At 72.3% G+C, this 55,444-nt stretch carries 54 protein-coding genes and 1 riboswitch; of the genes, 26 read left to right on the forward strand and 28 right to left on the reverse strand.

Annotation, left to right across the window (positions count from 1 at the left end; genetic code table 11):
* Positions 1-130: 130 nt before the first annotated feature.
* Positions 131-1,036 carry a DUF3027 domain-containing protein gene (locus tag M8I34_RS12190; RefSeq protein ID WP_250049441.1) on the reverse strand — a complete coding sequence of 302 codons (906 nt, stop codon included), beginning with the start codon at positions 1,034-1,036 and terminating at the stop codon, positions 131-133.
* Positions 1,037-1,466: 430 nt separating this feature from the next.
* Between M8I34_RS12190 and M8I34_RS12195 the strand changes: the two genes are divergently transcribed.
* From M8I34_RS12195 to M8I34_RS12210, 4 genes are all read left to right on the forward strand, one after another.
* Entirely contained in the window at positions 1,467-2,855 is a 1,389-nt protein-coding gene (locus M8I34_RS12195; RefSeq protein WP_250049628.1) for an MFS transporter, read from the forward strand.
* 70 nt (positions 2,856-2,925) lie between these two features.
* Complete coding sequence (locus tag M8I34_RS12200) at positions 2,926-3,429, forward strand: hypothetical protein (RefSeq protein ID WP_244419287.1); 504 nt, start codon at positions 2,926-2,928, stop codon at positions 3,427-3,429.
* 26 nt (positions 3,430-3,455) lie between these two features.
* On the forward strand, positions 3,456-4,268 hold the full coding sequence (locus tag M8I34_RS12205; RefSeq protein ID WP_250049442.1) for a futalosine hydrolase: 813 nt from the start codon (positions 3,456-3,458) through the stop codon (positions 4,266-4,268).
* The gene (locus M8I34_RS12210) at positions 4,265-5,116 is read left to right on the forward strand and encodes a 1,4-dihydroxy-6-naphthoate synthase (protein WP_250049444.1); all 852 of its coding nucleotides are present in this window, start codon (positions 4,265-4,267) and stop codon (positions 5,114-5,116) included. The genes M8I34_RS12205 and M8I34_RS12210 overlap by 4 nt, the downstream gene beginning before the upstream one ends.
* Positions 5,117-5,212: 96 nt before the next feature.
* On the opposite strand, the gene M8I34_RS41275 is transcribed toward M8I34_RS12210, so the two are convergent.
* Positions 5,213-5,596, reverse strand: coding sequence for a cold-shock protein (locus tag M8I34_RS41275; RefSeq protein WP_018089689.1), 384 nt, complete (start codon positions 5,594-5,596; stop codon positions 5,213-5,215).
* 239 nt (positions 5,597-5,835) lie between these two features.
* Here M8I34_RS41275 and M8I34_RS12220 point away from each other — a divergent pair, with 239 nt between their 5' ends.
* On the forward strand, positions 5,836-6,096 hold the full coding sequence (locus M8I34_RS12220; protein ID WP_078889736.1) for a hypothetical protein: 261 nt from the start codon (positions 5,836-5,838) through the stop codon (positions 6,094-6,096).
* On the opposite strand, the gene M8I34_RS12225 is transcribed toward M8I34_RS12220, so the two are convergent.
* The gene (locus M8I34_RS12225; protein WP_250049446.1) at positions 6,042-6,707 is read right to left on the reverse strand and encodes an HAD family hydrolase; all 666 of its coding nucleotides are present in this window, start codon (positions 6,705-6,707) and stop codon (positions 6,042-6,044) included. The genes M8I34_RS12220 and M8I34_RS12225 overlap by 55 nt on opposite strands.
* A gap of 36 nt (positions 6,708-6,743) precedes the next feature.
* Entirely contained in the window at positions 6,744-7,949 is a 1,206-nt protein-coding gene (locus M8I34_RS12230) for a hypothetical protein (RefSeq protein WP_250049447.1), read from the reverse strand.
* A gap of 176 nt (positions 7,950-8,125) precedes the next feature.
* On the opposite strand from M8I34_RS12230, the gene M8I34_RS12235 reads away from it, so the two are divergent.
* Positions 8,126-10,678 (forward strand): helicase C-terminal domain-containing protein, encoded by a 2,553-nt coding sequence (locus M8I34_RS12235; protein ID WP_250049448.1) that lies wholly within the window; start codon positions 8,126-8,128, stop codon positions 10,676-10,678.
* Between the two features lie 190 nt (positions 10,679-10,868).
* Positions 10,869-12,521, forward strand: a complete 1,653-nt coding sequence (locus M8I34_RS12240) for a DNA repair helicase XPB (protein WP_250049449.1) — start codon at positions 10,869-10,871, stop codon at positions 12,519-12,521.
* A 134-nt stretch (positions 12,522-12,655) separates the two neighbouring features.
* Here M8I34_RS12240 and M8I34_RS12245 read toward each other — a convergent pair whose 3' ends face one another.
* Complete coding sequence (locus M8I34_RS12245) at positions 12,656-13,936, reverse strand: glycosyltransferase 87 family protein (RefSeq protein WP_374210896.1); 1,281 nt, start codon at positions 13,934-13,936, stop codon at positions 12,656-12,658.
* Between the two features lie 163 nt (positions 13,937-14,099).
* On the reverse strand, positions 14,100-14,318 hold the full coding sequence (locus M8I34_RS12250) for a hypothetical protein (RefSeq protein WP_250049450.1): 219 nt from the start codon (positions 14,316-14,318) through the stop codon (positions 14,100-14,102).
* 370 nt (positions 14,319-14,688) lie between these two features.
* On the opposite strand from M8I34_RS12250, the gene M8I34_RS12255 reads away from it, so the two are divergent.
* On the forward strand, positions 14,689-16,857 hold the full coding sequence (locus tag M8I34_RS12255; RefSeq protein ID WP_374210897.1) for an AAA family ATPase: 2,169 nt from the start codon (positions 14,689-14,691) through the stop codon (positions 16,855-16,857).
* A gap of 21 nt (positions 16,858-16,878) precedes the next feature.
* Here the strand turns inward: M8I34_RS12255 and M8I34_RS12260 are convergent, their stop codons facing one another.
* Together M8I34_RS12260 and M8I34_RS12265 are read right to left on the reverse strand one after the other, a co-directional pair.
* Complete coding sequence (locus M8I34_RS12260; protein WP_250049451.1) at positions 16,879-19,143, reverse strand: protein kinase; 2,265 nt, start codon at positions 19,141-19,143, stop codon at positions 16,879-16,881.
* Positions 19,144-19,323: 180 nt separating this feature from the next.
* A complete protein-coding gene (locus tag M8I34_RS12265) occupies positions 19,324-20,046 on the reverse strand; it encodes a copper homeostasis protein CutC (RefSeq protein WP_250049453.1) in 723 nt (240 codons plus the stop codon).
* 278 nt (positions 20,047-20,324) lie between these two features.
* On the opposite strand from M8I34_RS12265, the gene M8I34_RS12270 reads away from it, so the two are divergent.
* Both M8I34_RS12270 and M8I34_RS12275 read left to right on the forward strand, forming a co-directional pair.
* Complete coding sequence (locus M8I34_RS12270; protein ID WP_250049455.1) at positions 20,325-21,008, forward strand: hypothetical protein; 684 nt, start codon at positions 20,325-20,327, stop codon at positions 21,006-21,008.
* Between the two features lie 98 nt (positions 21,009-21,106).
* Positions 21,107-22,384: a Cmx/CmrA family chloramphenicol efflux MFS transporter gene (locus M8I34_RS12275; RefSeq protein WP_250049456.1), complete on the forward strand. Its 1,278-nt coding sequence runs from the start codon at positions 21,107-21,109 to the stop codon at positions 22,382-22,384.
* Between the two features lie 51 nt (positions 22,385-22,435).
* Here M8I34_RS12275 and M8I34_RS12280 read toward each other — a convergent pair whose 3' ends face one another.
* From M8I34_RS12280 to M8I34_RS12290, 3 genes are all read right to left on the reverse strand, one after another.
* Entirely contained in the window at positions 22,436-22,978 is a 543-nt protein-coding gene (locus M8I34_RS12280; RefSeq protein WP_250049457.1) for a pyridoxamine 5'-phosphate oxidase family protein, read from the reverse strand.
* Positions 22,979-23,116: 138 nt separating this feature from the next.
* Positions 23,117-23,392, reverse strand: coding sequence for a DUF4031 domain-containing protein (locus M8I34_RS12285; RefSeq protein WP_250049459.1), 276 nt, complete (start codon positions 23,390-23,392; stop codon positions 23,117-23,119).
* A 51-nt stretch (positions 23,393-23,443) separates the two neighbouring features.
* Positions 23,444-23,806 carry a hypothetical protein gene (locus M8I34_RS12290; protein ID WP_030088559.1) on the reverse strand — a complete coding sequence of 121 codons (363 nt, stop codon included), beginning with the start codon at positions 23,804-23,806 and terminating at the stop codon, positions 23,444-23,446.
* 131 nt (positions 23,807-23,937) lie between these two features.
* On the opposite strand from M8I34_RS12290, the gene M8I34_RS12295 reads away from it, so the two are divergent.
* From M8I34_RS12295 to M8I34_RS12305, 3 genes are all read left to right on the forward strand, one after another.
* Positions 23,938-24,894, forward strand: coding sequence for a MurR/RpiR family transcriptional regulator (locus M8I34_RS12295; RefSeq protein WP_374210898.1), 957 nt, complete (start codon positions 23,938-23,940; stop codon positions 24,892-24,894).
* Between the two features lie 126 nt (positions 24,895-25,020).
* Complete coding sequence (murQ, locus tag M8I34_RS12300; RefSeq protein ID WP_250049460.1) at positions 25,021-25,959, forward strand: N-acetylmuramic acid 6-phosphate etherase; 939 nt, start codon at positions 25,021-25,023, stop codon at positions 25,957-25,959.
* A gap of 176 nt (positions 25,960-26,135) precedes the next feature.
* Complete coding sequence (locus tag M8I34_RS12305) at positions 26,136-27,836, forward strand: PTS transporter subunit EIIC (RefSeq protein ID WP_250049462.1); 1,701 nt, start codon at positions 26,136-26,138, stop codon at positions 27,834-27,836.
* A 71-nt stretch (positions 27,837-27,907) separates the two neighbouring features.
* On the opposite strand, the gene M8I34_RS12310 is transcribed toward M8I34_RS12305, so the two are convergent.
* Together M8I34_RS12310 and M8I34_RS12315 are read right to left on the reverse strand one after the other, a co-directional pair.
* On the reverse strand, positions 27,908-28,114 hold the full coding sequence (locus M8I34_RS12310; RefSeq protein WP_078889734.1) for a hypothetical protein: 207 nt from the start codon (positions 28,112-28,114) through the stop codon (positions 27,908-27,910).
* Complete coding sequence (locus tag M8I34_RS12315) at positions 28,114-28,365, reverse strand: hypothetical protein (RefSeq protein ID WP_250049464.1); 252 nt, start codon at positions 28,363-28,365, stop codon at positions 28,114-28,116. Before M8I34_RS12315 ends, M8I34_RS12310 begins: the two co-directional genes overlap by 1 nt.
* Positions 28,366-28,486: 121 nt before the next feature.
* Between M8I34_RS12315 and M8I34_RS12320 the strand changes: the two genes are divergently transcribed.
* Positions 28,487-29,317, forward strand: coding sequence for a helix-turn-helix transcriptional regulator (locus tag M8I34_RS12320; protein ID WP_250049465.1), 831 nt, complete (start codon positions 28,487-28,489; stop codon positions 29,315-29,317).
* Complete coding sequence (locus tag M8I34_RS12325) at positions 29,310-29,582, forward strand: DUF397 domain-containing protein (RefSeq protein WP_374210899.1); 273 nt, start codon at positions 29,310-29,312, stop codon at positions 29,580-29,582. Before M8I34_RS12320 ends, M8I34_RS12325 begins: the two co-directional genes overlap by 8 nt.
* Before the next feature lie 90 nt (positions 29,583-29,672).
* On the opposite strand, the gene M8I34_RS12330 is transcribed toward M8I34_RS12325, so the two are convergent.
* A complete protein-coding gene (locus tag M8I34_RS12330; protein WP_250049467.1) occupies positions 29,673-31,148 on the reverse strand; it encodes an FG-GAP-like repeat-containing protein in 1,476 nt (491 codons plus the stop codon).
* A 339-nt stretch (positions 31,149-31,487) separates the two neighbouring features.
* Here M8I34_RS12330 and M8I34_RS12335 point away from each other — a divergent pair, with 339 nt between their 5' ends.
* Complete coding sequence (locus tag M8I34_RS12335; protein WP_250049475.1) at positions 31,488-31,778, forward strand: hypothetical protein; 291 nt, start codon at positions 31,488-31,490, stop codon at positions 31,776-31,778.
* Between the two features lie 211 nt (positions 31,779-31,989).
* Here the strand turns inward: M8I34_RS12335 and groL are convergent, their stop codons facing one another.
* The 4 genes from groL to thrC all read right to left on the reverse strand — a co-directional run bounded on the left by groL (position 31,990) and on the right by thrC (position 36,264).
* Positions 31,990-33,615: a chaperonin GroEL gene (gene groL / locus M8I34_RS12340; RefSeq protein WP_250049476.1), complete on the reverse strand. Its 1,626-nt coding sequence runs from the start codon at positions 33,613-33,615 to the stop codon at positions 31,990-31,992.
* 382 nt (positions 33,616-33,997) lie between these two features.
* A complete protein-coding gene (locus M8I34_RS12345) occupies positions 33,998-34,201 on the reverse strand; it encodes a cold-shock protein (RefSeq protein WP_003986833.1) in 204 nt (67 codons plus the stop codon).
* Between the two features lie 424 nt (positions 34,202-34,625).
* A complete protein-coding gene (locus tag M8I34_RS12350; RefSeq protein ID WP_030086966.1) occupies positions 34,626-34,904 on the reverse strand; it encodes a MoaD/ThiS family protein in 279 nt (92 codons plus the stop codon).
* Between the two features lie 76 nt (positions 34,905-34,980).
* Positions 34,981-36,264, reverse strand: coding sequence for a threonine synthase (thrC, locus tag M8I34_RS12355; protein ID WP_250049477.1), 1,284 nt, complete (start codon positions 36,262-36,264; stop codon positions 34,981-34,983).
* Positions 36,265-36,281: 17 nt separating this feature from the next.
* Positions 36,282-36,442, reverse strand: a riboswitch (SAM riboswitch).
* A gap of 169 nt (positions 36,443-36,611) precedes the next feature.
* Here thrC and M8I34_RS12360 point away from each other — a divergent pair.
* The 3 genes from M8I34_RS12360 to M8I34_RS12370 all read left to right on the forward strand — a co-directional run bounded on the left by M8I34_RS12360 (position 36,612) and on the right by M8I34_RS12370 (position 40,018).
* A complete protein-coding gene (locus tag M8I34_RS12360; protein WP_244419305.1) occupies positions 36,612-37,574 on the forward strand; it encodes a glucosyl-3-phosphoglycerate synthase in 963 nt (320 codons plus the stop codon).
* Positions 37,575-37,802: 228 nt separating this feature from the next.
* Positions 37,803-38,420 (forward strand): hypothetical protein, encoded by a 618-nt coding sequence (locus M8I34_RS12365; protein ID WP_250049479.1) that lies wholly within the window; start codon positions 37,803-37,805, stop codon positions 38,418-38,420.
* A 134-nt stretch (positions 38,421-38,554) separates the two neighbouring features.
* Complete coding sequence (locus tag M8I34_RS12370) at positions 38,555-40,018, forward strand: trehalose-6-phosphate synthase (protein ID WP_250049481.1); 1,464 nt, start codon at positions 38,555-38,557, stop codon at positions 40,016-40,018.
* Between the two features lie 57 nt (positions 40,019-40,075).
* Here the strand turns inward: M8I34_RS12370 and M8I34_RS12375 are convergent, their stop codons facing one another.
* The 4 genes from M8I34_RS12375 to M8I34_RS12390 form a co-directional block, all read right to left on the reverse strand.
* Positions 40,076-40,597, reverse strand: coding sequence for a hypothetical protein (locus M8I34_RS12375; RefSeq protein ID WP_250049482.1), 522 nt, complete (start codon positions 40,595-40,597; stop codon positions 40,076-40,078).
* Positions 40,598-40,869: 272 nt separating this feature from the next.
* Positions 40,870-41,760, reverse strand: coding sequence for a trehalose-phosphatase (otsB, locus tag M8I34_RS12380; protein WP_250049486.1), 891 nt, complete (start codon positions 41,758-41,760; stop codon positions 40,870-40,872).
* A gap of 91 nt (positions 41,761-41,851) precedes the next feature.
* Positions 41,852-42,130, reverse strand: a complete 279-nt coding sequence (locus M8I34_RS12385; RefSeq protein ID WP_244419310.1) for a DUF3263 domain-containing protein — start codon at positions 42,128-42,130, stop codon at positions 41,852-41,854.
* A gap of 112 nt (positions 42,131-42,242) precedes the next feature.
* Positions 42,243-43,463: an ABC transporter substrate-binding protein gene (locus M8I34_RS12390; protein WP_250049488.1), complete on the reverse strand. Its 1,221-nt coding sequence runs from the start codon at positions 43,461-43,463 to the stop codon at positions 42,243-42,245.
* A 309-nt stretch (positions 43,464-43,772) separates the two neighbouring features.
* On the opposite strand from M8I34_RS12390, the gene M8I34_RS12395 reads away from it, so the two are divergent.
* The 3 genes from M8I34_RS12395 (at position 43,773) to pfkB (ending at position 47,031) form a co-directional block, all read left to right on the forward strand.
* Positions 43,773-44,699, forward strand: a complete 927-nt coding sequence (locus tag M8I34_RS12395; protein WP_374210902.1) for an ROK family protein — start codon at positions 43,773-43,775, stop codon at positions 44,697-44,699.
* On the forward strand, positions 44,699-45,910 hold the full coding sequence (nagA, locus tag M8I34_RS12400; protein WP_250049495.1) for an N-acetylglucosamine-6-phosphate deacetylase: 1,212 nt from the start codon (positions 44,699-44,701) through the stop codon (positions 45,908-45,910). The genes M8I34_RS12395 and nagA overlap by 1 nt, the downstream gene beginning before the upstream one ends.
* A gap of 194 nt (positions 45,911-46,104) precedes the next feature.
* A complete protein-coding gene (gene pfkB, locus M8I34_RS12405) occupies positions 46,105-47,031 on the forward strand; it encodes a 1-phosphofructokinase (protein ID WP_250049496.1) in 927 nt (308 codons plus the stop codon).
* Positions 47,032-47,080: 49 nt separating this feature from the next.
* Here pfkB and M8I34_RS12410 read toward each other — a convergent pair whose 3' ends face one another.
* From M8I34_RS12410 to cdgB, 3 genes are all read right to left on the reverse strand, one after another.
* Entirely contained in the window at positions 47,081-47,413 is a 333-nt protein-coding gene (locus tag M8I34_RS12410; RefSeq protein WP_250049498.1) for a peptidase inhibitor family I36 protein, read from the reverse strand.
* Positions 47,414-47,535: 122 nt separating this feature from the next.
* Positions 47,536-48,453, reverse strand: a complete 918-nt coding sequence (locus M8I34_RS12415; RefSeq protein WP_250049499.1) for a CBM35 domain-containing protein — start codon at positions 48,451-48,453, stop codon at positions 47,536-47,538.
* Between the two features lie 260 nt (positions 48,454-48,713).
* Positions 48,714-50,390, reverse strand: a complete 1,677-nt coding sequence (cdgB, locus tag M8I34_RS12420) for a diguanylate cyclase CdgB (protein WP_250049501.1) — start codon at positions 50,388-50,390, stop codon at positions 48,714-48,716.
* A gap of 427 nt (positions 50,391-50,817) precedes the next feature.
* On the opposite strand from cdgB, the gene M8I34_RS12425 reads away from it, so the two are divergent.
* On the forward strand, positions 50,818-51,318 hold the full coding sequence (locus M8I34_RS12425; protein WP_030086941.1) for a flavin reductase family protein: 501 nt from the start codon (positions 50,818-50,820) through the stop codon (positions 51,316-51,318).
* A 122-nt stretch (positions 51,319-51,440) separates the two neighbouring features.
* Here M8I34_RS12425 and arfB read toward each other — a convergent pair whose 3' ends face one another.
* Positions 51,441-51,869, reverse strand: a complete 429-nt coding sequence (gene arfB, locus M8I34_RS12430; protein WP_030086939.1) for an alternative ribosome rescue aminoacyl-tRNA hydrolase ArfB — start codon at positions 51,867-51,869, stop codon at positions 51,441-51,443.
* Between the two features lie 203 nt (positions 51,870-52,072).
* Here arfB and M8I34_RS12435 point away from each other — a divergent pair, with 203 nt between their 5' ends.
* A complete protein-coding gene (locus M8I34_RS12435; protein ID WP_244419317.1) occupies positions 52,073-52,648 on the forward strand; it encodes a TerD family protein in 576 nt (191 codons plus the stop codon).
* Between the two features lie 123 nt (positions 52,649-52,771).
* Here the strand turns inward: M8I34_RS12435 and M8I34_RS12440 are convergent, their stop codons facing one another.
* Positions 52,772-53,041, reverse strand: coding sequence for a helix-turn-helix domain-containing protein (locus M8I34_RS12440; RefSeq protein ID WP_030991166.1), 270 nt, complete (start codon positions 53,039-53,041; stop codon positions 52,772-52,774).
* A 99-nt stretch (positions 53,042-53,140) separates the two neighbouring features.
* On the opposite strand from M8I34_RS12440, the gene map reads away from it, so the two are divergent.
* Both map and M8I34_RS12450 read left to right on the forward strand, forming a co-directional pair.
* Positions 53,141-53,908: a type I methionyl aminopeptidase gene (gene map / locus M8I34_RS12445; RefSeq protein WP_244419318.1), complete on the forward strand. Its 768-nt coding sequence runs from the start codon at positions 53,141-53,143 to the stop codon at positions 53,906-53,908.
* Between the two features lie 77 nt (positions 53,909-53,985).
* Positions 53,986-54,483, forward strand: a complete 498-nt coding sequence (locus M8I34_RS12450; RefSeq protein WP_030991163.1) for a hypothetical protein — start codon at positions 53,986-53,988, stop codon at positions 54,481-54,483.
* Positions 54,484-54,660: 177 nt separating this feature from the next.
* On the opposite strand, the gene M8I34_RS12455 is transcribed toward M8I34_RS12450, so the two are convergent.
* The gene (locus M8I34_RS12455; RefSeq protein ID WP_250049634.1) at positions 54,661-55,305 is read right to left on the reverse strand and encodes a pentapeptide repeat-containing protein; all 645 of its coding nucleotides are present in this window, start codon (positions 55,303-55,305) and stop codon (positions 54,661-54,663) included.
* Positions 55,306-55,444 lie beyond the last annotated feature (139 nt).

Here is a 55,444-nt window from a genome sequence, read left to right on the forward strand (position 1 = left end):
CCCCGCCGAAGGCGACACGCGGCCCCGCCCAAACACCACCCACCCCACCCCCGCCGGAGGCGAAAGAACGAGAGGCGAAACGGCGCCGCAGAAAACAACGTGGGGCCGGGGGCCCAGCGCGCCGGCGCGCCTAGCTGTGGCCGAGCTCCTCGGCCGGGCCCGTCTCCTCGACCGACCCTCCATCCCGCTCCGGGCGCAGCGACAACGGCTCGACGACGGTCTCGTCGACCACCGGCGCGGCCGGCCGCGGCGGCTTCGGCATGACGGCGGCCTCGGAGTGCGCACCGCACCCGTAGGCGAGGGACACCACGCGCCCGTCCGCCGGGGCGAACTCATTGGCGCAGACGCCGAAGGCCTGGCCCAGGGAGCCGGGGAGCGGGGTGAGGAAGCCGCAGGACACGCAGGTGGCGGGGGCCGCCTGGGCCATGGGGGTCTTGGCCCCGTAGGCCTCTTCCCAACGGTCGGCGGCGGTGTGCAGGCCGTAGCGGGACAGGACCCGGGCGCGGCGCATGCCCAGCTCCTCGGCGACCGCCGCGATGCTGCCGCGCTCGGGGGCGGGCTGGATCGCGGGCGAGCCCGGGACGACGTCCGCCTCCTCGGAATCGGCGACGTCGGCGGCCATGCCCTCGGCGACCGGGGAGTTCGGCGGCGGGGCGTCCTCGCCGGTGAAGCCGGGCTCCAGGCGCAGGTCGTCGGCCTCGGTGGGCAGCAGGTCGCCGGGGCCCATGTCGCCGGGGCGCAGCCGCTCGCTCCACGGCACCCACTCCGGTGCGAGCAGCGCGTCGGGGCCGGGCAGCAGGACCGTCTCGTCGAGCGTGACGAGCTTGGCGCGGGAGGCCCTGGCGACCGTCACGGCCCAGCGCCAGCCGCGGTAGCCGGTTTCGTTGCAGGCGAAGAGGTGGGTGACGACGCGGTCTCCGTCGGCCACCGCATCGATGTGCTCGCCGACCGTGCCGGGCAGTGCGGCTTCCTCCGCCGCCTCCCGGGCAAGGTCGACCGCCTCGGCGCACAGGCGGTCAGGGGTACGGCTTCGCATCGCAGCACTCACAAGAATCGATTCTCTCTTCTACGCCGTCTCACGAGTGCGCCAGCCGTAGCTGTCCTTGTCCTGTCCGGACGACCGGCGGTACCGGGGCGGGCGGAGCGGACCAGGGGACCGCGTCGACGTCCGCGCCCGGTCGTTTCGGTCGAGCGCACCTCTTACGTCCCATTCTGCGGGATCGCGAGGAGGCACGCGGCCAAGAACGACCGCCGGTGGCGCGCTACACACGCTACCCCTTCAACGGTGTACGACCCCTCGGTGGGAGGGCAAATGTCAGCGGCAGCGACTGCGCGCGGGTACGCCTCGCGCGCCAGCGTGGAGAAAGTGCCCTCTCCTGGGCGAGTTGGGGCACTATGACCGGGTGGCTGCCGCAAGGGCGTCGAAGGTGTCGAGGGTGTCCAGGACCGCACGGAAGTCATCGCAGGTGTCGCGCGCCTCGACGCGCGGCGGGTATGGGGACGACCGGGCCCGCCGGGCGGGCCGGGTGGTCGGCCGTGCGCTGCGCAGACCGTTCACCGGTGCGGCGCGGGGCGTACGGCGCGCCACGCATGCGCACGGTGCGGGCGAGTCGGGCCTGGGCAAGCTGATCGAGCTGCATGCGGTGAACTCCGCCGGTGACGTGATGATCACGATCGCGCTGGCCTCGACGGTGTTCTTCTCGGTGCCGACGGATGAGGCGCGGGGCCGGGTGGCGCTGTATCTGGCGGTGACGATGGCGCCGTTCGCCCTGCTCGCACCGGTGATCGGGCCGCTGCTGGACCGGGTGCCGCACGGCCGCCGGGCGGCGATGGCGGGCGCGATGCTGGCGCGGGCGCTGCTGGCGCTGACGATGTCGGGCGCGGTGGCGACCGGCGGGCTCCAGCTGTATCCGGCGGCGCTGGGTGTGCTGGTGGCGTCGAAGGCGTACGGCGTGGTCCGCAGCGCGGTGGTGCCGCGGCTGCTGCCACCGCGGATTTCGCTGGTCAAGGCCAATTCGCGGGTGACGCTCGCGGGGCTGCTGGCGACCGGGGTCGCGGCGCCGATGGGTGCCGGGCTGCACATGCTCGGGCCGAGCTGGCCGCTCTACGGGGCGTGTGTGGTGTTCGCCGCCGGGACGGTCCTGTCGTTCTCGCTGCCGCACAAGGTCGACTCGGCGAAGGGTGAGCGCCGGGCGCGGCTGGCGTCCCGGGAGGCCTCCGCGCGCTCGGCGGGCACCGGGCGCAAGCCGGGGCTGCGTACGGTCGGCCCGTCGGTGCTGCACGGCCTTCAGGCCAATGCCTGTCTGCGGGCGCTCTCCGGTTTCCTGACGTTCTTCCTGGCCTTCCTGCTGCGCGAGCATCCGCTGGGCGGGCTGGGCGAGGCGGCCTCGCTGGGGCTGGTGGTGGTGGCGGCCGGGACCGGCAATGCGCTGGGGACGGCGGTGGGCGCCTGGCTGAAGGCCCGCGGGCCTGAGCCGATCATCGCGGCGATGCTGGGGCTGGCGCTGTGCGCGACGGTGCTCGCGGCGGTCTTCTACCCGGTGGTGGCCGTGGTCGTGGTGCCCGCGGCGGCGGCCGTCGCGGGGCTGTGCCAGGCACTGGCGAAGCTGTCGCTGGACGCGATGATCCAGCGCGATGTGCCGGAGGAGGTGCGCACCTCCGCGTTCGCCCGGTCCGAGACGGCGCTCCAGATGTCGTGGGTGGTGGGCGGCGCGATCGGGATCTCGCTGCCGTTGGTCGGCACGGTGGGGATGGCGGTGGCCGCGGGACTGGTGGCGCTGGGCGTGGTGCTGGCCGTGCGCGGACTGCTCAGCGCGGCCCGGCGGGGCGGTACGCCGAGCGCCCGGGTGGCCTGAGCGCCGACGGGCAACGCGGCACGCCGTACCCGGGCGTGGCGTGAGCCGGGGCGCCAGATAGCCTGCCCGTATGACCGCTGCGTTGATCTCCTGGGGCAAGGGCCGCCGTGCCGCTGCCGCCATCGGTGCCGTGTCCCTGGGTCTCATCACCCTCTCCGCCTGCGAGAAGCCGACATCGCTCGCGACCGTGACCGTCGGTTCGACGACGGTGCAGGCCGAGGCCACCCCCGGCTGCGACGGCGAGGGCAAGGTCCTCTCCAAGAAGGACGTCACCGCCTGCATCACCAAGAAGGGCGGCAAGACGATCACCGTCCACCCCGGTGAGAAGGTGCGTGTCGGCGTCGACCCGGAGGTCGCCAAGTCCGGCTGGATCGTCATCGGGGCCGGCCCCGTCATGCGTGAGCCCAGCAAGCAGACGTACCGCAGCTTCGACGCGGACACCCTCTTCATGCAGCAGAACCCGCAGACCGGCCAGACCTCCTACTCCAAGGACGTCACCCTCCAGGTCGCGGAGCTGAGCGGCGGCAACGGTCCCAAGACCCTGTGGCACTTCACCCTGAAGCAGAAGGACTGAGACACCTGAGGCGGGAGGGCCGTCCGATGAGGGTCCTGGTCGTCACGGCGGTGGCCGCCGAGCGCGACGCGGTGGCTGCCGCGGCGGGGCCCTGCGACGAGGTGGCACTGCCCGGCGGGTACACGCTGCGGCGCGCGGCAGGTGTGCCGGTGGCGTGCGATGTGCTCGCCGCCGGCGTCGGCCCGGCCGCCGCGGCGGCCGGCACGGCCACCGCGCTGACCGCCGCCACGCTCGCCGGAGCGCCGTACGACCTGGTCGTCTCGGCCGGTATCGGCGGCGGTTTCTCCCCGGGCCCCGGTGCTCGGCCTGAGGGACCGCCATCCGGCGCGCCCCTGGGCTCCGTGGTGGTCGCGGACGCGATCGTCGCGGCCGACCTGGGCGCCGAGACACCCGACGGCTTCACCCCGGTCACCGAACTCGGCTTCGGAACGGTGGCGCACCTCCCCGACCCGGCGCTGGTGAAGGCCGTCGCCGCGGCGGCCGGTGCGGCGGCCGGCACCGTCGTGACCGTCTCCACGGTCACCGGCAGCGCGGCCCGTGCCGCCGAGCTGGCGGAGCGTCACCCGGGTGTGCTGGCCGAGGCGATGGAGGGCTTCGGGGTCGCCGAGGCGGCCGCCGCGCACGGTGTGCCGGTGCTGGAGGTCCGTACGATCTCCAACGCCGTCGGCCCGCGCGACCGCGCCGCCTGGCGCATCGGCCCGGCCCTCACCGCCCTGACCGGTGCCTTCCGTACGCTCCCCGGAGCCCTGTCGGCCGCCGCCGGACCGGCTCCGGAACCTCCCCCACGCTCGGCTTCGCCCACGCGGGAGGACCCCACGCCCCTGAGGAGGACCCCGTGACCCGGCCGCTGAACATCGCGTACTCGCCGTGCCCGAACGACACCTTCGTCTTCGACGCGCTGGCGCACGGCCGCGTCCCGGACGCGCCGGAGCTGGCGGTCACCTTCGCCGATATCGACCTCACCAACGGCATGGCCGAGCGCGGTGAGTTCGATGTGCTGAAGGTGTCGTACGCGGTGCTGCCGTGGGTGCTCGACGACTATGCGCTGCTGCCCTGCGGCGGGGCGCTGGGGCGCGGCTGCGGGCCGCTGGTGCTGACCCGGGAGCAGGGCCCGGCCGCGGAGCTGGCGGGCAAGACGGTCGCGGTGCCCAGTGAGCGGTCCACCGCGTATCTGCTGTTCCGGCTGTGGGCGGCGGCCGAGGTGCCGGGCGGTGTCGGGGAGATCGTGGTGCTGCCGTTCCACGAGATCATGCCGGCCGTGCGCGACGGCAAGGTCGACGCCGGCCTGGTCATTCACGAGGCGCGCTTCACGTACCAGAACTACGGCCTGGTCTGCCTGGCCGACATGGGCGAGCACTGGGAGCTCACCACCGGTCTGCCGATCCCGCTCGGCGCGATCATCGCCAAGCGGTCGCTGGGCGAGCGGGCGTTGCGCGAGCTGGCGGCGGCGGTCCGCAGCTCCGTGCTGATGGCCTGGGACGACCCCGAGGCCTCCCGGCCGTACGTCCTGGAGCACGCCCAGGAGATGGACCCGAAGGTCGCCGACCAGCACATCGGGCTGTACGTCAACGAGTTCACCGCCGACCTCGGCGAGGACGGCTATGCCGCGGTGCGCGGGCTGCTCACCCGCGCCGCGGCCGAGGGGCTGGTTCCGCCCCTCGGCCGCGATGCGTTGCACTTCGTGTGAGAGATGCCGCGTGTGAGAGATGCCGCGTGTGAGGTGTGCAGCGTGTGAGCTGTGCCGCGTGTGACGCCTGGGGCGGCTGCCCTTGCGCCTGCGTGCTCAGACGTCCAGTTGGTCGGCGACGGCGCGCAGCATGCCGGCGATCTTCGCGCCGTGCACCTTGTCGGGGTAGCGGCCGCGCTCCAGTTGCTGGGTGACGTTCTCCAGGAGGGTGGTCAGGTCCTGGACGATCGAGGCGAGTTCGTCGGGCTTGCGGCGCTGCGCCGCGGCCACCGAGGGTGCGGGGTCGAGGAGTGTCACGGTCAGCGCCTGGTCGCCGCGCTGGCCGGCGACGACGCCGAATTCGACGCGCTGGCCAGGCTTGAGTGCGGCTACGCCATCGGGCAGCACCGACGAGTGTACGAAGACGTCACCGCCGTCATCGCGGGAGAGAAAGCCGAAGCCCTTCTCACTGTTGAACCACTTGACCTTGCCGGTAGGCACGTCTGTCCTCGTCCTCGTACTCGTTGGAAAGAAACGTTGGAAATCTGGAGCCGGGTCTCCTGCGGAAACTGCGGGGTGGGGCTCACCCGCCCGTGCGGAACCGGGAGCGGGAGAGGGGCTGGAGAGCAGTGCAGCGGGCCGCAGGACCCGCCACACCCAAGGCTAATGGTCCCAAGGCCGGTGACAAGACGCCGCCGGGTGGATCCTCAGTGCTTCAAGCCCCGACTTACCCTGGTCAGGTGTCTGACGAAACTCCCCTGGCCGGGGATCTGCTGGTCCGAATCGGCGCGATCATGTTCCTAGTTGGCGCAGCGGCCACTCTCGCCACGGTGGCGCCGCTGTTCCTCGGGACCGAACCGCTGCCGTCCGTCTTCTACTGGGTGTGCATGCTGATGGGCCTCGGTTTTCTGATCGCCGCGGCCGGAGTGATCCGTTCCGCCACCGCTCAGCGCCGTCGGGCGGCGGCCGCGTCGCCCCCGTCCGCCCCTTCCGCCACATAGCGCTCCAGCCAGGACGGGAACTCCGTCAGGTCGGCGAGCACCACCTCGGCACCGGCGGTGCGCAGTTGTGTGGCGTCGCACGGGCCGGTGGCGACCGCGACGGACAGTGCGCCCGCGGTGTGCGCCCCCGCGACGTCACCGGTGTGATCGCCGACGTAGACCTGCGCGTGGTGCTCGCGCAGCGCCTCGGCCTTGGCCTCGGCCCACAGGGAGCCGACGAGGGCGTCCACGTCGAGGCCGAGGTGCTCCAGGTGCAGCTTGGCGCTGGGCTCGTACTTCGCCGTCACCACGATCGCCCGGCCGCCCGCCGCGTGGACCGCGTCGAGGGCCTCCCGGGCGCCGGGCAGGGCGGGCGACGCGGCAACCGCGTACTCCGGATACAGCTCGCGGTAGAGGCCCGACATCTCCGCCACCCGCTCCTCGGGGAACCAGCGGCGGATCTCCTCCTCCAGCGGGGGCCCCAGCCGGCTCACCGCGAGGTCCGCGTCGACGAAGGTGCCGGTCCTGGCCGTGAGCTCCTGATATGCGGCCTTGATGCCCGGACGGGAGTCGATCAGCGTCATGTCGAGGTCAAAGCCGACCGTAGGAGAGTGTGCAGCCGTACCTGCCATTGTGTCTGCGACGGTGTGCCGGGCCGGGGCCCGCCCTCAGCGCGGGATCCGCCGCATCCGCCACACCAGGAACAACGCCGAGGCGACCGCCGCCACCCGCACGATCCCCGGCAGCCCGTCGGCCATCTCCTGCCCCAGCCGTCCCTGGGCGATGGGCTCGCCCCACCGCCCGTCGAACCGGCCCCACAGCCACACCACCATGCCGCCGACGACGGTCCCCGGCACGCCGAGCGCCGCGAACTTGGCCTCGGTCCGGCTCAGCCGCCGCGATACGTAGGCGAGCCCCCAGCCGCCCGCCAGCGCGAGCCACGACCCCAGCGCCGCGCCGGCGACCAGCAGGAGCACGGCCAGCGTCAGGACCGGGCTGAGCGGCGCCCGCGCGGGCGCGGCCACCACCTCGTCCGGGGCTCCGGCCACGGGTGCCGCCTCGGCGGCCGCGCCGCGCCGCCTGCGGAGCACCCGCCGCACCAGCCCCGGCAGCGTCCGTTCCGCCGCCGCGCCGTCCGCGTCCGTGCCCGGCGCTTCGTCCTCGTCCGCGCCGTCCTTCCGCAACGACAGCGGGCGCTCGCTCTTCGGCCGGTCCCATATCTCCGGGATCTCGATGCCGCCGACGAAGCCCGGCACGGTCTCCCCCGGCCCGAACGGCGCCGGCTCCACCCGCCACCAGTCGGGCGCGTCGTCGTCGCCCAGTTCGTCCGCACCGGCCAGATGCGGGGGCAGGCCGACGGACGGCGCGGGGGCCGTCGCCCCGTCGCGCGGGGCGGGCACCGTGCCGGGCCCGGAGTCCTTGCCGTACGGGGAGTCCTTGCCGTTCGTGGACGTTTTGCCCGTCAGTGCGCTGCGCCAGGCCAGACCGGTGAGCTTCTCGCGCGCGGCGCTCCACTGCCGGGGCGGCTCCGCGGGCCGCGACGGCTCCACGGGCGGCCGGCCTGCCGGAACGGCGGGCCCCGCTGCCGAGGCGCGCCCGGCCGCCTGCTCCGGCCGCGCCGACGGGCCGCCGCGGGACGCCCCGGGCACCCGGTCGTCCGCACTCCCCGCGGCCGTGACCACCGCCTCCGGCGTCCCCAGCCGCGCCAGAATCCGCTTCACGCCGGACACCGAATCGGCTTGCTGTCCGTCTATCTCGGCCCGCAGCCCGGTGACCAGCCGCATCCGCGTGGCGGCGGGCAGTCCCCGCTGCTGGGCCAGGTCGCCCACCCGGCTCAGATAGTCATAGACGAGCTGATCGCTCTCGATCCCCACGAAATCCCCTGCGGCGTCCGCTGGTTGCTCCCCCGACGGTACCGCTTCGGCCCGCCGACGGGCCGGAGGCCGCGGGGGACGGAACGGGGTGGCGTCTGGGTGCCGTGGCGACGCTGCGCGCACAGTGAGCCGCCACACGGTCCCCCGTCCGGCCCCGCCCCGCTAACGTAGGACGAATGACCGGTACACCCCGCACCCTCGCCGAGGAGCTCAGGACCCGCACCGACAGCGGGCTCGTCGGGCTGCTGCGGGCCCGTCCCGACCTGCTCAATCCGGTGCCCGGCGATGTCACCCAGCTCGCCACCCGGGCCGGGACGCGGGCGTCGGTCGTGCGCGCGGTGGAGCGCCTCGATCGGTTCGTGCTCCAGACCGCCGAGGCACTGGCGGTGGCGCCCGACCCGTGCCCGTACGACACGCTGGGCGCGCTGATGGCCGGGGACGCCGGGGACCCCGCGGTCGCCGCCGAGCTGCCCCGGGCGGTCGCGGAGCTGCGTGCGCAGGCGCTGGTGTGGGGCCCGGACGACCGGCTGCGGCTGGTGCGTACGGCCCGTGAGCTGCTCAGCCCCAGCGCCACGCATCCGTCGCCGACCGGCCTGGGCCCGACCGTCGCCGAGGCCATGGCGGGGATGTCGCCGGGGCGGCTTCAGGAGATCATCGCCGCGGCCGGGCTGCCCACCACCCACGACCCGGTCACCGCGGCCGCCGCGCTCACCGGGTTGTTCTCCGACCGTTCCCGGATGGCGGCGCTGCTCGACACCGCGCCCGCCGAATCCGTCGCCGTCCTCGACAAGCTGCTGTGGGGTCCGCCCTACGGCGGGGTCACCGACCGCCCGGCCCCGCATCTCCAGTGGCTGCTGGACCGGGGCCTGCTGATCGCTGCGGGTGCCCGCAATGTCGTGCTGCCGCGGGAAGCGGCGCTCCATCTGCGCGGCGGGCGCGCCCACCACACCGCCGAGCCGGTCCCGCCCGCACTCGCGCCCGCCACGGAACGTGATCCACAGCTTGTGGACAACGCCGCCGCGAGCCAGGCGTTCACCGCGCTGGCGACCGTCGAGGAGCTGCTCAAGGAGTGGGACCTGGGCGGACCTGCCGTGCTGCGCGCCGGCGGGATGAGCGTCCGCGACCTCAAGCGGACCGCCGCCGCCCTGGACACCACCGAGCAGCTCGCCGCCTTCTGGCTCGAACTCGCCTACGCGGCCGGGCTGATCGCCTCCGACGGCGAGGCCGACGAGCGGTTCGGGGCCACCCCGGCCGCCGAGGAGTGGCTGCAACTGCCCGACCACGAGCGCTGGGCCGTGCTGGCGGCCGGCTGGCTCGCCGCGACCCGCACCCCGGGTGTCGTCGGCACCGCCGACTCCAAGGGCCGCGCGCTGGCCGCCCTCGGCCCGCACCTCGACCGGTCCCCGGCCCCCGAGGTCCGCCGCCGCGCCCTCTCCCTCCTCGCCACCCTGCCGCCCGGCACGTCCGTACCGGCCCTGGCGGTCCGCTCGCGGCTGCGGTGGGAGCGTCCGCTGCGGAGCGGCGCGGCCGCGGGCCAGGCACCGGCCGCGGGCCGGACTCCGGGCGCGCCGGCCGCCGTCGACGGCGCCACCGGCCCGGCCGGCTCCGCCGGGTCCGCGCCCGACCCCGTCGACGACCTCCGCTCGCGCCTCGCCCAATGGACCCTGACCGAGGCCGAGTTGCTCGGGGTGACCGGCCGTGGCGCCCTCGCCACCCACGGGCGCGCGCTGATCGACGCCACGTCGCACACCACCGCGGACCCCACCCCGGCGGACACCCACGCCGCCGCGGCCCGCGCCGCCGCCGTCCTCTCCCCCCTCCTCCCCGAACCCGTCGACCACGTCCTCCTCCAGGCGGACCTGACCGCCGTCGCCCCCGGCCCGCTGCACCGCCCGCTCGCCGACGCGCTCGGCGTCCTCGCCGACATCGAGTCCAAGGGCGGCGCGACGGTCTACCGCTTCACCCCCGCTTCCGTACGCCGTGCCCTGGACGCCGGCCGCTCCGCCTCCGAGGTGCAGGAGTTCCTCACCACCCACTCCCGCACCCCGGTCCCCCAGCCGCTCGCCTACCTCATCGACGACGTGGCCCGTAAGCACGGCCGGCTGCGGGTCGGCGCGGCCACCGCCTACGTCCGCTGCGACGACGACGCGCTGCTCTCCGAGATCCTCGCCGACCGCCGCGCCGCCCCCCTGCGGCTGCGCCGGATCGCCCCGACGGTGCTCGCCGCCCAGACCGCCCCGGACCAACTCCTCGACGGCCTGCGGGCGATGGGCTACGCCCCGGCCGCCGAGTCCGCCGCCGGTGACGTACTGATCGCCCGCGCCGACACCCACCGCACCCCGCCGCGCACCGCCCCCGCCCCGGTCCCCGACGGCCCGCCGTCCCCCGACCCCACCCTGCTCACCGCGGCGGTGCGCGCCATCCGCGCCGGCGACCTCGCCGCCACCGCGGAACGCAAGCCCGTCCACGCCCCCGCTCCGGTCTCCGGCGCCCTGCCCCGCACCACCTCCGCCGAGACCCTCGCCACCATGCAGGCCGCGGTCCTGACCCACTCCGCCCTGTGGATCGGCTACGTCAACGCCGACGGTGCGGCCAGCCAGCGCGTCATCGCCCCCGTACGCGTCGAGGGCGGCTTCGTGACGGCCTATGACCACACCTCCGACGAGGTCCGGACGTACCCGCTGCACCGGATCACGGGCGTGGCGGAACTGGCGGACGATTCGGTCTGAGCGGGCCTCGGCGCCTGCCGTGCTTTCCTTCGCGCGCGGGGGCCCGCCGTCCATCACTGACGGCCGCCGCGGCGATGCGGCACACTGGACGTTTGGCCGTATCTGCGGTCGATGTCTGCGGTCGTGATCAACGGTCGAGGTCTGTGGCCGGTCCCAGCGGTCGACGGCCGGGAAGCGAAAGGCGAGGCGCGTGAACGGACCCCTCATCGTCCAGAGCGACAAGACGCTGCTGCTGGAGGTGGACCATGAGCTGGCGGACGCCTGCCGGCGGGCCATCGCGCCCTTTGCCGAGCTGGAGCGGGCGCCGGAGCACATCCATACGTACCGGGTGACCCCGCTCGGGCTCTGGAACGCGCGGGCGGCCGGGCACGACGCCGAGCAGGTCGTCGACGCGCTGGTGCAGTTCTCGCGGTACCCGGTGCCGCATGCGCTGCTCGTCGACATCGCCGAGACGATGTCGCGCTACGGGCGCCTCACGCTCACCAAGCACCCCGCACACGGGCTGGTGCTGACCACCACCGACCGCCCCGTGCTGGAGGAGATCCTCCGGTCGAAGAAGGTGCAGCCGCTGGTCGGGGCGCGACTGGACCCGGACTCGGTCGTCGTGCACCCCTCGGAGCGCGGGCAGATCAAGCAGACGCTGCTCAAGCTGGGCTGGCCGGCCGAGGACCTGGCCGGGTATGTCGACGGTGAGGCGCACCCGATCGAACTGGACGAGAGCGGCTGGGCGCTGCGGCCGTACCAGCAGCAGGCGGTCGAGGGCTTCTGGCACGGCGGCTCGGGTGTCGTCGTGCTGCCCTGTGGCGCGGGCAAGACGCTGGTCGGGGCGGGCGCGATGGCGCAGGCCAAGGCGACCACGCTGATCCTGGTGACGAACACGGTCTCGGCCCGGCAGTGGAAGCACGAGCTGGTGAAGCGGACCTCGCTGACCGAAGAGGAGATCGGTGAGTACAGCGGGACGAGGAAGGAGATCCGGCCGGTCACCATCGCCACGTACCAGGTGCTGACGACCAAGCGGAAGGGCGTCTACCCGCACCTGGAGCTGTTCGACTCCCGGGACTGGGGCCTGGTCATCTATGACGAGGTGCATCTGCTGCCCGCACCGGTCTTCAAGTTCACCGCCGATCTTCAGGCGCGGCGGCGGCTGGGCCTCACCGCGACGCTGGTGCGCGAGGACGGCCGGGAGTCGGACGTCTTCTCGCTCATCGGGCCGAAGCGCTTCGACGCCCCCTGGAAGGAGATCGAGGCGCAGGGGTACATCGCCCCCGCGGACTGTGTCGAGGTACGGGTCAACCTGACCGAAACCGAGCGGCTGGCGTATGCGACGGCCGAGACGGAGGAGAAGTACCGCTTCTGTGCGACCACCGCCAGCAAGCAGTACGTGACCGAGGCGCTGGTCCGCCGCCACCAGGGCGAGCAGACGCTGGTCATCGGGCAGTACATCGACCAGCTGGACGAGCTGGGCGAGCATCTGGACGCGCCGGTGATCAAGGGCGAGACGACCAACGCCCAGCGCGAGAAGCTCTTCGACGCCTTCCGGCAGGGCGAGCTCTCGGTGCTCGTCGTCTCCAAGGTCGCGAACTTCTCCATCGACCTTCCGGAGGCCACGGTCGCGATCCAGGTGTCCGGCACCTTCGGCTCGCGCCAGGAGGAGGCCCAGCGGCTGGGCCGGGTGCTGCGGCCCAAGGCGGACGGGCACGAGGCGCGCTTCTACTCGGTGGTCGCGCGCGACACCATCGACCAGGACTTCGCGGCGCACCGCCAGCGCTTCCTGGCCGAGCAGGGCTATGCCTACCGGATCGTGGACGCGGACGAGCTGCTGGCGGCGGACGAGGACGCCTGAGGCGGCGGTCTCGGCAGCGGTCTCGCTGGTACGGCGGCTGAACGGGGCGGCGGGCCCGGTGCTGGCGGGGCGGCCCGGCTCGGACGGGCCGCCCGGCTCGGACGGGCCGCCCGGCTCAGACGGGCCGCCCGGCTTCAGCCCGCCCGGGACCCGCTGGACAGCTGCTGCTCGACGCGCGGCGCCGGGAGGCGGCGGCCGCCCGGTGCGTCGGAGACGCCGGGGCGCTGCCGTGTCCACCAGAACACGGCCGCCAGCAGGGTGAGACCGAGCACGGGGTACGGGGCCGCGAACGGCTGCTGCCACCAGGAGAGGTACAGGTCGAGATCGCCGGTGTGCGGGATCATCCACATCGTGCGGGCGGTGAAGGCGAGGGTGACGGCGGCCAGCAGCGCCCTGCGCCAGGCGTGGCGGCGGGTGCGGGCGGCGAGCGCGACCAGCAGGGGCACACACCAGACCCAGTGGTGGGACCAGCTGATCGGCGAGACCAGCAGCGCCGTGACGGCCGTACACAGCACGCCCCAGCTGTCCAGGCCGCGCCGCAGATACACCCGGCGGGCGGCGTAGAGCCCGGCCGCGGCGGTCAGCAGTGCGGGCACCGCCCAGAGGAGGCCGGGCTCGGGGTCGTGCAGCACGCGGGCGATCAGCCCCTGGAGGGACTGGTTGTCGACGAGCCAGGCCTTGCCGACCCGGCCGGTCTCGAACATCCGCCGCGTCCAGAACTCGATGCTGGCGGCGGGCAGCACCAGCCAGCCCAGCAGCGCCGAGGCCAGGAACCCGCCGAGGACGGTAAGGGCGGCCTTCACCCGGCCCGTGACGAGGAGATAGACGGCGAAGAGCGCGGGGGTGAGCTTGATGCCCGCCGCGATGCCGGTGGCGAACCCCTTGAGGCGTGCGCCGTCCGGACGGGAGAGGTCCCACAGGACCAGGCAGGTCAGCGCGAGATTGACTTGCCCGAAGACGAAGGTCTGGAAGACGGGCTCCAGCCAGAGGCCGAGCGCGGTGGCGGCCAGGATGACGGGGGCGGCGCGGCCGGCCTTGCCGAGGCCGGCGGCCTTGCAGGAGAGGTGGACCAGCAGCGCGAGGAGGACCGCGTTGACGAGGACGGCGATGATCTTGAGCGTGCCGAGCGAGAGCCAGGTGGTCGGTATGAAGAGCACGGCGGCGAACGGCGGATAGGTGGCCGGAAGCGCCCACTTCGTGACCGTGAAGCCGTAGAGATCACCGCCGGTCGAGGCCGCCTGGCCTTCGGCGCGGTAGACCGCTATATCGGACATCGGCAGCGGCTGGACCTGGTACAGCATCCACAGTCCGGCCAGCGAGGCCATGAGCAGCGCCGCTGCGAGCACCACGCGAGGACGGGCGATGCCCTGCCCCCGGACCGGTCTCCCCGTCCGCGTCCCGTCGGCGGCAGACACCCTTCGACCCCTCCCCGTTGCCCTGAGCGCACCCTCTGTGGTGACGCTAGTCGAACGGGGCCTACTGTCCGTAACAGTTTTCGGTCATCCGGATGGCGCCCCGGAGGCGGCTTCTCCCGCGGAGCCGGGCGTCCGTGGCATCAGCCGGCCACGGATTCAGTCATCAATCCGTGGGGTCATCCGCGTACTCGCCCATGACGACGACGCTGAAGGCGGCCGTGGCGAAGACCTTGACGGCGCGGAGCGCGTTGCCCACGACGTAACGATGCTCGTGGGCGGGCGCCGCACCGCGCCCGGGGTCCGCGCCGAGGGCCGTGGCGCCCTTGACCGGGTGGAGGGAGACGGGGTGGACAGAACCTGGGGGAATCGCTGCGCTGCTCATGTCTCCATGATGAAATTCACGCGATTGCAGCACATCGGTCCATAGTTCCATTCCTGAGGCCCCGGACGTCAGACTCCAGACCCACGCCTCCCCCTAAGGGAGGCCTACGGCTCCTCAGGGCCGTCCGTCCCCGGAACGACCGCCGCGGGCGCGCGGAAATCCGTTGGCGCCCTCCTGAGCCGCTGACTACAATCGCGCGTCTGCCTGCCTCCCGTCGAGGAGTGCCGCCTGCCGGTCGGAAACCGGTCGGCCCTTCGCTTCACGCCGCTGACCCGCGAGGCGCATCACCTGCGCCGCGCACCGACACCGGCCCGCCGCGCCCGCGCACCTCGGCGCGCCCGCCGAAGTACCTGCCACCGGAGGCAACGCCGTGCCCTCGCACGCCCACCATCCATCGACGACGGCACCGCACGCCGAAAGCCCGTCGTCACCCGGCCCCCACCCCGGCGAGCCCACCGCGCCGACCGGCACGGCCGCCCCGACCGAGGCCGCCGCGGGCCCCGACCCCCTCCAGCGCGAAAAGTCCCACCTGGCCGCCTCCCGGGCCGCCCTCCGGGCCATGCGCGAGGACGCCGAGGCGCTCAACATCGCCGACGTCACCGCGAACTGGGTCAACGCCGAGGTCCTCCAGGGCGAGATCGACGCCCGGATCAAGGCGCTCGCCGACCTCTCCCACACCCCGCTCTTCTTCGGCCGTCTCGACTATCTCCATGCCCCCGGCATCGACCTCGCCGAAGGCGCCGCGGGAGAGAATTTCTACATCGGCAGGCGGCACGTCCACGACGCCGACGGCGACCCCATGGTCATCGACTGGCGCGCGCCCGTCTCCCAGCCGTTCTACCGGGCCTCCAAGAAGGACCCGATGGACCTCAGGCTGCGCCGCCGTTTCGGTTACACGGCAGGCGAGTTGACCGCCTACGAGGACGAGCACCTCACCGACCCCGCGGAGGCGGAACGGACCAGCCGCCTCCTCCAGTCCGAGATCGAACGGCCGCGCGTCGGCCCCATGCGGGACATCGTTGCCACCATCCAGCCGGAGCAGGACGAGATCGTGCGGGCCGGCATCGGCGGCTCGGTCTGCGTGCAGGGGGCGCCGGGCACCGGAAAGACGGCGGTCGGCCTGCACCGTGTCGCGTATCTGCTGTACGCGCACCGTGAGCGGCTGGCCCGGTCCGGCACCCTCGTCATCGGCCCGAACCGCTCGTTCCTGCACTACATCGAGCAGGTGCTGCCGGCCCTCGGCGAGCTGGAGGTCAAGCAGGCCACGGTCGACGACCTGGTCGGGCATGTGGACGTCCGCGGCACGGACGAGGCGGCCGCCGCGACGGTCAAGGGCGACGCGCGGATGGCGGAGGTGCTGCGGCGGGCGGTCCGTTCGCACATCGCGATGCCGCAGGAGCCCTGTGTCGTCGTCCGCGGCTCCCGCCGCTGGCGCGTACCTGCCTATGAACTCGAAGAGCTCGTACAGGAGTTGACGGACCGCGACATCCGCTACGGCGCGGCCCGCGAGGCGCTGCCGCAGCGGATCGCCCACTCCGTGCTGGTCCGGATGGAGCAGGCGGGCGAGGCCCCGGACGACCGGGTGCAGGACGCGGTGGCCCGCAACCCCGCGGTGAAGGCCGCGGTCAAGGCGGTCTGGCCACCGGTCGACCCGGCAAAACTGGTGCTGCGGCTGCTGGGCGACGCGGAGTTCCTGGCCGAGCAGGCCGAGGGGATCCTGACGCCCGAGGAGCAGAAGACCATCCTGTGGACCAAGCCGGCCCGCAGCGTGAAGAGCGCCAAGTGGTCCTCCGCGGACGCGGTGTTGATCGACGAGGCGATGGACCTGGTGGCGCGCACCTCGTCACTGGGCCATGTGGTCCTCGACGAGGCGCAGGACCTCTCCCCCATGCAGTACCGCGCGGTCGGCCGCCGCTGCACGACGGGCTCCGCGACCATCCTCGGCGACATCGCCCAGGGCACCACCCCGTGGGCGACCAATACCTGGGAGGAGGCGCTGACCCACCTGGGCAAGCCCGGCTCGGCCGTCGAGGAGCTCACCCAGGGCTTCCGTGTACCGCGCGAGGTCATCGCCTACGCGTCCCGGCTGCTGCCCGCCATCGCCCCCGATCTGACGGAGGCCACGTCCATCCGCGAGTCGGCGGGTGACTTCGAGATCCGTACGGTCGAGCCGGCGGACCTGACGACCGCCACCCTCACGGCCTGCGACGAGGCGCTGACGAAGGAGGGCTCGGTCGGCCTGATCGCCGCGGAGGCCCGTATTCCGGCGCTGCGCACGGCCCTTCAGGCAGCGGGCGTGTCCTGTCTGGCGCCCGGCGAGGAGACCTCGGCCGAGGCCCGGCTGACGCTGGTGCCGGCCACGCTCGCCAAGGGCCTGGAGTACGACTACGTGGTCCTGGACGAGCCGGCCGCGATCGTCGACGGCGAGCCGGACGAACGGACCGGCCTGCGCCGCCTGTACGTCTGCCTGACCCGGCCGGTGTCCGGCCTGACGGTGGTGCATGCGGCGGCGCTGCCGGAGCAGTTGGACGGCCGCTGAGCGGCCGGCCGCCGGCGGGCGTCAGGCGACCTTGGCGCAGATCATGGTCCGGCCGTCGTAGACATTCCACGAGTAGCGGTAGCGGCCCGGCTCGCCCGGGCACGCATTCGTACCCGCCGAGGTCGGCAGGACGGCCGTGACCTGCATGATGTAGCTGAACTCCGACGGCACCCGCCCGGCGCTACAGCTCCACGCGGTGAGGAGGTTCGCCGGGCCGGGGCGGCCGCTCGCGGACTTGGCCAGGAAGCACTGGCCGCGGCGGAACTGCCGCTCCACGCAGAGGTTGGTGAACGCGTAGTCCTCACCGGTGTGCCACCAGCTGCCGCGTCCCCCGCCGGACGGACAGCCGCCCCCGGACCGGGTCACCCGCAGCACCCGCAGATAGGCGTCCGCCGCACCGCAGCCGACCTGCTGTGGTGCCGTTCGGCTCCAGCTGCCGTAGCCGTTCTGGTAGGCGTCGAGGCAGTCGCCGGTCCGTACGGACGTGAAGGCGCGGTCGGCCGCGCTGGGGGTGCGGGACACGGCGGTCGTGGGCGCGGAGGTGGTGGGCGCGGCGGTGGTCCCGCCGGTCGTGGAGGTGCCGCGGGTCGGCGCGGAACCCAGCCCGCCGCTCGTGTACGTACCGGTCGTCGGCGTCGAACCGGTCCCCCCGCTCGTGTACGTACCGCTCGACGAACTGCTCGACGAACCGCTCGATGTGCCGCTGCTCGTCGAGCCGGCGGTGTCGCTGCCGTCCCACGGCTTCCAGATGACGACCACGAGCGCGATGACCGCGATCACTCCCCAGAAGCAGCCGGCCGAGGAGTCGGCGGACTGCGCGGCGGGCCGCGCGGCGGACGACGGCCGGGACGTGGCGGCCTTTCCGGCCTGCGGGGCGGACGCGGTCCGGGAGGAGGACGGGGAGGACCGGGACGAGGAGGACCGGGACGAGGAGGCCGCGCCGGTCTGCCCGGAGGCCCGCACCCGCTGCTCCTGGCGCGCCTGTTCGGCGCGCTTCTTCCGCTCCCGCTCCTCGCGTGCGCGGCGCTGCTTCTTCTCGTTCTCCGCGGTCGCCCGCGCCCTGGCCGCCGCCTGCCTGCGGTTCTCCTCCGCCTTGCGCTCCCGGGCCTCGCGGGCCTTGCGCTCCTGGGCCTCGCGCGCCTCGCGCTCCCACTCGGCGCGGGCCCGCTCCTCCTGCTTCCGGCGCGCGGCGAGCTCTTCCTGCTTCCGGCGCGCCGCCCGCTCTTCCTCCTGCTTCTGGCGCGCCGCCCGCTCCGCCTCCTCCTTCCGCCGCGCCGCCTCTTCGTGCGCGGCGCGTTCCGCGGTGTAGAGGCGGGTGGGGCCCGGCGGCGGCACGGGCCGCGTCCGCTCATCGACCGTGAGCCCCTCCCCGCCCTCGCGTAACGCCCGCCCCCGGGCCTCGTACGCCTCGATCAGTGCGGTCCACCGCGGCGGCAGCCAGCGTTCGCCCCGCTGCGACGTGGGCGCCCGGTCGAGCTCCTCCAGGAACTGCCGCAGTACGTCGGCCGGTTCGGGCCGTTCGTCCGGATCGGAGGCCAGACAGGGACGGATCAGCGGGGCGAGTTCCTTGGGCAGCCCCGTCAGGTCGAGTTCCCCGCGCTGCACGAGGGTCAGCAGCCGGATGGTGTCGGCGGTCTCGGGGTAGGGCGGGCGGCCGACGGCGAGGTGGAAGAGCGTGGCGCCCAGCGAGTACACATCGGACGCCGTGGTGGACGGCTCGGCGCGCGCCTGCTCCGGCGAGGTGAAGGCGATGGTGCCCAGTGTCAGCGAGGTACGCGTGATGTCGTTGGCGTGCGAGATGCCGAAGTCGATGAGGCGGGGCCCGGCCAGCGGCAGCAGGATGTTCTGGGGTTTGACGTCCCGGTGGACGATGCCCGCGTCGTGCAGCAGCACCAGGGCCTTAGCGGTGCCCGCCGCGATCCAGCGCACCGCCGAGCCCGGCAGCCGTCCCGCGCTGCGGACGAGCTCGGACAGCGCGGGCGCCGGTATGTATTCGATCGCCATCCAGGGCCGCTCGGCGTCCGGGTCGGAATCCCGCACCCGGGCCGTATAGGCGCTGTCGATACGCCGGGCCAGCGTCACCTCGCGGGCGAACCGCCGCCGGTCGGTGTCGCTGACGACGCCCTCGGCGAGCAGCGTCTTGACCGCGGCGAGCGAGCCGTCCACCGTGGACCGCGCCAGATAGATCCGCCCCATGCCGCCCGAACCGAGCTGCCCCAGCAGCCGGTAGACGCCGAGCCGCTGCGGATCGTCGCCACTGAGCGGCTTCATCCCCATGCCGGTCATGCCGTGTCACCCTCCCCCGGTCCTGCTGCCGTGACACCCGTCACACAGTGCCATGCCGAAGGGAGTTGAGGAAGCGGGCGAGCGGCGGGCCCCAGGGCGCGTGTGCGCGTGCGCCGCCCCGGGGCGGCGCACCTGCGCCCGGGGCCCGTCGGGTGTCAGGCCCGCTGCACGACGGGCGGGTCAGGCCCGCTGCGCGACGGGCTGGTCCAGCGCCTGACGCCACTCCCGCACCGCCGCCACATCCACCGGCGCCGACCAGCCGGCGGGCCGGGCGGCGCCCCCGATGTGGAACGCGTCGAGACCGGCCGCCCGCAGCGCCGGCAGATGGCCGAGCCCGAGCCCGCCGCCGACCAGGATCCGCGGCACATACCCTTGCTCGCCCGCCGCCGTACGCGCCTGCTCGGCCAGCAGCGTCGTCAGCCCCTCGTCGACGCCCTGCGCGGCACCGGCCGTCAGATAGGTGTCGAGCCCCCCGGCACCGGCCGCCGCCGACAGCTCCTTGCGCAGTGCGTCCCGGTCGGCGGCCCGGTCGATGGCCCGGTGGAAGGTCCACCGGCAGCCGTCGATCACCTCGGTCAGCGCCGCCACCGCATCGAGATCCGGCCGCCCGTCCGGCGTCAGAAAGCCGAGGACGAACTCCTCGGCACCCGCCGCCCGCAGCGCCGCTGCCTCCTCGCACAGCGCCGCCACGTCCCCGGCCGCGAAGCCGTCGGCGGCCCGCAGCATCACCCGCAGCGGAATGTCGACGGCCGCCCGGATCGCCGCGAACGTGGCCCGGGGCGGGGTGAGCCCATCGGCCGCCATGTCCGTGACCAGCTCCAGGCGGTCGGCCCCGCCGGCCTGGGCGGCGACCGCGTCCTGCGGGCCGAGCGCGATCACCTCCAGGAGCGCGCGCTTGCTCATATGACCCAATCCTTTGATGACGATGACGATGGCGACGGAGACGGAGACGGAGATAGCGATGACGATGGCGACGGCGTGACGAGACGGACCGGCACCCACAACAGGTCTAGTCCAATATCCCAGAGTAAGGGCCACCCGGCCTTCCCGGGGCCACCTCACCACCGGCGCGACCGGATTCCGCCCGTACGCCGCACCCGTACACCTACCCGGATGACCGGCGGCCGACCGGTGAAGGACGGCCGGCCCGGTTTCCCGGGGCCCGGGGCACAATGGCTGGCATGACTTCCGTGTCCCGTACGGCAGACAGCACCGACCCGGCGCCGGAGCTGCGGCAGCGCTGGGCCGTGACCGTCGCCGAGGCCCGCGGCAAGAAGAACCCCACGACAACCGACCCCGCGCCGTACGCGGACAACCTCCTGTCCCGTTGGCGCGAACCACAACGCCGCTATCACACCGTCGATCACCTGGCCGCGGTCCTCTACCGCATCGACGAACTGGCCGAGCACGCCGACGACTTGTCCGCCGTCCAGTTGGCGGCGTGGTTCCACGACGCTGTCTACCGCCCGGACCGCTCCGAGAACGAGGAACGCAGCGCGGCCCTCGCCGAACGCGCCCTGCCCGAGCTGGGCATCGGCGCCGCCCGCACGTCCGAGGTCGCCCGTCTGGTACGGCTCACCGTCACCCACGACCCGGCGCCCGACGACCCCGACGGCGAGGTCCTGTGTGACGCCGATCTCGCCGTGCTCGCCGGTTCCCCCGACGACTACGCCGCCTACGCCGCCGCGGTCCGCGACGAGTACGCCTTCGTCCCCGACCCCGACTTCCTCGCCGGCCGCTCCGCCGTGCTCTCCCAACTCCTCTCGCTGCCCCGCCTGTTCCGCACCCCCCGCGGCTACGACCGCTGGGAACACCTCGCCCGCCGCAATCTCGCCACCGAGCTGGATCTGCTGCGGGGTGCGTAGGGCGTGCCCCCCGGGCCGCCCCCGGGCTGCCCCCGGAACCGCGCCCGGGACCGCGCCCACCGGGAATGTGAGCCCTCCTACCGCTGTTAGTAGCTGATATGCCAGCACCGTCCGACCGCGCCCGCCTGCCCATAGCCGTGTACGTCCTCGGCCTGTCCGTCTTCGCTCTCGGCACGTCCGAGTTCATGCTCTCCGGCATCCTCCAGCCGCTCGCCCGCGATCTTCAGGTCTCGATTCCGCAGGCCGGGCTGCTGGTCTCCGCATTCGCCATCGGCATGGTGGTCGGCGCCCCGGTGCTCGCCGCCGCGACGCTCCGGCTCCCGCGCCGGACGACCCTGATCGCGCTGCTCGCCGCCTTCGGCCTGGGCCAGGTGGCGGGCGCCCTGGCACCCTCCTACGGTGTGCTGTTCGTCTCCCGCGTGGTGAGCGCGCTGGCCTGCGCCGGATTCTGGGCGGTCGGCGCTGCGGTCGCCGTCTCGCTGGTGCCGGTGACCGCACGGGCCCGCGCGATGGCAGTGATGGTCGGCGGTCTGAGCATCGCGAACATCGCGGGCGTCCCGGCGGGCGCACTGCTCGGCCAGCACGCCGGCTGGCGCGCCGCCTTCTGGGCCGTCGCGGGACTGGCCGCGATCGGTCTGCTCGGCGTGGTCGCGCTGGTGCCGCGTACGGCCGTGCCCACCGGCGACGACCGCCCGCAGCTGCGCCGCGAGCTGACCATCTACAAGGACAAGCAGGTCTGGCTGGCGCTGACCGCCACGGCCCTGAACGGCGCCGCGGTCTTCGCGCTCTTCTCGTACCTCTCGCCGCTGCTGACCGACACCGCCGGCCTGGCCGAGAGCTGGGTGCCGACGGTGCTGGCGCTCTTCGGCGTCGGCGCGCTGATCGGTACGTTCATCGGCGGCCGGATCGCCGACGCGCACCTCTTCGGGACGCTCTTCGGCGGCATCATCGCGTCCACGCTCGTGCTGACCGTCCTGGCGCTGACCGCGCACAGCCCCCTAGCCGCGGTCGCGCTCTCCCTGATGCTCGGGGTGACCGCGTTCACCACGGCCCCGGCGCTCAACGCCCGGATGTTCAACGTGGCGAACGCCGCGCCGACGCTGGCCGGCGCCACCACCACCGCCGCCTTCAACATCGGCAACACCCTCGGCCCCTGGCTCGGCGGCCTGACCATCGGGGCGGGCTGGGGCTACCCGTCCGTGGCCTGGACCGGCGCCGTGCTGGCCGCGGGGGCCGTCGGCACCACCGCTCTCGCCTTCCGGCTGCACCGCACGACGAGCCGCTCCCGGCTGATCGCCTCCTCGGCCGCCGCCACCCCCGCACCGGCTTTGCATAAGGCAGCGGAGGCAACAGGGGCAACGGGGCAGCAGCACTGAGCCCCGGGCGGGGGCGCGCCTCGGAAGGTGCCACGGCGCCGCCCCTCCCCGTCACTCCCCGCCGTCGAACCGCCACCGCGTCTGGCTGTACGTCTCCCCCCGCCCGAAACCGAAGGCCGTGACCGGCTCGACCCGGAAGACCACGGCCCGGTTGCCCTCCCCGTGGAACGCGCCGTCGCGGACCTCGAAGTGCCAGTCGCTGCCGTACTTCTCTTCATAGAGACCGGCCAGCCGGCGCAACGTCGGCTCGTCGCTGACCTGCACCGCGTCGCCCTCGACGACCACATCGAGCCCCGCGTGCAGGTCGTTGCCACCGGCCGTCGAGGTCGTCAGCACGCAGTGGGTGTTGGCTTCGAGGTTCTTGGCCTTGCGTTCGCCGGGACCGGTGCAGAAGTGGAGGGCGCCGTCCGACCAGACGGCGAGCAGCGGGGTGACATGCGGACGGCCGTCGGGCCGGACGGTGGAGAGCCAGAAGATCTCCGCCTCGGTCATACCGCCGATGGCCGCGGGCCATGCGGTCGCCGTGGCGTCCTCACTGCTGTAGTCCGGGTCGAGCGTGGTGGCCGGGCCCCGGCCCGGTTCGCCGGCTGACATGGCTGTCCCCTTTCGGTACGGCGCGCGGTCAGGCCCATCGTGCGGGGGCCCGCCATCCTGCCGCCGCTACGACGCGCCGCAGCGGGCCGTACGGGGGGGTGCCGCGGGGCGACGGCTCCCGGGCCGACGCCGACGGCATCACACCCGCGGCGCCGGCCGGTTCTTGGGCCGGCGCAGGCCCGCGGCCGTCAGCCGGCGCAGCAGTTCCTTGCTGCCGACCTCCACGGCCCCGGCACGCACCGCGTCGCCGTACCGCTCGGCCGGCAGGTCGTAGTGGTCGCGTTCGAACGCCCGCCGGGGCGCGCCGATCCCGGCCGCGAAGGCGTGCAGTTCGTCGAAGGAATGGTCGCTGACCAGATGCGACCACATCCGGCCGTGCCCGGGCCACGTGGGCGGATCGATGTAGATCGCCACGTCAGCCCGCCGGCCCGTTTGCCACGTCAGCCCGCCGCACCATCAACCACCTCAGCCCTCCATGGGGTCACGCAGCTGCCCGACCGGGGCCACCGCGACCGCCGTCTTGGGGCAGACCCAATGCGGATCGGGCCCCAACTCCGGTTCGACGTCGAGCGCATGGGGATCGCCCGACTCCGTGCACACGGGACACAGCGGCCAGCGGCCGTACCGGTCCAGCAGGGCGTCCTGGACGTCCTGCGCTATCAGTCCTGCGACGAATGCCGCGCCTTCAGGCCATTGCTCCACCCACCACCGGCGGTGGACGACCGCATCCTCCACGAGCGAGACGATGTCGGCGTCGGCCACCTTGTCCGCCATCAGGTCGGCGAGCACCAGCGCCCGCGCGGCGTGCAATGCCTGTTCCAGCTCCATGCCCCCCATTGTCCCCCGACCCTCCACCGGCGATCGGCGCTGTCCACAGCCCGCGGCGGGGATCATGCGCTTTGTCCACAGCACTCACAGAGGGTATTGACGCCGGGCGTCGATGAAATTACTTTTCAAGCGTGAGCAGTAGCGTGAAGGAAACTTTCAAGGACCTGAGGGACGCGGCCGTCGAGACCCGACCGGCCCCGGCCCCACCCGCCCCCGCCGCACTGGCCGCCAAGGTCCGCACCCTCGCGCCGACGATGACCCGCTCCATGCAGCGGGTCGCCGAAACCGTCGCGAGCGACCCGGCCGGCTGCGCCGCCCTCACCGTCACCGGCCTCGCGGAGCGCACAGGCACCAGCGAAGCCACCGTCGTGCGGACCTCCCGGCTGCTCGGCTACCCGGGCTATCGCGATCTGCGCCTCGCCCTCGCCGCGCTCGCCGCGCAGCAGGCGGCCGGCGGCGCCCCCGCGGTGACCGCCGACATAGCGGTCGACGACTCCCTCGTCGATGTCGTCGCGAAGCTGGCGCAGGAGGAGCAGCAGTGCCTGGCCGACACGGCCGCGGCGCTGGACGTCACCCAGCTCGAAGCCGCCGTCGCCGCGCTCGCCGGTGCCCGCCGCATCGATGTGTACGGCATCGGGGCCTCCAACCTCGTCGGCCAGGACCTCGTCCAGAAGCTGCTGCGCATCGGCCTGATCGCGCATGCGCACGCGGACCCCCATCTGGCCGTGACGAACGCGGTGCAGATGCGGACCGGTGACGTCGCCCTCGCGATCACGCACTCCGGCCGGACCACCGATGTCATAGAGCCGCTGCGGGTGGCCTTCGACCACGGCGCCACGACGATCGCCATCACCGGCCGCCCGGACGGCGAGATCGCCTCGTACGCCGACTACATCCTGACCACGTCCACGGCCCGCGAGAGCGAGCTGCGCCCCGCCGCGATGTCGTCCAGGACGAGCCAGCTGCTGGTCGTGGACTGCCTGTTCATAGGCGTCGCGCAGCGGACGTACGAGACCGCGGCACCCGCGCTCTCCGCCTCCTACGAGGCCCTCGCCCACCGCCACTCACCACGCAACAACCAGCGCTGACCTCGCTGACCCGCCGCTGCGGGCCCGTGCCGCCGGACGGCGCGGGCGGGCACGGCGGCGCCCCGCGGCGAGGCAGCCGAACAGCAACGGCCCCCACGAGCCCGACCCGAAAAGAGCCGTCACGCCATGACCTCCACCGCCGACTACGCCCATCTGCGCGCCCAGTTGGACACCCTCACCACCGAGGCCTTCCGGCCCGAGCTCGCCGACATCGACCGCCGCCCGACCCTGGACATCGCCCGCACGATGAACAGCGAGGACGCCACCGTCCCCGCCGCCGTCGCCCTGCGGCTCCCGGAGATCGCCGCCGCCATCGACGCCACCGCCGCGCGCATGGCCCGCGGCGGCCGGCTGATCTACGCGGGCGCCGGTACGGCCGGCCGTCTCGGGGTGCTGGACGCCAGCGAATGCCCGCCGACCTTCAACACCGATCCGTCCGAGGTGCTCGGGCTGATCGCGGGCGGCCCGTCCGCGATGGTCACCGCCGTCGAGGGCGCCGAGGACAGCAAGAAGTTCGCCGTCGAGGACCTGACCGGCATCGGCCTGACCGACGTGGACACCGTCGTCGGCATCTCCGCCTCCGGCCGCACGCCGTACGCGATCGGCGCCGTCGAATACGCCCGTGACCAGGGCGCCCTGACCATCGGCCTGTCCTGCAACGCCGACTCCGCACTGGCCGAGGCCGCCGAGCACGGCATCGAGATCGTGGTCGGCCCCGAACTCCTGACCGGCTCCACCCGGCTCAAGGCGGGCACCGCCCAGAAGCTGGTCCTCAACATGCTCTCGACCATCACCATGATCCGCCTGGGCAAGACCTACGGGAATCTGATGGTCGACGTCCGCGCCTCCAACGAAAAGCTGCGGGCCCGCTCGCGCCGCATCGTCGCGCTCGCCACCGGCGCCACCGACCTGGAGATCGAGACGGCGCTCCGCATCACGAACGGCGAGGTGAAGAACGCCATCCTCACCCTCCTCGGCGGAGTCGACGGCCCCACCGCCGCCCGCCTCCTGGAAGCCGCCGACGGCCACCTCCGCGAAGCCCTCCAGGCCGCCAAGGCCCTCTGACGTTTGCCCCGCCGACACCCGCTGAGCCGCTGACCCGCTACGTCCTGCCGCCCCTCGAAGCCCCCGCCAGCACCCCACCACCTCACACACACCGCCCCGCGCCGGGCCGCAGCCCGCCCCGCACCGCCCACTCCTCCCCTGGTCCCCTGGTTGGTCTCCACAGCAAGGCACCCCATATGCCCGAAGACAAGAACCGCGCCACCGCCGCCGCGATCCTCCCTCTCGTCGGCGGCGCCAGGAACCTCACCTCCATCGCCCACTGCATGACCCGGCTCCGCCTCGGCATCCAGGACCGCTCCCTGGTCCAGGACGAAGCCCTCAAGGCACTGCCGGCCGTCCTGGGCGTGGTCGAGGACGACACGTACCAGATCGTGCTGGGCCCCGGGACGGTCGCCCGGGTCACCCCCGAGTTCGAGCGCCTGGCCGAACAGGCCCGCAGCACGGAACCACCCCCGGAACCGAAGGCCGTGGCACCGGCCGCCGACCCCCGGGCCGCCACACCACCCTCCGCCCCGGAACCCACGCCAGAGACCGCCGCCTCGCTCGCCACCGCCCCTCCCGGCGCCGCCCCGCCCGCCACCGCCGAGGAGCTGGCCGCCCAGGGCGCCGCCCTCAAGGCCCGGCAGAAGTCCCGGAACGCCACCCCGGTGAAGCTGTTCCTCCGCCGGATCGCCAATATCTTCGTCCCGCTGATCCCGGCCCTGATCGGCTGCGGCATCGTCGCCGGGATCAACGGCCTGCTGACCAACCTCGGCTGGCTGCCGTCCGTCGTCCCGGCACTGGCCGCCATCGCCTCCGGCTTCATGTCCCTCATCGCCGTCTTCGTCGGCTACAACACCGCCAAGGAGTTCGGCGGCACCCCGATCCTCGGCGGTGCGGTCGCCGCGATCATCGTCTTCCCTGGCATCTCCCACGTCACCGCCTTCGGCCAGAAGCTCGCACCGGGCCAGGGCGGTGTCCTCGGCGCACTGGCCGCGGCGCTGCTCGCCGTCCGGGTGGAGAAGTGGTGCCGCAACGGGGTCTTCCCCGGCCGAGGGAATTCGAGAGCGTGGGGAAGGGTCAGGGTTCCCGAGGCACTGGACGTGCTCCTCACCCCCACCCTGACCGTCCTGGTCACGGGCCTGGTCACGATCTTCGGCCTGATGTTCGTCGCGGGCGAGGTCTCCACCGCCATCGGCTCGTTCGCCGGCTGGCTGCTGGCCCACGGCGGCGCGTTCGCCGGCTTCGTCCTGGGCGGCCTCTTCCTCCCCCTCGTGATGCTCGGCCTCCACCAGGCCCTCATCCCCATCCACACCACCCTCATCGAGCAGCAGGGCTATACGGTCCTGCTCCCGATCCTCGCCATGGCGGGAGCCGGCCAGGTCGGCGCCGCCCTCGCCGTCTACCTCCGCCTCCCCCGCAACCGCTCGATCCGTACGACCATCAAGTCCGCCCTCCCCGCAGGCTTCCTGGGCGTCGGCGAACCCCTGATCTACGGCGTCTCGCTCCCTCTGGGCCGCCCCTTCATCACCGCCTGCCTCGGCGGCGCGTTCGGCGGCGGATTCGTCGGCCTGTTCAACCAACTCGGCGACACCGTCGGCTCCACCGCCATCGGCCCCTCGGGCTGGGCCCTCTTCCCCCTGGTCAAGGGCAACCAGAGCTTCACCACCACCCTCGTCGTCTACGCCCTGGGCCTGGCCGTCGGCTACCTCACCGGCTTCCTCGCCACCTATTTCTTCGGCTTCAGCAGGCAGATGCGGACGGACCTGAACCACGACACCCACGACTCCGACACGCCTCGCAACCCCGGCACCACCACCCCAGCGGCCGGCACACCCCCGGCCCCGGCCCCCTCCGGAACGCCGACCCACCCCGAGGGCGTCCACATCCCGGGCTGACGTACGCGGGTTCGTCAACCGGACGCAAGAGCTGTACCGGCCCCACACCCGTCCCACCCGGTGATCCCCGGTCACGGCATCCGGCTCTGCCAGTTCAGTTCTCTGACCCGGGCCGCCAGTACGGCGGACGGCGGGGCGGCGCGTAATAAGTACGGCGGGCAGTTCCACGACCGGCCGCCGCCGGGCGGCCGGAGCTGCACACACGGCCCCTCGTGGCCCACGACCCGCCCGACGCGCCCGTCCCGCCCGTCCACCGCGTAGCTGCCGAGCGCCGGGATCACGGCTGCCGATCCTCCGCGCCGTGCCCGGGAGCGGCGGTCTTGGCGTACTCCGCCAGTACGTCGGCGAGGCGCTGGGCGGTGTCCAGATTGCAGCGCCCCAGCTCGACCAGTGGCGCCATGACGCTGCTCGCGCACGACACCGGGTCGACGCAGAGGGAGGGCAGGATGACCCCCACCGCTCGGAGTGCGGTCTGTAGTTCCACCATGACAACCTCGGCCTGCCGTACCCGATCACGCGCCGTCAACATTTCTCTCCATCACCTTCCACGCTGAGTGTTCCGGTTGTGCACACAGCGTGGCGGCTACAGGTCTAGCCTGCATAGAGACGCAGACCCAACAACCGATCGTGTGTAACAGGGAGTTGCTGCGATGCCCGGACCCAAGCCCCTCGACCCGTCTTCGTCACCCCGCGCCATGCTCGGGGCCGAGTTACGACACAAACGTGAAGAGGCGGGCCTCACCCAGGAGGAACTCGGCAGTCCCCTCTTCGTCAGCGGCTCGTTCATCGGCCAGCTGGAGGCAGGGACACGGCGGATGCAGATGGAATACGCCGTCAAGATAGACGAGATCCTGGCGACGGACGGCTACTTCGTCCGCAACTGCGAAGCCGCGAAGAAGTCGAAGTACCCGGATCACTTCGCGGAAGCGGCGGAGGCGGAAGCGATCGCGGTCAGCATCAAGGAGTACGCGCCGTTGCTGATCCCTGGGTTGTTGCAGACCAGGGGGTATGCGCGGCCGATTTTCCGGGCGTATAGACCGACGGTTGCAGAAGAAGTCATCGACGAGTCGGTGGAGTCGCGGCTTGCGCGTGCGAGGCTTCTCGACGATCCAACAACGCCGCTGTTCTGGGCTGTACTGGACGAGGCGGTCCTGCGCCGCCGAGTGGGCGGGCCAGCCGTCATGGCGGAAGCGCTGGAACATATCGTCGCGCTCATCCGGCGCCACCGGATCATCGTGCAGGTACTCCCGTTCTCAGCGGGCGCGCACGCCGCCCTCCATGGCGGACTGAAGCTGATGACGTTTACCGACGCCCCGCCTCTCGCGTACGTCGACGGTCTCGGGATGGGGCAGTTGCTGGACGACCCGGCAACGGTCGCACGACACGAACTGACCTACGATCTGCTCGGGGCCAGCGCATTGTCACCGGAAGCGTCTCTGGCCCTGATCGAGTCAGCGGTGGAGGCATATTCCCGTGAGTAGCGAGTACGACCTGAGCACCGCCCAGTGGCACAAGTCCAGCTACAGCGGTGGCGACGGCGGCAACTGCCTCGAAGTCGCCACCTGGCGCAAGTCCACCCACAGTGACGGCAGCGGCGGCGATTGCCTCGAAGTCTCCGACGACCACCCCGGCATCGTGCCCGTCCGTGACTCCAAGGACCCGCACGGTCCGGCGCTCGCGTTCCGGGCGCCTGCCTGGACGGCGTTCGTCGAGGGCGTCAAGTCAGGCTCGTTGCACGGCGTCTGACACCCGCTCGGGGTCCGTGGCCGCTCAAGCCGCGGACCCCGATCTGGTGCTTGCGCCGCCCTCGGGCCGCCTCCGCGCGCTAGACGGTCCTCACCCCGCGATGACGCTCCCGAACTCCGGCGCGCCCGCCGTCGAGATGCCGACGTCGGACGGACTGATGTAGCGGGAACCCGTTGCGGTGAGGCTGCTGCCGTCCGAGCGGAGGGTGATGAGCCCGCCGTTGCCGCCGTCCTCGTAGGTGGCGCCCACCGTCAGGTCGGCCTTCTTGTCGCCGTTGAGGTCGGAGAGGACGACCTCGCCGCCGAAGTAGTCGTCCTTCTCACTGGCCCCGGGGACGCCCGGGGAGTTCTCGTGGAAGTACTGGATGTGCTGCGAGGTGTCGATGCCGGAGGGTGAGCCGCGCAGGACGGTGACCGCCCCGGCCCTGCTCACGCCGTCGAGGGTCTCGTGGGCGACGCCGATGGCCAGGTCCTGCATGCCGTCACCGTTGATGTCGCCGAGGGTGACCTCATAGCCGAACTTGTCGCCCTTCTCGGAGCTGCCGGGCACCGCGCCGGACTCCTGGGTGATGGCGTCGATGCGGTCCAGGCGCGGGCCGTTCGCCGAGCCGTGGATGACGTTGACCTTGCCGCCCTTGGTGCTGCCGGGGACCCGGTCGTCGAAGAGCATGCCGGTGACGAGGTCGCCGAAGCCGTCGCCGTTGACGTCGCCGATGGCCGTGATGAAGCCGCCGGGCAGCCGCTTGAGACCGGCGCCGGAGAGGCCGGCCGGGGTGCCGGGCAGGTAGTAATTGGTGCTGTAGTGGGGGGCGTTCTTGTCGTAGGCGCTGACGACGAGGTCGGCGTAGCCCTGGTCGGTGACCTCACCCGCGGTCAGCTGGAGGACACCGCTGGTGGGCCCGCCGACGACGGGCAGGACGAGGGCCGTGCGCGCGCCCGGGGCTCCGGACCTGCTGATGCCGCCCTTGAAGACGTGCAGCGTCGGGGCGGACGTGCCGACCGCGAGGTCGGCCTTGCCGTCACGGTCGAAGTCGCCGGCGGCCAGCGCCGCGCCGAAGCGGTCGTGCTGTGTGGGGGCCGGGTCGGCGAGGGCGACGCCGCCGTTTCCGGAGAGGCCGCCGGCAGCGCCCCACAGGATCTGGATCGTGCCGGCGTCGGCATCGGTCGAGATGTCCTCGTACGGGGCGGAGACGGCGAGGTCGGCGAAGCCGTCGGAGTTGAAGTCGCCGGTGGCGAGGCTCGCGCCGAAGAGGTCGCCGGCCTCGGCCGCGCCGGGGACGCCCGGGGAGTTCTGGGTGAGCGTGGTGCGCCGGGAGGCGTCCACGCCGTGCGCCGAGCCGTAGAGCACGGTGACGGCGCCGGCGCCCTTCTTGCCGTCGACGGTGGCGGAGGGCGCGGCCACCGCGAGATCGCGGTAGCCGTCGCCGTTGAAGTCGCCCTGGCGGCCGTTGGCGGCCGGCGCGGCGTGGTCCGCGGCCGCGGCGGTGCCGGTGACGGCCGTCAGCAGCCCGGCCGCCAGCGCGGTGGCGGCGGCGGTGGCCAGGGTCGTACGGAGGTGCTGGGGCATGCGGGACTCTCCTGCTGCCTGCGGGACGCGCGGGGCATCCACAACCGAATGGTGTGTCCGGACCGCCGCGGACCGGGCGGGCGTTTCTCCCGGTGCCTGTACGGCAGTTGACTCACAGGAGACCCGCGAGGGGCGGGGAGGGTTGTGTATAAATCACGAAGAAGGCGTGAAGGCACGGTGTCGTGGCGGACCGCGGGCGGACCACGGCCGGACCACGGCCCTTGCCGACGCCATGCCACAGCCATAGGGGTCGGCGCCACGGCCATAGGGGTCGGCGCCATAGCCGTAGGGGCCGGCGCCACAGCCATAGGGCCGGCGCCACAGCAGTAGGGTCGCGCCATGCTGATCCGGTTACACCGCCCCTGGCGCGCCAGGGCGGCCGTGGCATTCACCGTTCTCGTGCTGGCCGCCGGCGGGGTGGCACTGGTCCTGTGGGGCGAGGCGCCGCCTCCGTACGCGCCACTGCCCTCGCTGACCGCGACACACGGGAACACCCTGACCCAGGTCGTCTACGAAAGCACCTTGGACCGCGACGGCCCGCCCGGACCGGCCACCCTCGGCGGAGCCGCGATGCTGGCCGTGGCCGGGGTGTTGGGCGTCGCGGGGTGCCTCATCGGCCGTCGGCGGTAGCGCGGCCGACGCCAAGCCTCGGCCGCCCGCCAACGACACCGCGATTGGACCCGCCCGCGAACGGCACCGCCGTTGGACCCGCCCGCCAACGGCACCACCGTTGGACCCGCCCCCCAAAAAACGCCGCCGGGGCGGCACCCCCTGGGAGGAGGGTGCCGCCCCGACGTACGTCTGGACGTGATCCGGGAGGATCAGCGTTCTGATCCGGGGATCAGAAGTCCATGTCACCGCCCGGCATGCCGCCCGGAGCGCCGCCGGCAGCGGCCTTCTCCGGCTTGTCGGCGATGACGGCCTCGGTGGTGAGGAAGAGCGCCGCGATGGAGGCGGCGTTCTGGAGCGCGGAGCGCGTGACCTTCGCCGGGTCGATGATGCCCTCGGCGATCATGTCGACGTACTCACCGGTCGCGGCGTTGAGGCCGTGGCCGATGGGCAGGTTGCGCACCTTCTCCACCACAACGCCGCCCTCGAGGCCGCCGTTGACGGAGATCTGCTTGAGCGGGGCCTCCAGCGCGAGCTTCACGGCGTTGGCGCCGGTCGCCTCGTCACCGTCGAGGTCCAGCTTCTCGAAGACCGAGGAAGCCTGGAGCAGGGCGACGCCACCGCCGGCGACGATGCCCTCCTCGACGGCCGCCTTCGCGTTGCGAACGGCGTCCTCGATGCGGTGCTTGCGCTCCTTGAGCTCGACCTCTGTGGCGGCACCGGCCTTGATGACGGCCACGCCGCCGGCCAGCTTCGCCAGACGCTCCTGGAGCTTCTCGCGGTCGTAGTCCGAGTCGCTGTTCTCGATCTCGGCGCGGATCTGGTTGACCCGGCCCTGGACCTGCTCGCTGTCGCCGGCACCGTCGACGATGGTGGTCTCGTCCTTGGTGATGACGACCTTGCGGGCGCGGCCGAGCAGCTCGACGCCGGCGTTCTCCAGCTTGAGGCCGACCTCCTCGGAGATGACGGTGCCACCGGTGAGGATGGCGATGTCGCCGAGCATGGCCTTGCGGCGGTCACCGAAGCCCGGGGCCTTGACGGCGACGGACTTGAAGGTGCCACGGATCTTGTTGACGACCAGGGTCGACAGGGCCTCGCCCTCGACGTCCTCGGCGATGATCAGCAGCGGCTTGCCGGACTGCATGACCTTCTCCAGGAGCGGCAGCAGGTCCTTCACGCTGCTGATCTTGGAGTTGACGATCAGGATGTACGGGTCGTCGAGCGCGGCTTCCATGCGCTCCATGTCGGTCGCGAAGTACGCCGAGATGTAGCCCTTGTCGAAGCGCATACCCTCGGTGAGTTCCAGCTCCAGACCGAAGGTCTGGGACTCCTCGACGGTGATGACGCCTTCCTTGCCGACCTTGTCCATGGCCTCGGCGATCAGCTCGCCGATCTGGGTGTCAGCGGCGGAGATGGAGGCGGTCGAAGCGATCTGCTCCTTGGTCTCCACGTCCTTGGCCTGCTCCAGCAGGGCGGCGGAGACGGCCTCGACGGCACGCTCGATACCGCGCTTGAGGGCCATCGGGTTGGCGCCGGCGGCTACGTTGCGCAGGCCCTCGCGGACCAGAGCCTGGGCCAGGACGGTCGCGGTCGTCGTGCCGTCACCGGCGACGTCGTCCGTCTTCTTCGCGACCTCCTTGACCAGCTCGGCGCCGATCTTCTCGTACGGGTCCTCGAGCTCGATCTCCTTGGCGATGGAAACACCATCGTTGGTGATCGTGGGGGCGCCCCACTTCTTCTCGAGGACGACGTTGCGGCCCTTGGGGCCGAGGGTGACCTTGACGGCGTCGGCGAGCTGGTTCATCCCGCGCTCGAGACCGCGCCGTGCCTCCTCGTCGAACGCGATGATCTTGGCCATGTGAAGTGGTCCTCCCGGACTGGGGTGGATTGCTCCGGACCGCGCTGGCGCCCGCGACGGACGACCTGTAGACCTGTGCGGTTCCTTGCACCACGCGGCCTACGGGCCTCACCGACCCGGTCCTTCTTTGTCACTCTCACTGGGAGAGTGCTAACGCAATGATTAGCACTCGCACCCCTTGAGTGCAAGGCAGCTTCGAAGAAGCCTCCGACGGAAGTGGTGGCCGATTGACGGGCGCGCACGGGTGGACCTGCATGGACACGGATGCCCCGCGGCGACCCGCCCGCCTCCGCCGGCCCCACTGTCCGCCGACGGCGGACAGCAGAAGGCCCGCACCCCCGACGGGGTACGGGCCTTCCCTACGCAGCAGTCGGTCGGCGCCTCAGCCGGCCACCCGGACCATGTCCGCCTGCGGCCCCTTCTGGCCCTGCGAGATCTCGAATTCGACCCGCTGACCTTCCTCGAGGGTGCGGTAGCCGTCCATCTGGATCGCGCTGTAGTGGACGAAAACATCCGCACCACCGTCGACCGCGATGAAGCCGTACCCCTTCTCCGCGTTGAACCACTTGACGGTGCCCTGAGCCATGCCTAACTCCCCTATTACTGGCCCTTGCGCAGGACCGCACTCCGCGGACCCGGGTCAGACCTCACCCCGCGAAAAGCCCGTGGGGTGTGCGCCGGAACGCGTCGACCGCCGCTGAATGTATCTGCACAGATGCCCAGAGCAACAGGTCAATCGGACGAGAAATCTGGGGCCGGAGAATCGGCAATATGCGGTGAAATCCCGGTTCTCCAGGGCAAGTCGGGCCGGGCATAGCGCACCTAGGCGACAAAAACCGCACACACTTTGGGCACAACTGATCACGAACACATATGCGTTCGGCACGCGCCGGGTGATATCCGGAAGGGGATCACCCCAATGGTATCCCCTTTCACAACATGGAATTGCCCCGTCCGCTTTCTGGCGGACGGGGCAATTCCGGTCAAGCAGGCGAAGAGATGGCGAAAAATCAGCAGCCGCCGGCCACTGCCGGAATGATCGAGATGCCCGCGCCGTCCGGGGTCGGCGTCTCCAGGCCCTGCTCGAAGCGCACATCGTCGTCGTTGACGTACACGTTCACGAAGCGGCGCAGCTTGCCGGCGTCGTCCAGCACACGGGCCGCGATGCCCTGGTGGTTCTGCTCCAGGTCGGCGATCACCTCGGAGAGGGTCGCGCCCTCGGCGGGGACCTCGGCCTGGCCGGCGGTGTACGTGCGGAGGATGGTGGGGATGCGGACCTTGACGCTCATGGTTCAGCCTTCCAGGAAATACGGAGTACGAGTGCGGGGCGGTGGCTCGGCCGTGTCCGCGGACCGGCCGACGGCCTCAGCCTGCCAGGCCGGCGGCGCGGAACGCGTCCAGATCCGGACGGATCGTCGCCGTGGGCCCGGTCGTCGGGGCGACCGCGTCCAGCGTCTTGAGACCGTCACCGGTGTTCAGGACGACGGTGGACAGGGCGGGGTCGAGGACTCCGGCCTCGATGAGCTTCTTGGTCACACCGACGGTCACGCCGCCCGCGGTCTCCGCGAAGATCCCTTCCGTCCTGGCCAGCAGCTTGATCGCGTCCACGACCTGCTCGTCGTTGACGTCCTCCACGGCGCCGCCCGTACGGCGGGCGATGTCGAGCACGTACGGACCGTCGGCCGGGTTGCCGATCGCCAGCGACTTGGCGATGGTGTTCGGCTTCTGCGGGCGTACGACGTCCTGCCCGGCCTTGAAGGCCGTGGACACCGGCGAGCAGCCCTCCGCCTGGGCGCCGAAGATCTTGTACGGCTTGTCCTCGACCAGGCCGAGGGCGATCAGCTCCTTGAGCCCCTTGTCGATCTTCGTGAGCTGCGAGCCGGACGCGATCGGGATGACGATCTGGTCCGGGAGCTGCCAGCCCAGCTGCTCACAGATCTCGTACGCGAGGGTCTTGGAACCCTCGCCGTAGTACGGACGCAGATTGACGTTGACGAAGCCCCAGCCCTCGCCCAGCGGGTCGCCGATGAGCTCCGAGCAGAAGCGGTTGACGTCGTCGTAGTTGCCCTCGATGCCCACCAGGTCGCCGCCGTAGACCGCGGCCATGACGACCTTGCCGGCCTCCAGGTCGTGCGGGATGAAGACGCACGACTTGAAACCGGCGCGGCGGGCGGCGGCGCCGACGGCACCGGCGAGGTTGCCGGTGGAGGAGCAGGAGAGCGTGGTGAAGCCGAAGGCGCGGGCGGCCTCGACGGCGATCGCCACGACGCGGTCCTTGAAGGAGTGCGTCGGGTTGCCGGAGTCGTCCTTCACATACAGACCGCCGGTGACGCCCAGCTCGGCGGCGAGCCGGTCGGCCTTGACGAGCTTGGTGAAGCCCGGGTTGAGGTTGGGCTTGTCGGCCACGTCCGCGGGGACCGGCAGCAGCGGGGCGTAGCGCCAGATGTTGTCCGGACCGGCCTCGATCTGCTTCCGCAGGCTCTCGGGGTCGCCGCTCGGCAGGTCGTAGGCGACTTCGAGCGGCCCGAAACATTCCTGGCACGCGAAGATCGGGCCGAGCGGGAAGCGCGTGCCGCACTCGCGGCAGGACAGCGCGGCGGCGGGGCCCAGAGCGACGGTGGGGGTGTTTTCGGTGACTTGCACAGCCATGGAGGCGAGGCCCTTTCTCCTCATCTTCCTCGCGGCGAATCTCGCCACGAGACGGATTTGGCACCTTCCCTAGCCGGGAGCCTCACGCGCGCGGGACGTCAGCGTCCTGGCGGCAAGACCGGCTGGAGGGTTGCCGGGGCTTCAACGGGCCGTATCCCTCTGCCCCTCTGGATGAGCGGTATGGCGCTGGGCCGAAACCCAGGCGTTTGTGGCACGGACCCCGACATGCGACGGTCATCCGCGTTGTTCAAGACTGTAACCGAAGGCACTGACGGTTGAGATAGTCGTCCGAACCGCGAGATGGATCACAGAGGCCGCCCACCGGCGGCGACCGAGGAGTCGTAGACGTGCTGGAAGAGGTCGAGGGCTGGCTGAGCAGCCGCTCCTGGTCCGCCGCGGACCGTCCGCTGGCGCAGCTGCTGGAGGCCAAGCGCCAGACGGGCCGCACGGTCAGCGTGGTGCTGCCCGCGCTCGACGAGGAAGCCACCGTCGGGGCGATCGTGTCGGTGATCCGCGCCGAGCTGATGACCGAGACGGTCCCGCTCGTCGATGAGCTGGTGGTGCTGGACTCCGGCTCCACCGACCGCACCGCCGAGGTCGCCGCGGCGGCCGGGGCCCGGGTCGTCCACCGCGACAGCGTCCTGCCGCGGCTGCCGGCCGTCCCCGGCAAGGGTGAGGTGCTGTGGCGCTCCCTCCTGGCCACCACCGGCGACATCGTCTGCTTCATCGACGCCGACCTGCGCGCCTTCTCCTCCGTCTTCGTCTCCGGGATCATCGGCCCGCTGCTGACGGATCCGGACCTCCAGTTCGTGAAGGCGATGTACGACCGCCCCCTGGAGACCGGCACCGAGGGGGCCGGGGCCGGTCAGGGCGGCCGGGTGACGGAGCTGGTGGCGCGCCCCCTCCTCAATCTCCACTGGCCGCAGCTGGCCGGCTTCGTCCAGCCCCTGGGCGGCGAGTACGCGGCCCGCCGCTCCCTCCTGGAACGGCTGCCGTTCCCGGTCGGCTACGGCGTCGAGCTCGGCCTGCTCGTCGACGCGCTGCACACCGTCGGCCTCGACGCCCTCGCCCAGGTGGACGTCGGCGTCCGCAAACACCGCCACCAGGACGGCCAGGCCCTCGGCCGGATGGCCGCCGCGATCTACCGGACCGCCCAACTGCGCCTGACCCGCGGCCACTTGATCCGCCCCCGGCTCACCCAGTTCGACCGCGGCGAACAGGGCTTCGTCCCGCGGACGACGGAGGTGGACACCGAGGAGCGCCCCCCGATGGCCGAAATCCCGGAGTACGCGGCGCGACGGGCTGCCTGACCTGCGCAATGAATCACGGGGCGGGAGGGGCGGAGGCCTCCGTGCGCGGCGGCACGCGTACGACGAGGCCCGGCGGCGCGACACGCGTGCGCCCCGGAGCGGGCCGCGTCACCGCGGGCGGCGTCCCCCGTACTTCCGTCAGCGGAAAGTCAGTTACCGCCCGGTAGCCGCGGCGGCTAGGGTGACGGAGTTGTTGATCTTCTCTTGACTGACCACAGGGGGAATATTTTGCGTATCTCTACGGGGCGGATCCTCGGCGCCATGGCGGCGGTGGGCGTGCTGGCCACGGCCACTCCCGCCCAGGCGCAGTCGGCCCACTCGGCGCAGCAGCCCGTGACCAAGGCTGCCGTCGCCCAGCCCGCAGCCGCCAAGAACGGTGCCGCGGCGGCGGGCCTGCGCAAGCTGTACGACGAGCGCTTCACCGTCAAGCCCAACAACGGGCACTACCCGGGGCTCAAGGTGAGCCCGGCCAAGGCGATGAAGTCCCTGCATGACTGCTTCAACTGCTCGTTCCCCGTCAAGGGCGCGCCGAAGAAGTTCCCGAAGGAGAACCAGCGGCTCAACCTCGAAGCCTGCGCCACCTTCTTCGCCTGCAAGGACGCTCCGGTGCGCTACCACGGCATCGGCACCATGAAGAACGCCTGGTACTTCACCGCGGAGAAGGGCCACTTCGACGGCAAGGGTTCGAAGGTCTACTTCAACTTCTACACGGACTCCAAGGGTTACCTGAAGCTCCACGTCGAGGGCTACGTCACCCACCCGAGCGTGCCGGACTCGCTCAACAAGCGGTTCGCCGTCGAGAAGTGGCAGAACTTCGCCCACAACATGGGCACCAAGCTCGACTGATCCCCTTCCGGGGCGGGGTGCCGTGCGGTCTTTGCGCCGCCGGCTCCCCCGCCCCGGCGGGCGGCGGGCGGCGGGACACGACGTAGGCGAGTTCCGTACGTTTGCGCCGATGTGCAGCGGGTTACTGTCGCGACATGGCTTCCGAGCGCAGTGCGGCCCCTGCGGGTGCCGAGGTTCTTGTGGCGTCCAATCGCGGACCCGTCTCGTACGCCCTGGCGGAGGGCGGGGCGCTGACCGCCAAGCGGGGCGGGGGCGGACTGGTGTCCGGGCTGTCGGCCATCGGGTCCGATACGGATGCGGTGTGGGTGTGTGCCGCGCTCGGCGACGGTGACCGGGAGGCCGTACGGCGGACGGGTGGTGCGCTCGATCCGGGCGACACCGGTGGACAGCGTGTCCGGATGCTGGACATTCCGGCCGAGGTGTACACCGCCGCCTACAACGGCATCGCGAACTCCGCTCTGTGGTTCGTCCACCACATGCTGTACCAGACACCGCTGGAACCGGTCTTCGACGCGGAGTTCCGGGCGCAGTGGGCGTCGTACGAGAGCTACAACCGCGCGTTCGCCCAGGCGCTCGCCGACGAGGCCGCCGAGGGCGCGGCGGTACTGGTGCAGGACTACCACCTGGCCCTGGTGCCGGGGATGCTGCGCACCCTGCGGCCCGACGTACGGATCGCGCACTTCTCGCACACGCCCTGGGCGCCGCCGGAGTACTTCCGGATGCTGCCGGACGACCTCGCACGGCAGCTGCTGGAGGGCATGCTGGGCGCCGACCAGCTGGGGTTCCTCACCCGTCGCTGGGCGGACGCGTTCGCCGCGTGCTGCGCCGCGGTCGTCGGCGGCACGGGCGACACCCGAATCGGCGTGTACGGGCTCGGGGCGGACGCCGGGTTCCTGCGCGAGCGGTCGCAGCAGGAGGATGTCGCCGAGCGGCTGTCCGCCCTGCGGGAGCAGATCGGCACGGGGCCCGACGGGACGGCGCGCAAGACCGTCGTCCGGGTGGACCGGACCGAGCTGTCGAAGAACATCGTGCGGGGGCTGCTCGCCTACCGGCAGCTCCTGGCGGACCATCCGTCGTGGCGCGAGCGCGTGGTGCATATCGCGTTCGCCTATCCCTCACGCCAGGACCTGGCCGTCTACCGGGAGTACACGGCGGAGGTCGGGCGGGTCGCCGAGGCGGTCAACTCCGAGTACGGGACGGCGGATTGGCAGCCCGTCGTGCTGCACGTCAAGGACGACTTCGCGCGCTCGCTGGCCGCGTACCGCCTGGCGGACGTGGCGCTGGTCAACCCGATCCGGGACGGGATGAACCTGGTCGCGAAGGAGATCCCGGTGGTCTCCGACCAAGGCTGTGTACTGGTGCTCTCCCGGGAGGCCGGCGCCCACGAGGAGCTGGGGCAGGACGCCCTCACCGTCAATCCGTACGACGTCAGCGGCACCGCACGGGCACTCCACGAGGCGCTGTCGATGGACGACGGGGAGCGGAGCGAGCGCACGGCACGGCTGGCCGCGGCCGCCACGGCGCTGCCGCCCGCGCAGTGGTTCCTCAAGCAGTTGCGGGCGCTGCGGGAGGTCACTCCGAGGGCGGACGCCCGCTGAAGCATCTTCGGCGGCGACCGTTCCCGCGGGCGGGGCCCGTGGTGACCTGCGCGCGGATCAGCTGTCGACCGGGGCGGTGCCGAGGAGGGCGTGCAGAACCTCGCGGTGGAGGGTGGCGATGGGGCCGAGCAGGTCCGGGTGGCGCAGCAGCGGCGCGGCGCGCTGATCGCGAGGGCTGGGAATCGTCAGCCGACGGGCGTCGCCCACGGCGTGCGCACCGTGGTGGGTGGCGGCCAGGCAGGCCGCGGCCACGACGGCGAGCTCGGCGTCGGCCAGCAGGCAGGCCGCCCAGCTGACGACGGTTTCGTCCACCGAGGTGCGCCAGGCGTGGGCGGCGCCCTCCAGCGGGTGGGCATCGGCACCGGTGACCGAGTCCAGCCGGGCGGAGCCGCCGGGGCCGAGCAGGTGCAGCAGTTCGGCGTCGAGCGCGGTGGGGTAGCGCAGCGCCGCGGCGATGGTGACCGCGTGACTCGCCTGGGCTTCGGCCAGGGCATGGTCCAGCGGGCCGGCCGCCGGCGGGAAGGCCGCCAGCAGCCAGCGGGTGGAGGCAGCGATGACGGGCGAGAGATCGGTGGGCATGGGGAAACCGTCCTTCACACGTGCCCGCCGTCGTTCTGTCACCTGGGTGTGACCCGGTCGCGAGCACTCGGCGCGCTCGGGGCGCGCGTGGCCGGCCAGCGTAAGGCGGCCCCTCCGAGCGGCGACAGGACGTACGTCACAGGGCCGGCCGCCCGGGGCCGGTGCTCAGGGCCACCTAGGGCCGGTCGCCCAGGCCGGTCCCCCAGGGCCGGGCAGACCGCAGTGGTGGGCCGGTGGGCCGGGCACCTCAGGGGCCCGCCCCGGCTCCGCTCCTAGTCCAGCCGGTCGGCCAGGGCGGCGAGGAGGCCGACGACTCCGGTCGGGCCGTCGACCACCAGATCGGCGCGGTCGGCGAGTTCGGCGACCTCGTTGCTGCCGCTGCACACCAGGATGCCGTCGAGGCCGTCGGAGCGGAGCTTTTCGACGGCGGCGAAGGCTGCCAGGTCGCCGAGGTCGTCACCGGCGTAGAGGACGGTGGTGGCGCCGGTCTCGCGGACCCAGTCGGCCAGGGCGACGCCCTTGTCCATGCCCGGCGGGCGGAGTTCGAGGACGAGGCGGCCCGGTTCGACGATCAGGCCGTGGCGTTCGGCGAGTGCGGTGAGCGGGCCGCGCAGCCGGTCGAAGGCGCCCTGGGGGTCGGCGGCGCGGCGGGTGTGGACGGCGATGGCGCGGCCGCCCTTGCGCTCGATGGCGGTCTCGACCCAGGTGCCGTGCCAGACGCCGGACGCGTCCAGGACGCCGGGGAGTTCGGCCTGTATGGCGGCGACGCCGGGGTGCGGGGCGGGCGCGTGGACGGTGCCGGTGGCCGCTTCCCAGCGCTCGGCGCCGTAGTGGCCGAGGACGGTGAGATGGTCCAGGCCCGGTACGTCCGCGAAGCCGCCGAGGCGGACCGCGACGGTGGCCGGACGGCCGGTGATCACCGCTGCGGCACGCAGCCGGGGCACCAGGCGGCCGAGGGCGGCGACGGCACCGTCATGGGCGCGGGCCTTCTCCGGGTCGGGGACGATATCGGCGAGGGTGCCGTCGAAGTCGAGGGCGATGACGGCGCGTTCCGGGTGGGCCAGCAGCGCGGCGAGGCCGTCGCGGCCGGCCGGGGTGCGCGGGGTCGGCACGGGTCCGGGTGTCGGCTGGGAGTGCGGCGCGGCGTTCGGGGGGCTGCCCATGGCGCCGACCCTACCGGCGCGGGGCGGGCGCCGGGGGTACCTCCCGGTGGCAGCCGGAGGCGCACCGGGGCGCCGGGCCGGAGCACCCGGGTCAGCGGCGGGCGCGGCGGGCGTCCCGGACGCGGCGCAGGCGGTTGACCGTGACGGGGTCGTGGGCGAGCGCCCGGGGGTCGTCGAGCAGGGCGTTGAGGAGTTGGTAGTAGCGGGTCGGGGAGATGCCGAGCTGCTCGCGGATGGCGCGCTCCTTGGGACCGGGGCCCGGCCAGGAGCGGCGCTCGACGGCGAGCACCGCCTCGTCCCGGGCGGAGAGCCCCGAGGAGCTCTCGCCGGCCTCGGGCCCGCCGCCCGTACCCTCCGTACCGCCTGTCATCACGCTTCCACGATAAGCGCACGGTCGGACAGGGCCCGGCCCGTCGCCGCGGCGGCCGCCGCAGGCCCGCCCAGCTGCCCGCGCGCCCGCATCCGCCCCCGCATCCGCACCGTCATTCGCCGGTGTTGTCGGCCATGGCCGCGGTGTTCTGGATGTCGGTGAGCACCCCGGACGGGTTGCCCCGCGGGCCGACCGCGGCGCCCATCTTCGCCTTGACCGTCTTGGAGATCAGCGGCCAGGAGGTCTTGTTCGCGGGGTAGAACTCGGCGTTGGGGAGCTGCTCCAGGAAGCCGTGCAGCTTGGTGTACTTGTCGTCGGCCTGCATCGCCTGGGAGGCGGAGGTGGTGACCGGCAGCAGGCCGTAGTCGCCGGAGAACTTCTCGACGTTCTTGTCGCTGTAGACGAAGTCGAGGAATTTGCCGGCCTGGACGCGGTGGCCGCCCTGCTTGAACGCCATCATCCAGTCGGCGACGCCCATGGTGGCCTTGGCCTTGCCGTTGGTGCCGGGCAGCTCGACGGTGCCGTAGTCGACGCCCTTGGCCGCGGCCTGCTTCATCAGGGTGGGGTGGCCGTTGAGCATGCCGACCTCGCCGTCGGCGAAGCCCTGGAAGGCGTCCTTCCGGTTGAGCTTGGCCGGGTCGGTGCCGGTCAGGCCCTTGCCGACGAGGTTCTCCTTCAGCCAGTTGAAGGTCTTGACGTTCTCCGGCGAGTCGATCGTGTACTTGCCGATGCTGTCGGTGTAGCCGCCGCCACCGCTGAGCATCCACTGCATCGTCTCGGCCTGGGTCTCCTCCGGACCGAGCGGCAGCGCGAAGGGCATCTTGACGCCACGGGCCTTCAGCAGCTGGGCGTCGTGGGCGATGTCGTCCCACGTCCGCGGCGGGGAGGCGATGCCGGCCTGGGCGAACAGCTTCTTGTTGTAGAAGAGCCGCCGGGTGCTGGCGCCGAAGGGCATGCCGTACTGGACGCGCTTGTACTCGCCGGCCTCCGCGAGGGAGGGGGTGAAGTCGGCCTGCGTGGTCACGTTGAGCAGCTTGTCGGCGCTGTAGAGCTGACCCTTGGCGGCATAGTCCGCGTAGGCGCCGATCTGGGCGAGGTCGGGGGCCTTGCCGGCCTCGACCAGGTCCTCGACCTTCTTGTCGACGTCCGTCCAGCTGTAGACGTCGACATCGACCTTGATGCCCGGGTTCTTCTTCTCGAAGGCGCGGGCGAGCTCGTCCCAGTAGTGCTGGGAGCCGTTGGACTTGCTGTCGCCGTAGTCCGCCGCGATCAGTTTGAGGGTGACGTCGCCGCTACCGGTGCTGCTGCCGCAGCCGGTAAGAGTCAGTGTCATGGTGGTGGCGATTGCCGCCGCCAGGCTCAAGTACCGCCGCTGCACTGCCGTTACCGCCCTTTGTTCTGAAATTCCGTCTTGCCAGGTATCACCCGCCGCCCGAGGGGTGCCCCTCCGAACAGCATGAACAGCGAGTCTCCCTTGCGACCTTTACAAGGTCTACACCACCCCCCGTTTCGCGGAGGTACCACCCTTCGGGCAGCTCACTCCGCACGATCCACCCGGTGAGTGGACTAGACCTTTCAGCCCGGATCGCGCAAAACTGTTCCCGTGAGACACGTCATCGCCCTTGATGTGGGCGGCACCGGAATGAAGGCCGCCCTCGTAGGGGTGGACGCGGCGCCTTCCGGGGGGACGCCTGCCGGTCCCCCCGTTCTGCTGTACGAGGCACGGCGCCCCACCGGCCGCGAGCGGGGCCCCGACGCGGTGGTCGAGGCCATCCTCGGCTTCGCCGCCGAGCTGCGCGACGTCGGCACGGACCGCTTCGGCGCCCCCGCCGCGGCGGCCGGCGTCGCCGTCCCCGGCATCGTCGACGAACGGTCCGGCACCGCCGTCTACGCCGCGAACCTCGGCTGGCAGGACGTACCGATGCGGGCGCTGCTGTCCGAGCGGCTCGGCGGGGTACCGGTCGCCCTCGGTCACGACGTCCGCACCGGCGGGCTGGCGGAGGGCCGGATCGGCGCCGGCCGGGACGCCGACCGGTTCCTGTTCGTCCCGCTGGGCACGGGGATCGCGGGCGCCATCGGCATCGACGGCCGGATCGAGGCCGGTGCGCACGGCAGCGCGGGAGAGATCGGCCACATCGTCGTACGGCCCGGCGGGCGCGCGTGCGGCTGCGGTCAGCGCGGCTGTCTGGAGACGCTGGCCTCGGCCGCCGCGGTCGGCCGTGACTGGGCGGCGGTCTGCAAGGATCCGCAGGCCAGCGCGGCGGACGCGGCCAAGGCCGTGGAGTTTGGCGACGAGCGGGCCCGCGCGGTGTGGCAGAACGCCGTGGACGCCCTCGCCGACGGGCTGGTCACCGGCCTCACCCTGCTCGACCCGCAGACGCTGATCATCGGCGGCGGGCTCGCCGAGGCGGGCGACACGCTGTTCACACCTCTGCGGGAAGCGGTCCGCCGCCGCGTTACGTTCCAGCGGCTCCCCTCGATCGTTCCGGCGGCCCTGGGGGACGCCGCCGGGTGCCTGGGCGCAGGACTGCTCGCCTGGGATCTTCTCTCCACGGAGGTAACCGCCTGATGGCACAGCAACAGTCCGCGCAGCGGTCCTCGGACCCCGGGCGCACCGTCCTGGCCGGCGCCCGTCTCGCCCGGCCGTCCGGCGTCGTCGAGCGCGGCCGGATCGCCATCGAGGACGGCCGGATCGGCGATGTCCACAGCCGCGACCTCGACCTGGACGAGGCGGCGGCCGGACGCACCGTGGACCTCTCGGGCCATCTCATCGTCCCCGGCTTCATCGATATGCACGTCCACGGCGGAGGCGGCGGCTCGTTCTCGTCCGCCGACCCCGAAGAGTGCCTGAAGGTGGCCGAGACCCATCGCCGGCACGGCACCACCTCGATGGTCGCCTCCACCGTCACCGGCGAACTGGCCGACCTCGCCCGGCAGGCCGCGGTGCTCGCCGAGCTGGTCCAGCAGGGCGAGCTGGCCGGCATCCACTTCGAGGGCCCGTTCATCTCCGCGGACCGCTGCGGCGCCCATCAGCCGGAGCTGCTGCGCGACCCGGACCCGGCCGACGTCCGCAAGCTCCTCGACGCCTCGCACGGCACCGCGTCGATGATGACCCTCGCGCCCGAGCTGCCCGGCGGCATGGCGTCCGTACGGCTGCTCGCCGACGCCGGGGTGATCGCGGCCATCGGCCACACCGACTCCACCTACGACGCCACCCGCCAGGCCATCGAGGCCGGCGCCACCGTCGCCACCCACCTCTTCAACGCGATGCCCGCACTGGGCCACCGCGCGCCCGGCCCGGTCGCCGCGCTCCTGGAGGACGAGCGGATCAGCGTCGAGCTCATCAACGACGGCACCCATCTGCACCCCGCGATGCTCCAGCTGGCGGTGCGTGAGGCCGGTGCCGGACGGGTCGCGTTCATCACCGACGCCATGGGCGCGGCCGGCATGAACGACGGGATGTACCCGCTCGGCCCGATGCGGGTCGAGGTCAAGGACGGGGTCGCGCGCATCAGCGAAGGCCCCACGGCCGGTTCGATCGCCGGCTCCACCCTCACCCTGGACCGCGCCTTCCAGCGCGCCGTCACCGTCGACGGCCTGACGGTCGACCAGGCCGTACAGGCACTTTCGGCCACCCCGGCCCGCCTCCTGGGCATCGACGACCGGACCGGCTCCCTCCAGACCGGCAAGGACGCCGACCTGGTGGTGCTGGACGCGGCATACGACCTGGTGGGAGTCATGCGCCGGGGCGAGTGGCTGGTGCGCTCGCCGGGCGTCTGACGCTCCGCACCGGCGGCGGGCGGTGCACGGCCGGCCGGCCCTCCGCCCGGCCCGCGGGCAGCGGCGGCGGGTCCGGGTCTGGGCCAACCACCACCGGCGATGGCATGATCGCTCGCGCACTTGTCCGTATGCCACCGCCGCGCGCGGTTGCCCGACGCCCGGCCGCCCGGCCATGACTGCCCGGAGGGGCGACCATGATCCTTACGGTCACGCTGAACGCCGCCCTGGACATCACCTACCGCGTTCCCCGGCTCCACCCGCACGCCACGAACCGGGTCACCGAGGTGTCCGAACGGCCCGGCGGCAAGGGCCTGAACGTCGCCCGGGTGCTGGCCGCGCTCGGCCACCGCACGGTCGCCACCGGCTTCGCGGGCGGCGGCACCGGCACGGCGCTGCGCGCGCTGCTCGCGGAGACCGAGGTCACCGACGCCCTGGTCCCGGTCGGCGGCACCACCCGCCGCACCGTCGCCGTCGTCGACACGGCCGGCGGAGACACCACCCAGCTCAACGAGCCGGGCCCGACCGTCTCCCCCGCCGAATGGGACACCTTCCTCGGCACCTACCGCGAACTGCTCGCCGACGCGCGGGCGGTGGCACTGTGCGGCAGCCTCCCGCCGGGCGTCCCGGTCGACGTCTACGCCCGCCTCACCCGCGCCGCGCGCAGCGCCGGCGTCCCGGTCCTCCTCGACACCAGCGGCGAACCGCTGCGCCGCGGCCTGGCCGCCCGCCCCGACCTCACCAAGCCCAACGCCGAGGAACTCGCCGCCCTCACCGGCAGCACCGAGCCGCTGCGCGCCGCCCGCGACGCGCGCCGCCGCGGCGCCCACGCGGTGGCCGCCTCACTGGGCCCGGCCGGCATGCTCGCGGTGACCGCCGACGGCACCTGGCAGGCCACCCCGCCACGGCAGATCGCCGGAAACCCGACCGGCGCCGGCGATTCCGCGGTGGCCGGCCTGCTCTCGGGCCTGGTGGAGAACCTGCCCTGGCCCGACCGTCTGACCCGCGCGGTGGCCCTGTCCGCGGCAACCGTACGGGCCCCGGCGGCGGGCGAGTTCGATACGGCTACGTATGAAGAGCTGCTGCCGCGTGTGGTGGTGACGGATCATCCGTCGGCGGCGTGAGGGGGAACAGCCGGGGCATCCGGGCGCGGACGCCCCGTCCGCGGCGTCATCATCCCCAGATGGCGATGCTCCTGACGGGCCACGGGGTCTTGGCCGAGTAGTGACCTTCGGTCAGGTCGAATCGCTTGCCGTAGCACCCCGAATCGCTGTAGAAGGTCACCCGGTGCCTGTTCTGGTTGGACACCGACCGCACATCGCCGTGGAATCCGTCGCACCCTGGGGTGGGGCTGACCACGGAATACGCATGCCCCCCGAAGTTCGGCTTCGCCCAACCACAGATGTTGCCCTTCGGGCACTTGGCAGCGGCGTCGGCCGTTCCCGCAGTGAGCGGCAGTGCGGCCAGCAGTGCGGCACCGGTCAGCGCTAAAGCGCGCATCTTCATGCGTGATCTCCTCTGATCAAGTGGGCTGTTGACCTCAGTCCACCACGATCAAAGTGACACCAGCAATCGACTTCGGGGCGGGGACGTGCCCGCCCGGGCCCCGAAGTGGCAGGCGCGCCCTGCTACTTGGCGCCGCCCCGCTGCAACCACACCTGATCCAGGTTGGCGTTGCACTGGTTGCCCTGCCCACAGGAGATTTCGATGGTGTTGCTGCCCTTGTTCAGGGTGACGGGTGCCCAGGTGGTCTGCCAGCCCTTCTCCCAGTCCCCCTTGGGCGAGTGGATGAAGTTCTTCAGGCCGATTGGCTGGCTGTTGGGCTTGCTGTTGACCGCCAGCGTCGCGTTGGCGTCCTCGCCCGGGATGCCGTAGCGCACGTACAGCCGGTAATCGCCCGCGCGCGGGGCATCCACCGTCCACTGCACCTTCGCCCCGACCTGATTGAAGCCGCCGACATACGAACCGCTCGTCGAGCGCGCGCCCGGCACGTCCTTGGCCGTGGCCGCCCCGCCGTCCAGTCGCAGGCTGCCCGCGTCCTCCTTGGGCAGCTTGCCGGGGGCGGGCTTCTTGGGCTTGTCGCCGGGGGACACCTTGTCGCCGGCGGTCGGGCCCGGCTTGCCCGCGGTGTCGTCCTTGGCGTTCTTGCCGTTGGTGAGCATCGCGACGCCGATGCCTATGCACACCACCGCGACCACCGCGACGGCGCCTATCAGCAGGCCGTTGCGGCCGCGGCGCGGCTCCTGGCCGCCGTTGCCCGGGGCCGGGGCGGAGCGCGTGCGGTCGCCGCCGGGCAGCGTCTCCGGCGCGGCGTAGTGGGCGTTCTGCTGCCCGTACGTCACCTGCTGCGGAGCCTGCTGGCCGTACTGGCGCTGGCCGACGGCCCGCACCTGGTTGTAGGAGGTACGCGGGACGCCCGGCTGCCGCGCCGCCGGACCATCGCCCGACGGGCCCGGTGCGCCGCCCTCGCCGCCTTCCGAGCGGTAGAGATAGGCGAACGGGTCGTCGTTCTCCGGCGTGTCCGCGCCGTTGTTGCCGGCCGTCATTCCGTGTCACTCCCAAGCGATCTGTGCGCGTCGTGCGCGTCTTCGCGCGTCGGCAGTCATCTTCTGCGCGAACTGTCTTTCGGGCCCCCGGCGGCACCGCGCCGCATCGGCGCAGCCTACCCCCTGAAGGCCGCCGCATACCGAGCCCGAAGGGCCACAAGATCGCTACGGATCGGTGAACTGCTGGTGCGGGGGCCGGAGCGGGCCCGGTGTGAGATACGCGGCACCGGACCCGGCCGTCGCGGCGACGCGCCCGTGGCTCAGCCCGCCGCCCGCCGGTTCTGCTTCGAGCGGGAGCGCTTCTCGACGTACATCCGCTGATCGGCCGACTCCAGCACTTCCTCGGCCGTCATCCCGCAGCTCGCCCAGCCGATGCCGAAGCTGGCGCCCACCCGGACCGCCCGGCCCTCCACCCGGATCGGCGGGATGATCGCGTTCCGCAGCCGGACCGCGAGATCCTCGGCGTCGGCGGTGCCGAGACCGTCGGCGAGCACCACGAATTCGTCGCCGCCGAGCCGGGCGACCGTATCGCCGTCCCGGACGCCGCTGGTCAGCCGCCGGGCGACCTCTATCAGCACCGCGTCGCCGGTGTTGTGCCCGAAGCGGTCGTTGATCGACTTGAAGCCGTCGAGGTCGCAGAAGAGGACCGCGAGCCCCTTCGAGCCGTCGTCGGCCGGCCCGTCCGCGGGGGCGACGAGATGGACATGGTGGTCGAACGGGGCCGGCAGCCCGCCCTCGAAGCCGTCGAGCCCGTCGAAGGGCTCCTTCCCGTCCGGCCGGAAGCCGTGCGCGTCCCGGGGGTCGGTGTGGATGACGCCCGAGGAGGCGTAGGCGTCCGCCATCGAGCCGGGCGGGCGGGAGCACAGCCGGGCGCCGAGCCGGGCCCGCAGCTCGGCGCTGTTGGGCAGCCCGGTCAGCGAATCGTGGCTGGCGCGGTGCGCGAGCTGGAGCTCGTGCCGCTTGCGCTCCTCGATGTCCTCGACGTGGGTGAGCAGGAAGCGGGGGCCGTCGGTGGTGTCGGCGACGACGGAGTTGCGCAGCGAGACCCACACGTAGGTGCCGTCCCGGCGGGCCAGCCGCAGCTCGGCCCGGCCGCCCTCGGCGGAGGTGCGCAGCAGCGTGCCGATGTCCTCGGGGTGGACCAGGTCGGAGAAGGAGTAGCGGCGCATCCCGGAGGCCGGGCGGCCCAGCAGCCGGCACAGCGCGTCATTGGTCCGTAGCAGCCGCCCGTGCTGGTCACCGCCCATTTCGGCCACGGCCATACCGCTCGGTGCGTACTCGAACGCCTGCCGGAAGCTCTCCTCGCTGGCGCGCAGCGCCTGCTGGTCGCGCTCCAGCCGGACCAGGGCGCGCTGCATATTGGCCCGCAGCCGGGCGTTGCTGATCGCGATGGCGGACTGGAAGGCGTACATCTGGAGGGCTTCCTGGCCCCAGGGGCCGGGCCGCCGCCCGTTGCGCGGCCGGTCGACGGAGATCACTCCGAGCAGCTCGCCGCCGCCGTTCGCCGCGGTGTACATGGGCGCGAGGAGGCGGTCCATGGGGTGCCACTCGTCGGGGAAACGGGGTGCGGGTCCGGCCGTGTGCCACTGCGGTACGTCGTCGTCATCGAGCACCCAGCCCTCGGTGTGCGGGATGAAGCACAGGTCACCCCAGCGCTCGCCCATCGACAGCCGGCGGTCCCAGGAGGTGCGGGAGCCGGTCCGTCCGGCCATCAGCGCCTCGGCACCCGCGCTGCCGGCGACCGCGGCGACCACGAGATCGCCGTCGGGGCGGACGAGATTGACCGCGGCCAGCTCATAGCCGAGCCCGGTGATCGCGCCGTCGGCGACCGTCTGAAGGGTGTCCGCGAGGCTGCGTGCGGTGTTCAGTTCGGCGACCACTTGGTGCAGCTGCCGCAGGGTCGCAAGACGGACGTATGGCTCCGACTCGGTCTCCATCGCTCGCTCTCCCTGAGACCTCGACAGCAAACTCCACGATTCTTTGTCGTCCGATTCCACGCTCACTGAATCACAGTGAGCTGTTCACCCGGTACACAGGGTCAACAATTAGCGCCTGCTGTGACTCAAGTCACAAACCCGTAAAGACGTTTGGCGATCTCCCAAAAAGCCGCCGAGGGAGCGCGCCTTCACTCTTTCTACACTTCCTGAACGCAAATTTCCGAGCGTTCCGGACTTCCGTCGTCAGACCTAGGACGCGGATGGTCCCCGGGCCCGATGCGCGCAGGCGGCCGACGAAGTTAGCGTTTATGGCGTGTTCACGAAAAGCCCTGCCGACGCAGCAGCCTCCGGGCCCGCCGCCTCTTCCGCACCCACCATCGCCCTCACCTCCGTGCCGGGCGGTACGCCCATCCCGCATTCTGTGGGAGTGAGTGACGAAGAATTCCGCGCCGCCCTGTCCCGCCTCGCCGCCGGAGTGGTGCTGATCACCGCCCACGACCCGGACGAGGGGCCGCACGGCGAGGACGTCGGCATGACCGCCACGGCGTTCCTGTCCGTGTCCCTCGATCCGCCGCTCGTGATGGTGAGCGTTCGCAACGACTCACGGATGGACGACCTGCTGGAGCTCCAGCCGCTCTGGGCGGTGTCGGTGCTCTCGGGACACCAGCGGCAGATTGCCGGACGGTTCGCGATGAAGGGGCGCATCAGCGACCGGCTGCTCTTCGAGGACATCCCGTTCGTACGGGGCGAAGTGTCCGGTGCCCCGCTCGTCGGCGGAGCGCTCGCGACCATGGAGTGCCGCACCGAGCAGCGGGTCGTGGCCGGCGATCACACGCTCGTCATCGCCCGCGTACTGGCCACGTCGATTCCGAACGAGGATGACGGGCCGCTGACGTATTTCCGGGGGAAGTACCGGCAGTTGGGGTGAGTGCCGGGAAACTGTTGAGGTGAGAGCCGGGAGGCAGCCGGGGTGAGAGCCGGGAGGCGCCGGCGGGCGGGGCGGCCGAGGAGGCCGGCTGCTGAGGGGGGCCGGGCGGCTGAAGGGGGCGGTCAGCCCCAGTCGCGGCCCGAGCGGCCGCGCTTGGTGTCGCCGCGCTGCTTCTTCTCGCGCAGCCGCCGCTCATTGATGCCCCGCGGGATCCGTGACTTGCGGCGCGGCTTGGGCGGGGGCGCGGTGGCCTCGGCGAGCAGCGAGGCCAGCCGGACGGCCGCGGTCTCGCGGTTGCGCCACTGGGAGCGGTGCTCGGAGGCGCGTACCGACAGCACGCCGTCGACCAGCCGGCCCGCCAGCCGCTCCAGGGCGCGCTCCTTCCACACCGGCGGCAGCGCCTGCGTCCTGCCGAGGTCGAGGCGCAGCTCGACCTGGCTGTCGCTGGTGTTGACGTGCTGGCCGCCCGGTCCTGAGGAGCGCGAGAAACGCCATACGAGCTCGGCCTCTGGAAGGACGACCGAACCGCGGATGACATAGGGCCCGGACATGAGTCCTATGATCTCGCGTGCCACGGGGCCCCGTCACCCGCTTTTCGGGGCATTCGCCGGGGCGTCCGCATCAGGATTCGGCAAAGAGAGTAAAGACTCCTGGAACCTGGCGGTCCCCTCATCGCGTTGTGGTGGGTGACGGTAGCTTCGTCCGCAGTACGGAGCCCGACGATTCGACGAGTCGACAAGGAAAGGGACATCCCATGGCTGTAAGCCTGTCCAAGGGCGGCAACGTCTCGCTCACCAAGGAGGCACCGGGCCTTACCGCCGTCACGGTCGGCCTCGGCTGGGACGTCCGGACCACCACCGGCACGGACTTCGACCTCGACGCGAGCGCGATCGCGGTCAACCCGAGCGGCAAGGTCTACTCCGACCAGCACTTCGTCTTCTTCAACAACAAGGCCACGCCGGACCAGTCCATCGTGCACACCGGTGACAACGTCACCGGCCAGGGCGAGGGCGACGACGAGCAGATCAACATCAACCTGGCGGCGCTGCCGGCGGACATCGACAAGATCGTCTTCCCGGTCTCGATCTACGACGCCGAGAACCGCAGCCAGAACTTCGGCCAGGTGCGGAACGCCTTCATCCGCATCATCAACCAGGCCGGCGGCACCGAGATCGCCCGCTACGACCTCAGCGAGGACGCGGCCACCGAGACCGCCATGGTCTTCGGCGAGCTGTACCGCAACGGCGCGGAGTGGAAGTTCCGCGCGGTGGGCCAGGGCTACGCGTCCGGCCTCGTCGGCATCGCGCAGGACTTCGGCGTCAACGTCTGAGCCACGCCTGCATCCTGGCGCGCGGCCAGGTCAGCGCAACGGAGGGCCGGTTCCCCTGGGGGGCCGGCCCTCGGCGCGTTCCGAGGCCATTGCCGCCGGGCGGACGGGCGCTCCGCGCCTCGCTCAGGCCACCGCGCTCCCGGCCGCTTCGGGCGGCGCGGCCAGCGCCGCCACCTCGTCGAGCGACAGTCCGAGCGTGCCGGCCAGCGCGGCAACCGTGAAGAACGCCGGCGTCGGCGCCCGGCCGGTCTCGATCTTCCGCAGCGTCTCGGCGGACAGTCCCGCCGCCGCCGCGACCTCGACCATGCTCCGCTCGCCGCGCGCCCTGCGCAGCAGCGCGCCGAGCCGCTCACCGCGTTCGCGTTCCCAAGGGGTCAGTGGAGTTCGCACCATGCCCGTGATACTAATACCGGTAAATAAATACCGGTAAATAAATACCGCCTGCCGATACCGCTGTGCGGTGCGGGCGGTGACGAGCGGGAGGTCGTCCTCATGGTGGAGATCAAGACGGATGCGGCACTGGACGCGATGCGGGTGGCCGGCCGGGTGGTCGCCGACGCGCTGGCCGCGGCGCAGGCGGCGGCCGCCCCGGGCGTGCGGCTGCTGGACCTGGACGAGGCCGCCCGTACGGTGCTGCGCGAGGCCGGCGCCGGCTCACCGTTCCTCAACTACCAGCCCTCCTTCGCCACCACCCCCTTCCCCGCGGTCCTCTGCACCTCCGTCAATGACGCGATCGTGCACGGCATCCCGGACGCCACCCGGCTGCGCGACGGCGACCTGGTGAGCATCGACTGCGGCGCCCTCGTGGACGGCTGGGCCGGCGACGCGGCCGTCAGCTTCACGGTCGGCACCGCCCGCCCCGAGGACCAGCGGCTCATGGACACCACCCGGCAGGCGCTGGAGGCGGGCATCGCGGCGGCCGTGGTCGGCGCCCGGATCGGCGACATCTCCCATGCGATCGGCAGCGTGGGGCGCGCCGCCGGCTACGGCATCCCGCGCGACTTCGGCGGGCACGGCATCGGCCGCCAGATGCACGAGGACCCGTCGGTCCCCAACGACGGCCGCCCGCACCGCGGATTCCCCCTCCGCCACGGCCTGGTCATCGCCATCGAGCCGATGTTCCTGGCCGGCGGCAAGCACACCTACTACGAGGACAGCGACGGCTGGACCCTGCGCACCACGGACGCCTCCCGCGCCGCCCACTTCGAGCACACGGTGGCGGTGACGGACGAGGGGCCGCGGGTGCTGACCACGGTGTAGCGGGGCAGGGCGGGAGCAGGCACGGGCGGGGCGGATGCGGGCGCCCCGCCGCCGCACCGGCGTGACACCATCAAGGCGTGATCGACCTCGGCTACTCCCTCTCCCGCCGCTTCCCGGATCCGCCGCAGACGGACTACCGGACCGCGGATGTGCGCACGCTGCGCCATGACCTCTTCTGCGGCGATGTCTACCTCGCCGACACGAAGACGGACCGCGAGCTGTCCACGGCCTGGGGCTGGGTGCCGGTTCTCGACTTCGCCTGGGCGCTGTGCGACATCGTCGAGCAGCTCGACACCGACCCCCGGGGCAACCGCTCGGCCCGCCCGGTCCACGCCGAGCTGGACTTCACCGAATCCGCCGACCGGATCTTCTTCGAGCGCCGTTTCGGGTGGGTGGACGTGGACGCCGACTGGATGCCGGCCGACGAGGACCCGCTCACCTTCAACCACTCCGCGCTGCGCCGCGAGGCCCGCGACTTTCTGCACGACCTGATCGCCGACCTCACCGACATGCACGACGGCCTCGACGACAACCCGGCCATCTGGGACCTCCAGGCCCGCTTCCCCCGCATCTGACCACGGGCCCCCCGGCGGTGTGCGCACGGCCGCGTGCGCACGGCCGCGCCGCATACGGCGGCGGAGGCGCGGGCCCGGTGGCGGACCCTCGGGCCCTCGTGGCGGACCCCAATGACGGGCCCCAGTGGCGGACTCGCCGCTACGGCCCGGGAGCGCCGTCGCTCGCCGGCTGCGCCCTCACTCCACCCGTACGCCTATCTGCGCGGCGAACGCCGGGGCCAGGTCGAGCAGTTGGGACGGGCTGATCACCGCGCCCGACAGCCGGTCGATCCCCCGCGCGATGTCCACCGCGGCCGCGCCCCGCAGATCGACGTCCTTCATCCGCGCCTCGGAGAAATCGGCCCGGGCCAGGGTGCAGTCGTCGAACGTCACCCGCTCCAGCTCCGCCCCCGCGAAGTCCGCCTCGACCAGCACACACCCCTCGAAGGCGACATCCCGCAGCTTCGCCTTCCGCAGATTGGGGAAGTCGATCTTCCCGCCGCGCACCACGACCCGCTCCAGCACCGCACCGTGCAACTGCGTCCCGCCGAGCCGGGCCTCCGTCACCTCCACATCGCGCAGTGACGCCTGGGAGAGGTCCGTGCCGACCCCGCGCACCCCGCTCAGCACACTGTCGATGATCCGCGCCCGGCCGAGCACCGTCTCGTCGAGCGTGCATCGCCGCAGCGCGCAGTCCATGAAGCGGGCGCCGCGCGCCGACTGCCCGGCCCAGTCGGCGCCGGTGAACTCCAGCCCGTCGTAATCCCCCTCGTCCTCCAGCTCCCCGCCGTCGTACGCCACCAGCTCCGGCAACCGCACCTGCGGCCGCCGCACCGCCCGCACCGTCTCCTTGTCGCGCCCTGCCACGCGATCCCTGCCTTCCTGCCGTCCGCGCCTGTCCGCCGTGCCTGCCACGCCTGCAACCCATCGTGAACCACACCACTGACAACGCGCCCCGACCTGCGGAAACCCCCGATTTCGG

The organism is Streptomyces sp. MCA2 (assembly GCF_023544705.1).
In the GTDB taxonomy this organism is placed as follows: Bacteria; Actinomycetota; Actinomycetes; order Streptomycetales; family Streptomycetaceae; genus Streptomyces; species Streptomyces decoyicus.

Excerpts from the sequence above, each read along its gene's own strand:
- M8I34_RS12260 (WP_250049451.1), bottom strand. The coding sequence starts at position 19,143 with ATGACCGGCATGGGGATGAAGCCGCTCAGTGGCGACGATCCGCAGCGG.
- M8I34_RS12350 (WP_030086966.1), bottom strand. The coding sequence starts at position 34,904 with ATGAGCGTCAAGGTCCGCATCCCCACCATCCTCCGCACGTACACCGCC.
- murQ (WP_250049460.1), top strand. The coding sequence starts at position 25,021 with ATGACCTCCACCGCCGACTACGCCCATCTGCGCGCCCAGTTGGACACC.
- M8I34_RS12280 (WP_250049457.1), bottom strand. The coding sequence starts at position 22,978 with ATGTCAGCCGGCGAACCGGGCCGGGGCCCGGCCACCACGCTCGACCCG.
- thrC (WP_250049477.1), bottom strand. The coding sequence starts at position 36,264 with ATGGCTGTGCAAGTCACCGAAAACACCCCCACCGTCGCTCTGGGCCCC.
- cdgB (WP_250049501.1), bottom strand. The coding sequence starts at position 50,390 with ATGGAGACCGAGTCGGAGCCATACGTCCGTCTTGCGACCCTGCGGCAG.
- M8I34_RS12275 (WP_250049456.1), top strand. The coding sequence starts at position 21,107 with ATGCCAGCACCGTCCGACCGCGCCCGCCTGCCCATAGCCGTGTACGTC.
- groL (WP_250049476.1), bottom strand. The coding sequence starts at position 33,615 with ATGGCCAAGATCATCGCGTTCGACGAGGAGGCACGGCGCGGTCTCGAG.
- nagA (WP_250049495.1), top strand. The coding sequence starts at position 44,699 with ATGGCACAGCAACAGTCCGCGCAGCGGTCCTCGGACCCCGGGCGCACC.
- M8I34_RS12335 (WP_250049475.1), top strand. The coding sequence starts at position 31,488 with ATGCTGATCCGGTTACACCGCCCCTGGCGCGCCAGGGCGGCCGTGGCA.
- M8I34_RS12435 (WP_244419317.1), top strand. The coding sequence starts at position 52,073 with ATGGCTGTAAGCCTGTCCAAGGGCGGCAACGTCTCGCTCACCAAGGAG.
- M8I34_RS12320 (WP_250049465.1), top strand. The coding sequence starts at position 28,487 with ATGCCCGGACCCAAGCCCCTCGACCCGTCTTCGTCACCCCGCGCCATG.
- M8I34_RS12330 (WP_250049467.1), bottom strand. The coding sequence starts at position 31,148 with ATGCCCCAGCACCTCCGTACGACCCTGGCCACCGCCGCCGCCACCGCG.
- M8I34_RS12415 (WP_250049499.1), bottom strand. The coding sequence starts at position 48,453 with ATGACGGCCGGCAACAACGGCGCGGACACGCCGGAGAACGACGACCCG.
- M8I34_RS12385 (WP_244419310.1), bottom strand. The coding sequence starts at position 42,130 with ATGACAGGCGGTACGGAGGGTACGGGCGGCGGGCCCGAGGCCGGCGAG.
- M8I34_RS12250 (WP_250049450.1), bottom strand. The coding sequence starts at position 14,318 with ATGAGCAGCGCAGCGATTCCCCCAGGTTCTGTCCACCCCGTCTCCCTC.
- M8I34_RS12440 (WP_030991166.1), bottom strand. The coding sequence starts at position 53,041 with ATGGTGCGAACTCCACTGACCCCTTGGGAACGCGAACGCGGTGAGCGG.
- M8I34_RS12395 (WP_374210902.1), top strand. The coding sequence starts at position 43,773 with ATGAAGGCCGCCCTCGTAGGGGTGGACGCGGCGCCTTCCGGGGGGACG.
- pfkB (WP_250049496.1), top strand. The coding sequence starts at position 46,105 with ATGATCCTTACGGTCACGCTGAACGCCGCCCTGGACATCACCTACCGC.
- M8I34_RS12375 (WP_250049482.1), bottom strand. The coding sequence starts at position 40,597 with ATGCCCACCGATCTCTCGCCCGTCATCGCTGCCTCCACCCGCTGGCTG.
- map (WP_244419318.1), top strand. The coding sequence starts at position 53,141 with ATGGTGGAGATCAAGACGGATGCGGCACTGGACGCGATGCGGGTGGCC.
- otsB (WP_250049486.1), bottom strand. The coding sequence starts at position 41,760 with ATGGGCAGCCCCCCGAACGCCGCGCCGCACTCCCAGCCGACACCCGGA.
- M8I34_RS12290 (WP_030088559.1), bottom strand. The coding sequence starts at position 23,806 with ATGGAGCTGGAACAGGCATTGCACGCCGCGCGGGCGCTGGTGCTCGCC.
- M8I34_RS12305 (WP_250049462.1), top strand. The coding sequence starts at position 26,136 with ATGCCCGAAGACAAGAACCGCGCCACCGCCGCCGCGATCCTCCCTCTC.
- M8I34_RS12370 (WP_250049481.1), top strand. The coding sequence starts at position 38,555 with ATGGCTTCCGAGCGCAGTGCGGCCCCTGCGGGTGCCGAGGTTCTTGTG.
- M8I34_RS12190 (WP_250049441.1), bottom strand. The coding sequence starts at position 1,036 with ATGCGAAGCCGTACCCCTGACCGCCTGTGCGCCGAGGCGGTCGACCTT.
- M8I34_RS12200 (WP_244419287.1), top strand. The coding sequence starts at position 2,926 with ATGACCGCTGCGTTGATCTCCTGGGGCAAGGGCCGCCGTGCCGCTGCC.
- M8I34_RS12205 (WP_250049442.1), top strand. The coding sequence starts at position 3,456 with ATGAGGGTCCTGGTCGTCACGGCGGTGGCCGCCGAGCGCGACGCGGTG.
- M8I34_RS12345 (WP_003986833.1), bottom strand. The coding sequence starts at position 34,201 with ATGGCTCAGGGCACCGTCAAGTGGTTCAACGCGGAGAAGGGGTACGGC.
- M8I34_RS12315 (WP_250049464.1), bottom strand. The coding sequence starts at position 28,365 with ATGTTGACGGCGCGTGATCGGGTACGGCAGGCCGAGGTTGTCATGGTG.
- M8I34_RS12225 (WP_250049446.1), bottom strand. The coding sequence starts at position 6,707 with ATGGCAGGTACGGCTGCACACTCTCCTACGGTCGGCTTTGACCTCGAC.
- arfB (WP_030086939.1), bottom strand. The coding sequence starts at position 51,869 with ATGTCCGGGCCCTATGTCATCCGCGGTTCGGTCGTCCTTCCAGAGGCC.
- M8I34_RS12410 (WP_250049498.1), bottom strand. The coding sequence starts at position 47,413 with ATGAAGATGCGCGCTTTAGCGCTGACCGGTGCCGCACTGCTGGCCGCA.
- M8I34_RS12390 (WP_250049488.1), bottom strand. The coding sequence starts at position 43,463 with ATGACACTGACTCTTACCGGCTGCGGCAGCAGCACCGGTAGCGGCGAC.
- M8I34_RS12270 (WP_250049455.1), top strand. The coding sequence starts at position 20,325 with ATGACTTCCGTGTCCCGTACGGCAGACAGCACCGACCCGGCGCCGGAG.
- M8I34_RS12265 (WP_250049453.1), bottom strand. The coding sequence starts at position 20,046 with ATGAGCAAGCGCGCGCTCCTGGAGGTGATCGCGCTCGGCCCGCAGGAC.
- M8I34_RS12235 (WP_250049448.1), top strand. The coding sequence starts at position 8,126 with ATGACCGGTACACCCCGCACCCTCGCCGAGGAGCTCAGGACCCGCACC.